Source organism: Chloroflexia bacterium SDU3-3 (assembly GCA_009268125.1).
Classification (GTDB): Bacteria; Chloroflexota; Chloroflexia; order Chloroflexales; family Roseiflexaceae; genus SDU3-3.
Genome location: WBOU01000015.1, coordinates 58,209 through 115,879, shown reverse-complemented (window position 1 = coordinate 115,879; position 57,671 = coordinate 58,209). Strand labels below are relative to the sequence as shown.

Annotated in this window: 42 protein-coding genes and 1 pseudogene (2 of these 43 cut by a window edge); 15 read left to right on the top strand and 28 right to left on the bottom strand. The window is 67.6% G+C overall.

Annotated features, from left to right (window positions below):
- Positions 1-839, top strand: partial view of an endonuclease/exonuclease/phosphatase family protein gene (locus F8S13_21195; GenBank protein KAB8141037.1) — the 3' portion only. 82 nt of this gene lie to the left of the window's left edge; the window shows 839 of its 921 coding nt (coding positions 83-921); its start codon lies off the left edge, out of view; the stop codon is at positions 837-839.
- Positions 840-866: 27 nt separating this feature from the next.
- A complete protein-coding gene (locus F8S13_21190; protein KAB8141036.1) occupies positions 867-1,307 on the top strand; it encodes a dual specificity protein phosphatase family protein in 441 nt (146 codons plus the stop codon).
- Positions 1,308-1,418: 111 nt separating this feature from the next.
- Here the strand turns inward: F8S13_21190 and F8S13_21185 are convergent, their stop codons facing one another.
- The 7 genes from F8S13_21185 to F8S13_21155 form a co-directional block, all read right to left on the bottom strand.
- Positions 1,419-1,736, bottom strand: a complete 318-nt coding sequence (locus tag F8S13_21185) for a metal-sulfur cluster assembly factor (protein ID KAB8141093.1) — start codon at positions 1,734-1,736, stop codon at positions 1,419-1,421.
- Between the two features lie 95 nt (positions 1,737-1,831).
- Positions 1,832-3,079, bottom strand: a complete 1,248-nt coding sequence (locus F8S13_21180; protein ID KAB8141035.1) for a hypothetical protein — start codon at positions 3,077-3,079, stop codon at positions 1,832-1,834.
- A 53-nt stretch (positions 3,080-3,132) separates the two neighbouring features.
- Positions 3,133-3,816, bottom strand: a complete 684-nt coding sequence (locus tag F8S13_21175; GenBank protein KAB8141034.1) for a cytochrome c — start codon at positions 3,814-3,816, stop codon at positions 3,133-3,135.
- Positions 3,817-3,883: 67 nt separating this feature from the next.
- Entirely contained in the window at positions 3,884-4,468 is a 585-nt protein-coding gene (locus F8S13_21170) for a DUF3341 domain-containing protein (GenBank protein KAB8141033.1), read from the bottom strand.
- A 12-nt stretch (positions 4,469-4,480) separates the two neighbouring features.
- On the bottom strand, positions 4,481-5,923 hold the full coding sequence (locus F8S13_21165; GenBank protein KAB8141032.1) for a hydrogenase: 1,443 nt from the start codon (positions 5,921-5,923) through the stop codon (positions 4,481-4,483).
- A 57-nt stretch (positions 5,924-5,980) separates the two neighbouring features.
- Positions 5,981-9,007, bottom strand: a complete 3,027-nt coding sequence (locus tag F8S13_21160; GenBank protein KAB8141031.1) for a 4Fe-4S dicluster domain-containing protein — start codon at positions 9,005-9,007, stop codon at positions 5,981-5,983.
- Positions 9,008-9,021: 14 nt separating this feature from the next.
- Complete coding sequence (locus F8S13_21155; protein KAB8141030.1) at positions 9,022-9,693, bottom strand: cytochrome c3 family protein; 672 nt, start codon at positions 9,691-9,693, stop codon at positions 9,022-9,024.
- 580 nt (positions 9,694-10,273) lie between these two features.
- Here F8S13_21155 and F8S13_21150 point away from each other — a divergent pair.
- From F8S13_21150 to F8S13_21140, 3 genes are all read left to right on the top strand, one after another.
- Positions 10,274-11,308, top strand: coding sequence for a ring-cleaving dioxygenase (locus F8S13_21150; GenBank protein KAB8141029.1), 1,035 nt, complete (start codon positions 10,274-10,276; stop codon positions 11,306-11,308).
- Positions 11,309-11,324: 16 nt separating this feature from the next.
- Positions 11,325-11,945 carry a phospholipase gene (locus F8S13_21145; protein ID KAB8141028.1) on the top strand — a complete coding sequence of 207 codons (621 nt, stop codon included), beginning with the start codon at positions 11,325-11,327 and terminating at the stop codon, positions 11,943-11,945.
- A 105-nt stretch (positions 11,946-12,050) separates the two neighbouring features.
- The gene (locus F8S13_21140) at positions 12,051-13,106 is read left to right on the top strand and encodes a hypothetical protein (protein KAB8141092.1); all 1,056 of its coding nucleotides are present in this window, start codon (positions 12,051-12,053) and stop codon (positions 13,104-13,106) included.
- Here F8S13_21140 and F8S13_21135 read toward each other — a convergent pair.
- A complete protein-coding gene (locus tag F8S13_21135) occupies positions 13,103-14,167 on the bottom strand; it encodes a beta-lactamase family protein (GenBank protein ID KAB8141027.1) in 1,065 nt (354 codons plus the stop codon). The two genes, F8S13_21140 and F8S13_21135, sit on opposite strands and share 4 nt — an antisense overlap.
- A gap of 931 nt (positions 14,168-15,098) precedes the next feature.
- Between F8S13_21135 and F8S13_21130 the strand changes: the two genes are divergently transcribed.
- Positions 15,099-16,037 carry a WD40 repeat domain-containing protein gene (locus F8S13_21130; protein KAB8141026.1) on the top strand — a complete coding sequence of 313 codons (939 nt, stop codon included), beginning with the start codon at positions 15,099-15,101 and terminating at the stop codon, positions 16,035-16,037.
- Positions 16,038-16,051: 14 nt separating this feature from the next.
- Positions 16,052-16,606 (top strand): bifunctional (p)ppGpp synthetase/guanosine-3',5'-bis(diphosphate) 3'-pyrophosphohydrolase, encoded by a 555-nt coding sequence (locus F8S13_21125; GenBank protein KAB8141025.1) that lies wholly within the window; start codon positions 16,052-16,054, stop codon positions 16,604-16,606.
- On the opposite strand, the gene F8S13_21120 is transcribed toward F8S13_21125, so the two are convergent.
- On the bottom strand, positions 16,603-18,492 hold the full coding sequence (locus tag F8S13_21120; GenBank protein KAB8141024.1) for a hypothetical protein: 1,890 nt from the start codon (positions 18,490-18,492) through the stop codon (positions 16,603-16,605). The genes F8S13_21125 and F8S13_21120 overlap by 4 nt on opposite strands.
- Positions 18,493-18,702: 210 nt before the next feature.
- On the opposite strand from F8S13_21120, the gene F8S13_21115 reads away from it, so the two are divergent.
- Positions 18,703-19,266, top strand: coding sequence for a pyridoxamine 5'-phosphate oxidase family protein (locus F8S13_21115; protein ID KAB8141023.1), 564 nt, complete (start codon positions 18,703-18,705; stop codon positions 19,264-19,266).
- Here F8S13_21115 and F8S13_21110 read toward each other — a convergent pair.
- Positions 19,263-22,145 (bottom strand): FAD-binding protein, encoded by a 2,883-nt coding sequence (locus tag F8S13_21110; GenBank protein KAB8141022.1) that lies wholly within the window; start codon positions 22,143-22,145, stop codon positions 19,263-19,265. The genes F8S13_21115 and F8S13_21110 overlap by 4 nt on opposite strands.
- 322 nt (positions 22,146-22,467) lie before the next feature.
- Between F8S13_21110 and F8S13_21105 the strand changes: the two genes are divergently transcribed.
- Both F8S13_21105 and F8S13_21100 read left to right on the top strand, forming a co-directional pair.
- On the top strand, positions 22,468-23,178 hold the full coding sequence (locus F8S13_21105; GenBank protein KAB8141091.1) for a hypothetical protein: 711 nt from the start codon (positions 22,468-22,470) through the stop codon (positions 23,176-23,178).
- 1,299 nt (positions 23,179-24,477) lie between these two features.
- On the top strand, positions 24,478-25,398 hold the full coding sequence (locus tag F8S13_21100) for a DUF1338 domain-containing protein (protein KAB8141021.1): 921 nt from the start codon (positions 24,478-24,480) through the stop codon (positions 25,396-25,398).
- Positions 25,399-25,462: 64 nt separating this feature from the next.
- Here the strand turns inward: F8S13_21100 and F8S13_21095 are convergent, their stop codons facing one another.
- The 5 genes from F8S13_21095 to xylB all read right to left on the bottom strand — a co-directional run bounded on the left by F8S13_21095 (position 25,463) and on the right by xylB (position 34,161).
- Positions 25,463-27,544, bottom strand: a complete 2,082-nt coding sequence (locus F8S13_21095) for a glycogen-debranching protein (GenBank protein ID KAB8141090.1) — start codon at positions 27,542-27,544, stop codon at positions 25,463-25,465.
- A 352-nt stretch (positions 27,545-27,896) separates the two neighbouring features.
- The gene (locus F8S13_21090) at positions 27,897-28,667 is read right to left on the bottom strand and encodes a polysaccharide deacetylase family protein (protein KAB8141020.1); all 771 of its coding nucleotides are present in this window, start codon (positions 28,665-28,667) and stop codon (positions 27,897-27,899) included.
- Between the two features lie 77 nt (positions 28,668-28,744).
- On the bottom strand, positions 28,745-30,538 hold the full coding sequence (locus tag F8S13_21085) for an SLC13 family permease (GenBank protein ID KAB8141019.1): 1,794 nt from the start codon (positions 30,536-30,538) through the stop codon (positions 28,745-28,747).
- A complete protein-coding gene (locus tag F8S13_21080) occupies positions 30,538-31,299 on the bottom strand; it encodes a methyltransferase domain-containing protein (protein KAB8141018.1) in 762 nt (253 codons plus the stop codon). The genes F8S13_21085 and F8S13_21080 overlap by 1 nt, the downstream gene beginning before the upstream one ends.
- 1,347 nt (positions 31,300-32,646) lie before the next feature.
- Positions 32,647-34,161: a xylulokinase gene (xylB, locus tag F8S13_21075; GenBank protein KAB8141017.1), complete on the bottom strand. Its 1,515-nt coding sequence runs from the start codon at positions 34,159-34,161 to the stop codon at positions 32,647-32,649.
- Positions 34,162-34,554: 393 nt separating this feature from the next.
- Here xylB and F8S13_21070 point away from each other — a divergent pair, with 393 nt between their 5' ends.
- On the top strand, positions 34,555-36,549 hold the full coding sequence (locus tag F8S13_21070) for a vanomycin resistance protein VanB (GenBank protein KAB8141016.1): 1,995 nt from the start codon (positions 34,555-34,557) through the stop codon (positions 36,547-36,549).
- Positions 36,550-36,727: 178 nt separating this feature from the next.
- Positions 36,728-37,588, top strand: a complete 861-nt coding sequence (locus F8S13_21065) for an oxidoreductase (protein ID KAB8141015.1) — start codon at positions 36,728-36,730, stop codon at positions 37,586-37,588.
- Between the two features lie 47 nt (positions 37,589-37,635).
- On the opposite strand, the gene F8S13_21060 is transcribed toward F8S13_21065, so the two are convergent.
- Both F8S13_21060 and F8S13_21055 read right to left on the bottom strand, forming a co-directional pair.
- Positions 37,636-38,805, bottom strand: a complete 1,170-nt coding sequence (locus F8S13_21060) for a xylose isomerase (GenBank protein KAB8141014.1) — start codon at positions 38,803-38,805, stop codon at positions 37,636-37,638.
- Between the two features lie 77 nt (positions 38,806-38,882).
- Positions 38,883-39,905, bottom strand: coding sequence for a LacI family transcriptional regulator (locus tag F8S13_21055; protein KAB8141013.1), 1,023 nt, complete (start codon positions 39,903-39,905; stop codon positions 38,883-38,885).
- Between the two features lie 390 nt (positions 39,906-40,295).
- On the opposite strand from F8S13_21055, the gene F8S13_21050 reads away from it, so the two are divergent.
- Positions 40,296-41,015: a hypothetical protein gene (locus tag F8S13_21050; protein KAB8141012.1), complete on the top strand. Its 720-nt coding sequence runs from the start codon at positions 40,296-40,298 to the stop codon at positions 41,013-41,015.
- Positions 41,016-41,101: 86 nt separating this feature from the next.
- Here the strand turns inward: F8S13_21050 and F8S13_21045 are convergent, their stop codons facing one another.
- The 3 genes from F8S13_21045 to hydA all read right to left on the bottom strand — a co-directional run bounded on the left by F8S13_21045 (position 41,102) and on the right by hydA (position 45,303).
- Entirely contained in the window at positions 41,102-42,343 is a 1,242-nt protein-coding gene (locus F8S13_21045; protein ID KAB8141011.1) for a Zn-dependent hydrolase, read from the bottom strand.
- A gap of 197 nt (positions 42,344-42,540) precedes the next feature.
- Positions 42,541-43,872 (bottom strand): aminotransferase class III-fold pyridoxal phosphate-dependent enzyme, encoded by a 1,332-nt coding sequence (locus F8S13_21040; protein KAB8141089.1) that lies wholly within the window; start codon positions 43,870-43,872, stop codon positions 42,541-42,543.
- A 33-nt stretch (positions 43,873-43,905) separates the two neighbouring features.
- Positions 43,906-45,303 carry a dihydropyrimidinase gene (gene hydA, locus F8S13_21035; protein ID KAB8141010.1) on the bottom strand — a complete coding sequence of 466 codons (1,398 nt, stop codon included), beginning with the start codon at positions 45,301-45,303 and terminating at the stop codon, positions 43,906-43,908.
- Here hydA and F8S13_21030 point away from each other — a divergent pair.
- Entirely contained in the window at positions 45,287-45,832 is a 546-nt protein-coding gene (locus F8S13_21030) for a DUF16 domain-containing protein (GenBank protein KAB8141009.1), read from the top strand. The two genes, hydA and F8S13_21030, sit on opposite strands and share 17 nt — an antisense overlap.
- Here the strand turns inward: F8S13_21030 and F8S13_21025 are convergent.
- From F8S13_21025 to F8S13_21000, 6 genes are all read right to left on the bottom strand, one after another.
- Positions 45,783-46,808 carry a TIGR03842 family LLM class F420-dependent oxidoreductase gene (locus tag F8S13_21025; GenBank protein KAB8141008.1) on the bottom strand — a complete coding sequence of 342 codons (1,026 nt, stop codon included), beginning with the start codon at positions 46,806-46,808 and terminating at the stop codon, positions 45,783-45,785. The genes F8S13_21030 and F8S13_21025 overlap by 50 nt on opposite strands.
- 104 nt (positions 46,809-46,912) lie before the next feature.
- Entirely contained in the window at positions 46,913-48,163 is a 1,251-nt protein-coding gene (locus tag F8S13_21020) for an ABC transporter substrate-binding protein (protein ID KAB8141007.1), read from the bottom strand.
- 36 nt (positions 48,164-48,199) lie between these two features.
- Complete coding sequence (locus F8S13_21015) at positions 48,200-49,021, bottom strand: ABC transporter permease (protein ID KAB8141006.1); 822 nt, start codon at positions 49,019-49,021, stop codon at positions 48,200-48,202.
- Positions 49,018-49,809 (bottom strand): ABC transporter ATP-binding protein, encoded by a 792-nt coding sequence (locus F8S13_21010; GenBank protein KAB8141005.1) that lies wholly within the window; start codon positions 49,807-49,809, stop codon positions 49,018-49,020. Before F8S13_21010 ends, F8S13_21015 begins: the two co-directional genes overlap by 4 nt.
- A 30-nt stretch (positions 49,810-49,839) precedes the next feature.
- Positions 49,840-50,721 (bottom strand): ABC transporter permease, encoded by an 882-nt coding sequence (locus tag F8S13_21005; GenBank protein ID KAB8141004.1) that lies wholly within the window; start codon positions 50,719-50,721, stop codon positions 49,840-49,842.
- A gap of 907 nt (positions 50,722-51,628) precedes the next feature.
- A complete protein-coding gene (locus F8S13_21000) occupies positions 51,629-53,830 on the bottom strand; it encodes a CapA family protein (protein ID KAB8141003.1) in 2,202 nt (733 codons plus the stop codon).
- Between F8S13_21000 and F8S13_20995 the strand changes: the two genes are divergently transcribed.
- Positions 53,811-54,722 carry an LD-carboxypeptidase gene (locus F8S13_20995; GenBank protein KAB8141002.1) on the top strand — a complete coding sequence of 304 codons (912 nt, stop codon included), beginning with the start codon at positions 53,811-53,813 and terminating at the stop codon, positions 54,720-54,722. The genes F8S13_21000 and F8S13_20995 overlap by 20 nt on opposite strands.
- On the opposite strand, the gene F8S13_20990 is transcribed toward F8S13_20995, so the two are convergent.
- Both F8S13_20990 and F8S13_20985 read right to left on the bottom strand, forming a co-directional pair.
- The gene (locus F8S13_20990; protein KAB8141001.1) at positions 54,719-57,064 is read right to left on the bottom strand and encodes a hypothetical protein; all 2,346 of its coding nucleotides are present in this window, start codon (positions 57,062-57,064) and stop codon (positions 54,719-54,721) included. The genes F8S13_20995 and F8S13_20990 overlap by 4 nt on opposite strands.
- A gap of 449 nt (positions 57,065-57,513) precedes the next feature.
- Positions 57,514-57,671 (bottom strand): annotated as a pseudogene (locus F8S13_20985) (hypothetical protein) (it continues 184 nt past the right edge of the window).

The window sequence follows — 57,671 nt, the reverse complement described above, 5'->3', positions numbered from 1 at the left end:
GCGACTTCGCGCTTTTCCCAGGGGTCTACCGCCCAGCAGCCCAGCGCTGGGAGCCAAGCGCGGCCAGCGCATCCGAGGTGATCCAACCCACGATCACCATCGCCACCATGAACGTGTGGTTCGAGCCGCACTTCTTCGCCGAGCGCTGCGCTGCCCTGCTGTCGCTGCTGCAGGCCCACCGGCCCAACCTAATCGCCCTGCAGGAAGCCACCCCAGCCCTGCTCGACCGCGTGATGCGCGAGCCATGGGTGCAGCGCGAGTACCAGCTGTCCGACATCGCGGGGGGCAGCATCGACCCCTATGGAGTGCTGATGCTTAGCCGCCTGCCCATCCACGCCTGGGAGCTGCGTGCGCTGCCAAGCGCCATGGGCCGCGCCCTGCTCACCGCCCGCGCATCGCTCAACGGCAGCACCACCAGCTTCGCTAGCGTGCATTTAGAGAGCACCTCGCTGGCCGCGCCGACGCGGGCCAGGCAGCTGGCCAAGATCTTCCCGTGGCTGGCCGCCGCGCCGCACGCGCTGCTGATGGGCGATTTCAACTTCTGCTCCAGCTCTTACGAAAACGAGCAGCTCGCCCCCGCCTACCAGGATGTCTGGCCGTACATCCACCCCGCCGACCCTGGCTACACCGAGAACACCGAGGTGAACACCATGCGCGCCCAGCACGCTGGCAGGCATCGGCCAGTGCGCTTCGACCGCATCCTGCTGCGCTCGCACGCCCCCGGCTGGCAGGCCGAGTCCATCCAACTGATCGGCACCGCGCCGATCGGCAGCGCCACGCCCGATGTCTTCCCATCCGATCATTTTGGCCTGGTGGCCAGGCTGCGCTGGCAGGCATAGCGCAGCAGAAAGGCACGCCCAGTGGATATGATCCGGCCATGGCTCGCCATCGGCAGCTACCGCGACACGCTCAACAGAGTGCGGCTAGGCCAGCGCCAGATCGGCGCGCTGCTGCAGTTTGCCGAGCGCACTAGCTACCCGCATATCGACTACCTCTTCCTGCCGATCAAGGATGGCGAGCCGGTGGCGCGCGAGGTGCTCACGCAGGGGGTAGGGTTTGTGCGCGCTGCCCATGGGCGGGGGCTGAACGTTATGGTGGCGTGTGGGGCGGGAATCAGCCGCTCGGCAACCTTCGCCACGGCGGCGCTGCACGAAATCGAAGGCATCGACCTGCTCTCTGCCTGGCAAGCCATCCACCGCGCCCGCCCGATCACGCTGCCCCACCCGCTGCTGTGGGAATCGCTCTGCGCCTACTATGGCCATCCCATCCCAATCGCGCAGATGCTGCGCAGCGCCAGGTACGGCTAGCGCGATCAAAGCCTACAAGCTCGCCGCGCTCCTGCGCTGGCGGCACAAAAAAGCGCAGGGCAGACACGGCGATACCGCATATGCCCTGCGCTCCTACCAAGCGCCCCTAGACTAGAAGAAGCCCAGCTCCTCGCGGGCATCCTCCGACATCATCGACGGGTTCCAGAACGGCGTCCAGACCAGATTGATGTTCACGTTCTCCAGATCCTTGTAGATCTCCTGCAGGGCCACAACCTCCCGGCGCGCCTGGTCGACGATCTGCGGGCCAGCCGGGCATGCCGGAGTGGTGAGCGTCATGTCCACCGAGACCGTCTTGCCCTCGTCGGCTATATCCACGTTGTAGACAAGGCCGAGGCTCACCACATCCAGGCCAATCTCGGGGTCGACAACATTCTTGAGCGCGGTGCGCACCATATCCTCAGTGATAATCACAGTCTCCTCCTCACGATGCTACAGTGGGTGCATGATACCACAAAGCCCCCCGAAGCCGCAGAGGCAGCTCCGGGGGGCTTTGCCGCAGGGCGCTAGGCGTGCGAGGCCTTCGGGCCTTTTTCCTTCTCAAACGCGTCGGTGTGGCTGCGCACCAGGCAGTCCTGCTGGCGCGGGTCGTTCTCGGCCACTAGCGGGCGGCGGCCCAGCCAGTACAGGAACGCGCCCACCCACAGCCCGCCGATGCCCACCAGCATGGCCAGATCGGTGATGCTGACGCTGAAGTGCTCGTGGTGGAAGGCCGGGGTCAGCTGCCAGAAGACATTCAGCATCTGGGCGACCAGGATGAACGCGCCGAACCAGCGCATGCGCTCGGGCGAGCGCTTGGTGCGGCGGCTGAGCAGCGCGAAGAACGGCAGGATGAAGCAGCAGAACGTGACAATATAGCCCAGGTACTGCCAGCCGCCCTGGCTGCGCACCACGTAGAACTCGGCCTCCTCGGAGATATTCGCCGAGTAGATGATCAGAAACTGCGAGAAGTTCACGTAGGTCCACAGCACGGTGAAGGCAAAGCCCAGCGAGCCGAGGTCGTGAAAGCGGTTCGCGGTGGCGATCTTGGCCAGCGGCTGCACCTTGTAGATGAAGGACAGCACGAAGGCCGAGAACGCGATGCCAGTAAGCGCCGAGATCACCACGTAGAGCACGGGGTACATGGTGGAGTACCAGACCAGCTCGGTGGTCATGCCCCAGTCGATCATGGCGAAGCTGTAGGTGAGCATGAACAGCACCACGCCGCCGCCCGCCAGCTTGCCGAAGCGGCTGTGGATGGCCGGGTTAGCCGTGCGGTCCTGCTCGTCCGACCACTTGGTAAACAGGTAGGTCAGGCCGATCCAGGCGGCGAAGAAGATCACCGCGCGCAGGCTGAACATGGCCGGGTTCATGTAGGGCTGGCGAAGCTGCAGGATGTGGTTGGATGCGACCACCGAGGGGTCGCTCCAGGGGTAGACCGCCCCAGGCAGCGCGAAGATCGAGATGATGATCGGCACGAACAGCGCCGCCATCAGGTAGAGGTTCTGGGCCATCGCCTCTAGGATACGCTTGATGGTCTGGCCCCAGCGCCCGCCCACCAAGTACTGGAGGATCAGCAGGCCCAGGCCGCCCATCGAGATGGCGAACCAATAGATGAAGCCGTAGAGATAGGACTGAAAAAACTGAGCGCCACCCACGACAAAGCCGCTGACGATCGCGATCAGCAGGCTGACCGCGCCCACAATCAGCGCGAGGCGCGAGAAGCGCGCAAGCTGCAGCGGTTTGGGTGATGCCTCACGGGCTGTCTTTGCCATAGCTTCTTGCGGCGGCGGCGGGAAATAGCCCGCGCCGCCCTCCTTTCTGACTGTTAGGGTGCAGCCGTAGCCGCAGGGGCCGCCGTAGCCGATGCCTCCGCCGTGGCCGCAGGGGCCGCCGTCGCATCCGCCTTGGGCGTGGGCGTGGCCGGGATAGCCCCCTTGGGCGGGTTGGCCTGCAGCGAGCGGATGTAGGCGATGATCGCCCAGCGGTCGGCGGGGTGCACGCGCGAGGCGTACGAGTACATCAGGCCCTTGCCGTGGGTGATGACATCGAAGTAGTAGCCATCGGGCTGGCCCACCAGCGCATCGCTATAGAACGAGGGCGTCTCTTTGCCCGCCGTCTTGAAGTAGCTCAGGGTGAAGCCCTTGCCGTTGCCCAGGTCGCCGTGGCAGGGCACGCAGTAGATGCCGTAGCGCTGTTTGCCACGCGCCAGCACGCCATCGTTCACCGAGATCGGGCTGGCGATAAACGCGCCGCTGGCATCCTTGCCCGAGTTCATGGGGTCGGATGCGAGCATCTGGCCACGGGCGAAGGTGTTATCGACCAGCGGTCGCGAGGCCGCGCCATCGCCGCCGTTGGCCACCGAGAAGATGCCCGTGCTCTCCTCATAGGGGTTATATTTGGCCTGGTCGTACATGTCCAGGTGGCCGCACGCAACCGTCGCCACAAGGCAGAGAGGGAAGAATGCGCCCCGCAGCACACGCGCCAGCCGCGATGTATGCTTTCGCTCCATGCTTATTCCTTCATAGCCGCCGCGCCAGGGCTGGGGCCGTGGGCGCGGCGGATGCTGACCGGTCTCGTTACTGTTGAACCTCGTTGATCGCGATCGCGTGTTGGCTGCTCAGGAAGGCCCGCGTCTTCTGCAGGTCGAACTTCGGGTCGCGCGCCTCGATCACCAGGAAGAACTTATCCTGCGAGGCCCGCTCGAAGTCGGGCGCGTTGAACATCGGGTGGTAGGGCTGGGGCAGGCCGTTCATCAGCACCATGCCGAACACCGCCGAGAAGGCGGCAAACAGGATGGTGCACTCGAAGGTGATCGGGATGTAGGCCGGCCACGCGAAGGGCGGGCGGCCAAACACCACCAGCGGGTAGTCGATCACCTGGGTGAGCCACTGCAGCCCAAAGCCAAACACCGCACCCGTCAGGCCGCCGGTCAGCACCACGGCGGGCAGGCGGTCCTTCTTGTGGCCCACGGCCTCGGCCAGCTCCTCGATCGGGAACGGCGAGAAGGCGTCGAGCTTGGTGTAGCCCGCGTGCTCGGCGGCCTCGGCGGCGTGCAGCAGGGCGTCGGCATCGCGAAACTCGCCGACCAGGCCATACAGCGGGGCCGGTGCGGCGGCGGCGGGGGCAGGGCGGGCAGCGCCGCGACGAAAGATATTCTGCATTGCTGGTTCCTCCTAATCTGCCGCCGCTGGCTGCGGGCCGGTGCCCGCGCCTGCGCCGTGCGCCTCGCCATGGTGGCCTGCGTTCTCCTCGTGCACCAGCATGCGCATCTCGAAGATCGAGATCATCGGCAGGATGCGGATGAACAGGAACAGCAGCGTGAAGAACAGGCCGAAGGTGCCGAGGTACAGCAGCCAGTCCCAGATCGTGGGGTTGTAGTAGCCCCAGGATGAGGGGATGAAATCGCGCGTGAGGCTGACCACGATGATCACAAAGCGCTCCAGCCACATGCCGATGCTCACCACCAGCGAGACAAACAGCAGCACCGGGATGCTCTGGCGGCAGCGCTTGAACCAGAACAGCTGCGGCACTAGGAAGTTGCAGAAGAGCAGCGCGAAGTACGACCAGGCGTAGGGGCCGTTCAGGCGCATGTTCAGTAGGAAGCCCTCGTACTCGTTGCCGCTGAACCACGCGAAGAAGGCCTCCATCGCGTAGCCGAACGTCACGATCATGCCGGTGGCCAGGGTCACCTTGGCCATCAGGTCGAAGTGCTTCATGGTGATGTACTGCTCAAGGCCGTACCACTTGCGCACCGGGATCATCAGCAGCATCACCATAGCGAACCCGGCGAACACCGCGCCCGCCACGAAGTAGGGCGGGAAGATCGTGGCGTGCCAGCCGGGCAGCTGGCCCACGGCGAAGTCGAACGACACGATGGTGTGCACCGAGACCACCAGCGGCGTGGAGAGGCCCGCCAGCAGCAGCGAGGCCAGCTCGTAGCGGTGCCAGTGCTTGGCCGAGCCGCGCCAGCCCAGCGCCGCCAGGCCCCAGATGAAGCGCATGATCGGGTTGGTGGTGCGGTCGCGCATGGTGGCGATGTCGGGGATGAGGCCCACCAGCCAGAACAGCAGCGAGACGGTCGCATACGTCGAGATCGCGAACACGTCCCACTCCAGCGGGCTCTGGAACTGCGGCCACATGCCCAGCGACGAGGGGTAGGGCAGCATCCAGTAGAGCACCCACGGGCGGCCAAGGTGCAGGATGGGGTACATGCCGGCGCAGGCCACCGCGAACAGCGTCATCGCCTCGGCGAAGCGGTTGATCGAGGTGCGCCAGCGCTGCCGCAGCAGCAGCAGGATGGCCGAGATCAGGGTTCCCGCGTGGCCGATGCCGATCCACCACACGAAGTTGATGATATCCATACCCCAGCCAGCCGGGATATTGATACCCCAGACACCCACGCCCTCGATCAGCAGCCAGGTGACGGCGGTGAAGAAGACCATCAGCAGGATGATGGCGATCGCAAAGCCGAACATCCAGCCTAGCGGGGTCTTCTTCGGCGCGGTCAGCGGGATGTCCGCCAGCTTCTGCGAGACATCGGTATAGGTTAGCTCCGGCCCAAGCAGCGCATTGGGGTCGGCTGGCCCCCGAGCCGGGCGTTTGAGAGATTGCGCCATTCAGTTTCTCCAATTCCTTGCGGCCTGGGCGCGCGTGCGTGCGCCCAGGCCACGGCTCTAGGCTTCCTGCAGGGCCGGGTTGGGGTTCTTGACCTGCGCCATGTAGCTGGTGCGGGTCTGCACATTCAGCTCATCCAGCAGGCGGTAGCTCAGCGGCAGGCGCTTGATCTGCGACACCTTGCTCTCGGCATCGTTCAGGTTGCCGAAGGTGATGGCGTCGGTCGGGCAGGCCTGCTGGCAGGCCGAGATCACCTCGCCATCCTTGATGGTGTCGTTGAGGCGCTCTTTGTCCTGGCGAACCTCGTTGATGCGCTGGATGCAGTAGGTGCACTTCTCCATCACACCCTTGACGCGGACAGTCACGTCGGGGTTGCGCATCAGCTTCAGGCTATCCATGTCGAACTTGTAGAGCATGTCGTTGTACTGCAGGAAGTTAAAGCGGCGCACCTTGAAGGGGCAGTTGTTCGAGCAGTACTTGGTGCCGACGCAGCGGTTGTACACCATGTTGTTGATGCCCTCGCTGTCGTGCACCGTCGCGCCGACGGGGCAGACCACCTCGCAGGGTGCGTTCTCGCACTGCTGGCAGGCCATGGGCTGGTGCACCACCTCGGGCGTGTCGAGGCTGCCGGTGTAGTAGCGGTCGATGCGGATCCACTGCATCTCGCGCCCGCGCAGCACCTCGGTCTTGCCCACCACTGCGATGTTATTCTCGGCGTCGCAGGCCACCACGCAGGCGTTGCAGCCGGTGCAGATGTTCAGGTCGATCGCCATGCCCCAGGCGTAGCCATTGAACTGGCGCTTGGGGTAGAGCGAGAAGTGCTCCTCCTCGCCGTGCAGCAGGTTGGGCTTGGCCTTGTACTCGGCCAGCGTGATGTTGTGCACGATCTCGCGCCGCACCGCCGCGTCGGACTGGGTATCGGTGCCAGCCTTGGTGTCGATCGCGTGGTGGTCTTGGGTCGAGGCGATCTCGTAGGTGCCGCCGGTCTTGGCCAGCTGCACGTCGGCGGTGAAGTAGGGCGCGGCGCTGGTGCGCACGGCATAGGCGTTGTAGCCCACGGGGCTGCCGTTCAGCGTGCCCACGATACCCGCCTTGGTGCGGCCATAGCCCAGCTGCAGCGCGATCACGCCCTCGGCGGTGCCGGGCTGCACCCACACGGGCGCATCCACCGTGCCGCCGCCAGCCGTCACCCGCAGCACGTCGCCGGTCTGCACGCCCAGCTTCTGGGCGGTGGAGATGCCGACGTAGGCCACGTTGTCCCAGGCCACCTTGCTGATGCTGTGGGGCAGCTCCTGCAGCCAGCCCAGGTTGGCGAACGCGCCATCCCAGACCTTGGTATCGGGCTGGATGACCAGCTCGTACTCGCCCAGCTTGGCCGCGCTGCCGAAGCTCGCGCCGCTGGCCAGCGTCGGCGTGATCGCGGCGGCGGCGGTGTTGGCCACCACACCCGCGTTCAGCGAGGTCTGCCAGAAATCGTTGAAGGTGCTGCTGGCGCTGGCGGCGTAGGTCTGCTGCACCAGGTCGTAGCCCTTGGCATCGGGCTGGCCATTGAGCGCCGCCAGCAGCTCGTGCGGCGACTTGCTGCCGTAGAGCGGGGCGATCAGCGGCTGCACGATCGAGGTGGTGCCATCGAAGGCGCGCGCATCGCTCCAGTGCTCCAGGTAGTGGGTCGAGGGCAGGTGCCAGGTGGTCTTCTCGGCGGTCTCGTCGTTGTAGAGGCCGTAGTGCACCGAGAAGGGCACCTTGGCCAGCGCCTCGGCGAACTTCAGATCGGCGGGGGCGTTGTAGACCGGGTTGGCCTCGATCATCACCAGGGCCTTCACCGCGTCGCTGTTCATCTCGCCCACTAGGTCGGCCAGGGTGCCGGGCTGGATGGGCAGCACATCGACCGGGGCGGTGTAGCGCACCGTCGAGCCGACCGCGCCGATGGCCGCGTTGATCGCATGGGCCAGGGCGTGGATCTCGGCTGGCTGGCCCTCGCCCGCCACCACCACGGCGGCGCCGCGGTTGGCCTGCAGATCCTCGGCCACGGCCTTCACCCAGGCGGCCACGTCGATCGCGCCCACCTTCTCGGGCAGGGTGCCGGGCGTCGCGCCCGCCACGCCCAGCGCCGCAGCCACCGAGCGAGCCAGCTCGCCCACGTGGGCCGCGCGCAGGGGCAGGCGGTGGTCAGCGTTGGTGCCCGTGATCGAGAACGTCGGCTCGGCGATATAGAGCCGGTTCATGGTCACGCTGGCGGCGTCCTCGGTGCGGATGACGCGGCGGCTCATGAAATCGCGCTGGTAGCGCACGTTGGCCGGGCCGTAGGCGAAGAAGTCGGCATCCAGCGCCAGCACCACGTTGGCCTTGGTGAAGTCGTAGATGGTGTTGACGTTCTGGCCGAACGCCAGCTGCGCCCCGGCGCGGGTGTTGTCGAAGCCCACCGGGTCGTACACATACCAGCGCGCGCCGGTGTTGGCGCTCAGGAACTGCTGGATCTGCGAGGCCAGCGTGGGCGAGGTGATCGTGCCGGTCAGCAGGCGGATGGCACCATTGGCGCTGGCCAGCGCCGGGCCGAGCGCCGCCGTGAAGTCGGCCCATGTCTTGTCCGCGCCGCCGCTTTTCACCTTCTGCGAGCGGTCGGGGTCGTACATCTGCAGCAGGGCGGCCTGCATGAACAGGTCGGTCTTGCCCTGGCTGGCGGGGTGCTGCTCGTTGCCCTCGATCTTCGTCGGGCGGCCCTCGTGGCTCTCGACCAGCACGCCCTGGGCGTAGCCCTGGAAGGTGTGGGCCGAGGCGAAGAACAGCGGCTTGCCCGGGATCACCTGCTCGGGCAGGCGCACGTACGGAACAATCTTTTCCTGCGGCTGGCGCAGCGAACACCCCGAGAGACCGGCCATAGCCAGTGATGCACCCATCAGCTTCAGGAAGTTGCGCCGCGTCGCCGGGTCGCGCATCTCGGATGCGTGGCGGGGAAACTCGCGGGCCATCAGATCCTGGAACCCCTCGGTGTCTGCCAGCTGCTCAAGGCTGCGCCAGTATGGCTGGCTCTGCTTCGCAGCCAAGATCTCGCGCACGGCTTGGAGGTCAAGTGGTTTCTTGCTCATGTATCGTCCCGTTATTATCGGTGGCAGATGGCACAGTTGGTCAGCTCGCTGGCCGTGCGGATGCCGTAGAGCTTCTTCAGCTCTAGGCCGACCTCGATCTGATTCTCAGGCGCTTCCCATTTGGTGTTGTAGATCTGATCCTGCGGGCGGACGAACTGCTCGGGGTTGCGGTGGCAGTTGAGGCACCAGCCCATGAACAGGCCCTGCACCTTCCACGCGCCGGTCGCGCCCATCTCGGCCACATCACCGTGGCATGTGGAGCAGCCGACGCCCTTGGCCACGTGGATGCTGTGGTTGAAGTACACAAAGTCGGGCAGATCGTGCACCTTGTTCCACTGGATGGGCGTGTTCGTCTCCCAGCTATCGCGCACCGGCTTCAGGTTCGCGCTGTCGGTCTTCACCACCGAGTGGCACGACATGCAGGTCTCGGTGGCCGGAAGATTCGCGTAGGGCGATTCTTCGATGCGGTTGTGGCAATACAGGCACTGCATCTTGTAGGTGAGGTGCAGCTGATGGCTGTAGGGCACAGGCTGGCCCGGCGCGTACTGTGCGCCAACATGGCGCGACCAGTCGGACCATACAAAGAACCAAACCGCCGTGATGATCAGCACTGGCAGCAGGACCACCGCCACCACCAGGCTGGATTTCGCGATCGTGTTTGCGTTCCGAGGAAAAATTTGCGCCATTGAACGCCTTTCTAATTTCCACCTTGCACAGGGTGCTGTGCATGCCAGCAAGAATTATGTCATCGGCCAGCGATCGAGACGTGCGGAAAGCGGAACTTGGGCAGGCGCAGGCTGGAAGCAGAGCATGCGCCAAGCGCAAGGGCGCACGCCGGTCAGGCCGTGGACGACACGGGAGTGAAGAAGGTGTAGCGGCTGCGTGTGTTGGCGAGCGTTTGGGAGCTGTTGCACCAGCGCTGAGGCGAAAGCATCTGCCACTCCATAGCAAGGGTCAAATCATGCAGATCGGAGAATGGGAGAAACGAGCACGCGCGCCGCTGAGCGCCGCGTGTTCGCCAGGGCCACATTGTGCAAGGGCAAACAAGGCCACAGCCTGTCGCCCCATAATTACCCCCAATGGTAATGGAATGCTGGTTCATCGTCAAGCATCGACAACTATTTGCGCCGGAACCTTTGCAAATTATATCACAATGTTCTATTCGTGCAATAGAGAATTGCCGCGCCGCAACGAGCGCTTTCCCACGCCATAGCGCCCAGGCCCACCGCGACCCCAGCCCGCTGTCAATCATTTACGGATGCTGGCATGAAACGCCCAGCTTCAGCCGAGCACATGCGGGCAGAAGTGGAGCGTCACGCCGCTGTTCACGCCGCTGTTCACGCTGGCCTGCTATGCTGCTGGCAGACATGCTGCGCACACCAGCGCGGCGGGAGGCAGGCTATGACTATTCTTGGGATACACCATGTGACCCTGGTGTGCGCCAGCGCGCAGCGCACGCTGCTGTTCTACACCTGGGTGCTGGGCATGCGCCTGGTAAAGCAGACCGTGAGCGTCGATGCGCCCGGCACCTACCAGCTGTACTTTGGCGATGCGCAGGCCACCCCAGGGCGCATGATCGCGTTTCTAGAGTGGCCCAAGGTGCCGTGCGGCACGCGCGGCATCGGCGGCATACGGCGGCTGGGGCTGGCCACACCGGCGGGCGCGCTGGATGCCTTGGAGCAGCGGCTGCGCAGCTTTGGGGTGCCGTCCGAGCGGCGCGGCCAGGCGCTCGACCTACGCGACCCCGATGGCGTGGAGCTGACGATCTACGCCGAGGGCGGCGAGGCCCCGCCCGGCAGCCCGCCGCCCATCTGGCTGGGCCAGATCACCGCGATGTGCAGCAGCCTGGGCGCGACCGCCCGGTTCATGGGCGAGGTGCTGGGCGTGCCACCCTCGGCGGCGGCACATGCGGGATCGCAGAGCTTTCTGGGCGGCGGGTCTGGCCCGCAGCTGGCGTATCTGGAGGACCGCCAGTGCGCCACGCCGCGCGCCCAGGTGGGCGGCGGCCAGTCGCACCACCTGAGCCTGGCCGTGCCCGACGAGGTGGCCCTGATCGAGTGGCGCGAGCGCCTGATCCGCGCGGGACTGCACGCCTCGCCGATCATCGACCGTTTCTACTTCAAGTCGCTCTACACCCACGACCCCGATGGCCTCGTGATCGAGCTGGCCACCAGCGCGCCGGGGCTGGCCGTCGACGAGCCGCCCGAGCAGCTGGGCCACGCGCTGATGCTGCCGCCCTGGCTGGAGCCGCAGCGCGCCATGATCGAGCGCGTGCTGCCGCCGCTGAAACCTGTCTGCTAGCAAAAGGAGTTTCGTTATGTCGCTACCAATCGCAACCACTGGCGCGCCGCTCGGCGAGGCCAAGGCCGCAATGATCATGATCCACGGGCGGGGGGCCAGCGCCCAGAGCATCCTCTCGCTGGCCGACGAGCTACCCGCCGAGGGGCTGGCCTACCTCGCGCCGCAGGCGGCGGGCAGCGTGTGGTACCCGCAGCGCTTCCTGGCCCCGCTGGCCGCCAACGAGCCGCACCTGAGCAACGCGCTGGCCGCCATCGGCGACCTGGTGCGCCAGGTGGGCCAGGCGGGCATCCCCGCCGAGCGCACTTACCTGCTGGGCTTCTCGCAGGGGGCCTGCCTGGCGCTCGAGTATGCGGCGCGCAACCCGCAGCGCTACGGCGGCGTGTTCGGCCTGAGCGGCGGCCTGATCGGGCCAGAGGTGCAGGCCGAGCGCTACAGCGGCTCGCTGCAGGGCACGCCGGTGCTGCTGGGCTGCAGCGATGTCGACTTCCACATCCCGCTGGAGCGCGTGCACGAGTCGCGCGACGTGCTGGCCGCCCTCGGCGGCGCGGTGGAGGAGCGGATCTACCCCGGCATGGGCCACACCGTCAACCTTGATGAGGTCGCGTTCATCCGCCAGGTGATCTTGCAGGGGGCGTAGCACTAGCGGTACTATAGCGGCTCCGAAGCGCCCAACCTGAGCGAGAGAGGATGCCCGTTGCTGCTGCTGATCATTCGTGTGCTGTATGGATTCACCGGGGCGGCGATGGTGCTGGCCGCGCTCACGTCGGCGATCGAGACCTTTGTGCTGCCCCGCGCCGTGTCGGATGTGATCGTGCGCGGGGTGTTTGTGGCGGTCCGCAGGGTGTTTAGCACCTACACCAACACCATGGCCGAGTACGCCCAGCGCGACTCGGCCATGGCGCTTTTCTCGCCCATGCTGCTGCTGCTGCTGGCGCTGGCGTGGGTGGTGATGATCATGGCGGGCTACACGCTGCTGTTTCTGGCGGCGGGCGAACCTTCGTGGGCCGATGCCTTCCTGCTCAGCGGCTCCTCGCTGCTGACCCTGGGCTTCTCCACGGTGGATGGCATCCCCGAGGCCGCGCTGGCCTTCTCGGAGGCGGCGCTGGGGCTGGTGCTGATCGCGCTGCTGATCTCGTACCTGCCCACCATGTACAGCGCGTTCGCCCGGCGCGAGGCGGCGGTGACGCTGCTGGCGGTGCGCGCGGGCGAGCCGCCCTTCGCCGCCGAGCTGCTGAGCCGCTACCAGCGGATCAAGGGCATGGGCCAGCTGAGCGACCTCTGGCGCAGCTGGGAGGTGTGGTTCGCCGAGATCGAGGAGAGCCACACCTCGTACCCCGCGCTGGTGTTCTTCCGCTCGCCCCAGCCCGGCCACTCGTGGGTGACGGCGGCGGGCACCATCCTCGACGCCGCCGCGCTGCGATCCGCCGTGCTGAACCTGCCCCGCGACTCGCAGGCCGACCTGACGCTGCGGGCGGGCTACCTGGCGCTGCGACGGATCGCCGACTACTTCGGCATCCGCTACCCCGAAAACCCCCAGTTCCCTGAGACGCCGATCAGCATCTCGAAGGAGGAGTTTCTGCAGGCCTGCGCCGAGATGCACGCCAACCACGTGCCGCTGCGGGCCGATCTCGACCAGGCCTGGCGCGATTTCGCGGGCTGGCGGGTGAACTACGACGCGGTGGTGCTGGCGCTGGCGGTGCTGACGGTGGCCCCCTACGCCCAGTGGACCTCGGACCGCACGCTGCCCGCCCAGCGCCTGCCCCGGCGGCTGTCGCTGGGGCTGCCGCGCCGCCGCTAGCCCTGGCCCAGCAGCAGCGTGGCCACGGCGCTGCCGCGCCGCAGCAGCCAGCCGTTCTCGGCGGTGCGCGTGCCGATCAGCGCCCACGAGATGCGGCGCTCGGGGTCGTGCCAGGCCACGCAGCCCGACGCGCCGCTGTGGCCGAAGGATGCGGGCGAGGCCGCGCTGGGCGTCCAGTGGGGCTCTTTTGCGCCGCGCAGCTCGGGGCCTAGCCCCCATGGGCAGGGGTGCCAGATCAGCGGGGGCTGGAAGCCGCCGCCCAGGCCGCGGGTCTGGTCGGCCACGGCCTCGCGGCGCAGCGGCTCGCCCAGGAAGCCCTGCGGGAAGCCCGCAAAGGCGCGGACGATGGCCAGCGCGCCCGCAGGGCTGGTGACGAGGCCCGCCCAGGGCAGGGCCAGCGAGCGGTAGAACGGCGAGTTGAAGGGCTGCAGCTCGGCGTCGCGGGCGCGGTCGCCGCGCACGTCGGCCAGGCGAGCCACGGGGCGCGGCGGCTCGACGCCCAGGTAGCCCTCGATGCCCAGCGGCGCAAGCACCTGCTGGGCCAGCAGGTCGGCGAAGGGCAGCCCGGCGCGCTCCTGGGCCACTAGGGCCAGCAGGCCGTAGCCCACGTTGGAGTACTGCACCCGCGCCCACGGCGCGGCCTCCGGCGGGGTGAGCAGCGCGGCCTCGGCCAGCGCGGCCCAGGTGAGGCCGGGGGCATAGGGGGCCAGCTCGGGCGGGATGTCGATCGGCAGCCCACTGGTGTGGCAGAGCAGCGAGCGGATGGTGACGCCATCCTGCGCGGCCAGGGCCGAGGGCAGGTGGTCGGACAGCTGGTCGTCGAGGGCCAGCAGGCCACGGTCGACGAGGCGCAGCACCGCCAGCGCGGTGGCCATCTTGGTGATGGAGGCAACGATGAACAGCGACTGTTCGGTGAGCGGCTGGCCTGCGGCGTCGCTGCCGACGGCCACGTGCTCAATCGGGCCGTCGTCGGGCTGGACGGCGAGGGCGAGGCCAGGGACGCGGCCAGTGTCGACAAGCTCGTGAAGCAGCGCGCGCAGCGCTGGGGTGATCGTGGTCATGGGGTACCTCTGCTGTGTTGGTGTTTCTGCTGGGTAGTATAAACGGGGGCGGCGGGGTGTTCAAATTGGGCAGCGGGTGCGTGCCCTGCTCGGTTGGCGCGACCGGCTGCGGCTTCGATGATGGTGATTCCGCGTCGGGTTGGGGTCGCGCCAACCGTAGGCAATGCTTGCAGCGTTGCTCGGTTGGCGCGACCGGCTGCGGCTTCGATGGTGATGGTTCCGCATTTTTGGTTGGTGTGTGCCCTGCGCGGGCGGCGCACAGGGGCCAGCCCCTGTGAACCCCGCCATGGGGCGATGCCCCCTTGGAACCCCCAATTTTGGGCGTTCCCGTGCTGCCCGCTGGCCGCTGGTGTTCGTGCATATGGCCAGTGTGCACGAGCGGCACCTTCGCCGCATGGGCCGGGTGGGAGGCTGGGTCTTCTCATTCTTCAGCGCCGTTTGTTCATTGGGGAAGGGCCTGTGTAGCTTGGGGAAGGGCCTGTGTAGCTTGGGGAAGGGCCTGTGTAGCTTGGGGAAGGGCCTGTGTAGCTTGGGGAAGGGCCTGTGTAGCTTGGGGAAGGGCCTGTGTAGTTTGGGGAAGGGCCTGTGTAGTTTGGGGAAGGGCCTGTGTAGCTCGGGGAAGGGCCTGTGTAGCTTGGGGAAGGGCCTGTGTAGCGTGACTGCGGCCTCGCCCATCCAGCGAAGGTGCGGCAGGATGGCGGCTGGCCATAATCTCCACCATAGCGGGAAAACCGCGCTCAGCGCAGGCAGACTCGTTTTCTCCTCACACTGGCGTACAAGATATTTCGCACCCGCCATCGTAGGCAGGCGGCCCCGCGCTCTGGTATAATCAGCAGCTATCAACGGTACGGACAACCGCACAGTCGCGCGACCTACGAACAATCTGCGCCGCCTGCCACCATAGACGAGCGCCATCGTAGCGAGGCACCCTATGTCCACCCCTGTACGAAACTATCTCCCGCTCGAACCTGCATCGCCCGCCGCACTGCGGGCCACGCTCAGCGCCCACGCCGATGCGGTGCGCGCCGTGGCGTGGTCGCCCGACGGAAGCCAGCTGGCCAGCGGCAGCAAGGACCGCACGCTGCGGCTGTGGCAGGCGGCGGACTACCGCTGCCACGCCACCTGGCAGCACCCCGGCTGGGTGACGTGCGCGGCCTGGAACCCACAGCAGCACACGCTGGCCAGCGGCAGCAGCGACCGCACGCTGCGGCTGTGGGGCCAGGGTTCGAGCCAGCCGCGCGCGGGCAAGCAGCTGCACCAGAGCCGGATCACCGCGCTGGCGCTGCACGCGCCGGGCGGGCTGCTGGCCAGCGCCAGCGCCGACAGCCGGATCTGCCTGGTGGATGCGCAGACCCTGGCCGCGCAGGCCACGCTGGCCGGGCACACTGGCGGCGTGACCGCCGTGGCGGCCCACCCCAGCCGCCCGCTGCTGGCCAGCGCCAGCGAGGACATGAGCATCCGCATGTGGGGCACCACGGGCGAGCAGATCCACATCCTGAAGGGCCACACCTGGTACGCCTCGGCGGCAATCTTCAGCCCGGATGGGGCCTATGTGCTGAGCGGCAGCCTGGATGAGACGCTGCGGCTGTGGGATGTGGAGCGCGGCGCGCTGATCGAGACCTGGGGCCACCTGCCCGACTGGGTGCGCTGCCTGGCCTGGCACAGCCGCTTTCCCGTGGTAGCATGTGGGTGTAAGGATGGCCGGATCTGGCTCTGGGACATGCGGCGGGGCACGGCCTTCGCCACCATCCAGGGCCACACCAGCAGCGTGCTGGCGGTGGATTGGCACCCGGCCCTGCCGCTGCTGGCCAGCGCCAGCGAGGATACCACGATCAAGATCTGGCAGATCGAACTACCCGACGGAATGTGACGAAAGGACAGATGATGAGCGCGCCATGGTCACCCGAATCCTACCACGCCGCCTACCGCTTCGCCGCCGAGGCCCACCTGGGCCAGCGCTTCCCGGGCACCGAGCTGCCCTACCTGCTGCACGTGGGCAGCGTGGCGATGGAGGTGATGACCGCCCTGGTGGCCGAGCCGTCGCACGATGCCGACCTGGCCGTGCAGTGCGCCCTGCTGCACGATGTGCTGGAGGACACCGAGGTGACGCCGCGCCAGCTGGGCGAGCAGTTCGGCGAGGCGGTGCTGCACGGCGTGCAGGCGCTGAGCAAAAACCCGGCGCTGCTGAAGGATGAGCAGATGCCCGACAGCCTGCGCCGCATCCAGCAGCAGCCCAGCGCGGTGTGGCTGGTGAAGCTGGCCGACCGGATCTGCAACCTGGAGCGCCCGCCCTCGTACTGGACCGAGGCGCGGCGGCGGGGCTACCGCGCGGAGGCGCGCGAGATCCATCAGGCGCTGGCCAGCGCCAGCCCGGCCCTCGGGGCGCGGCTGGCCCTGCGGATCGAGCAGTACCGCCGGTTCAGCGGCGAGCCGAACTAGGCCACCCACCAGCCGTTCACGAACAGCATGGCGGCCAGCAGCAGCAGCGGCACCAGCAGCAGCGGCGCGACCCACCTGGCCCAGCGCCAGCGCGCCGCCGCCTGGGCCAGCAGCACGTAGACCGCCACCCCGATCAGCACATGGCGCGAGACGCTCCACACCCAGCTGCTGAGCAGCGGCGGCAGCAGCAGCAGCGCGGTGGAGAGGCCGTAGGCCATGGGCAGGCGGAACAGCGCCAGCGCCGCCGCCCCCACAAACCCCACGTAGAACAGCCCCTGGAACACCACATTCGGCCAGGCCTGCTGGTGAAATGGCTCAACGCACAGGTTGAGCGGCAGCACCCACGGCGGGCTGAGCGTGTTCTCCCAGGCCCGCTGCGCCTGCATGAAGGCAAAGGGCGTGCCGAACTTCCACCACTGGAAGGCCATAAACGCCGCCACGCCCAGCGGCGGCAGCGCCGCCGCCAGCATGGGCCAGCGCACCGCCCGCCAGCGCCAGCCCATGCTGCGCAGGTAGGCCAGGGCCAGCAGCGGCGCGATGGCCACGCCAGGGATGCGCGTGAGCGCCAGCAGGAAGCCGACGATGCCCGCCAGCCACCATAGCTCGCGCCGGATGGCCCAGATCGCCGCCACCACCAGCAGCAGCGCCAGCGACTCGCTATAGGCCGCGCCGAAGAAGAACGAGGTGGGCACCAGCAGCGCGAACAGCACGGCGAAGACCGCCACGCGCCGCCCGAAGTCGCCCGCCACCAGCTGGTAGAGCAGCAGCAGCGCGGCCAGGAAGGCCAGGTTGGCCACCAGCACCGCCGCCAGGTTGTAGTCGCCGCCCAGCAGCAGCGCGGCGGGGCGGATGACCAGCGGGTAGAGCGGGAAAAAGGCCACGTTGGGCCAGCGGCTGTCGAGCACGTAGCCGGTGTGGGCGATAGTGGTGTAGTGCTCGCTGTCCCACTGGTTCCAGCCCTGCACCAGGGTGTTCCACAGCAGGCCGTCGCGCCCATACGAGTTGCCATCGCGCGAGAGCGCCGTGCCGATACGGTTGAGGGCGCTGCTGAACCAGAGCGCGAAGGCCGCCGCCAGCCACAGCCCCACGCGCCAGACCGCGAACATCGCGCCCACGGCGGCCCCGCAGCGGGCGCGCAGCACCCAGCCGCTGCGCACCAGCAGCGCACAGCCCAGCACAAAGGCCGACGTGCAGGCCTGCCACCACAGCGGCGGCAGCTCCATGCGCCCGCGCGCGGCCCACAGCCCGGCCAGGGCCAGCGCCGCCGCGCCGCCGCCCAGGGCGGCCCGCGCCGCCAGCGGCAGCGGCAGCAGGCCCGCCAGCGCCGCCAGCGTGAGCGCCGCCACCACGCCGGTGAGCAGCGCGAAGGGCGGCGGCGGCACATCGCGCGGCGAGTCCACGGCGATGGTGTCGACCAGCAGCCCCAGCGGACGGCGGTCGCCCGGCAGCCTGGCCGTCTCGCTCAGCAGGTCGGCGCGGATGTCGCCATGGTCGGAGACCGGCGTAAGGATGTGGTAGACCCGCCGCTCGCGCACCGCGCCCAGGTCGAGCGTGTCGCCCCCAGCGCGCAGCTGGGCGTGCACCGGCGTGCCCAGCGCTGGCCCGCCTAGCGTCAGGCGGGCGATCTGCGGCCCACCCCCAGCCTGGGGGATGACCAGCAGCGCCTTGCCGCTGGTGTAGATGTAGCTGAAGCTGCTGTTGCGCTCGCTGCCGTAGGTGCCGAACAGCGGCGCAGGCTCGCCGCCCACATCGTAGCGCAGATCCAGCGGGGCGCGGTAGGCCAGCCAGATCGCGGCCAGGGCCACGGCGCACGCGGCAGCCAGCGCAGCCGCCCAGCGCCACACGGGTACGGCGCGGCGGGCCGTCGCGGCGGGCGGCCATCTCAATACATACTGCATAGGCGAACGCGGCCCATCCTTCGGCCATGCGCGGGCGGGCCAGACGCATAGCAGGCTATCGTGCACACTTTCCTGTGGGCAGTTATTCTACCACGTCCGCGCGCGGCACCCGCTCATTTTTCAGCCAAAATACGGGGGAAATAGAGCCAGCGGCGATGCTACAATCAGCGCACGAGAAGCGAATGAAGGAGGAACCCGATGGCAAAGCTGTATGAGCAGATCACCGACCACCTGGCCGAGTTTATCCAGGCCCAGCCCATCTTCTTTGTGGCCAGCGCCCCGCTGAGCGCCCAGGGCCACGTGAACGTCTCGCCCAAGGGGCTGGACTGCTTCCGCATCCTCTCGCCGCTGCAGGTAGCCTACCAGGATGGCACCGGCAGCAGCAACGAGACCTCGGCCCACCTGATCGAGAACGGGCGGATCACGGTGATGTTCTGCGCCTTCTCCGGCCCGCCCAACATCCTGCGGCTGTACGGCCAGGGCCGCACCGTGCTGCCCAGCAGCCCCGAGTGGGCCGCGCTGGCCGCGCGCTTCCCCAGCCACCCCAGCACCCGCCAGATCATCGTGGTGGATGTTGAGCGGGTGCAGACCTCGTGCGGGTTCGGCGTGCCGCTGATGGACTTTGTGAGCCAGCGCGACACCATGGAGCGCTGGGCCGAGGCCAAGGGCGTGGAGGGCATCACCGCCTACCGCCACGAGAAGAACATGGCTAGTATCGACGGCATGCCCACCGCGCTGGGGCTGGAGGCGCAGGCGCGCTAGGCCAGCGCGTCGGCCAGCACCTCGGCCAGGTGGCGGGCGGGGCGCTGGGCCACGTCGGCGATCTGCTGGCGGCAGCTGGTGCCCATGGCCACCACCGTGGCATCGGGCGGCAGGGCGCGCACGGCGGGGGCCAGGGCGCGCTCGGCGATCTTGCGCGAGATCGCGTCGTGCTCGGCCTCGTAGCCGAACGACCCGGCCATGCCGCAGCAGCCGCTGTCCACCTCGCGCACCTGCGCGCCTGGGATGCGCCGCAGCAGCGCGGCCATGTGCTGGGTGCCCACCAGGGCTTTCTGGTGGCAGTGGCCGTGCAGCAGAAACTGGCCGCCCGCCGGAGCGAAGTCGAGCCTGGCCCGCCCGCTGGCCAGCTCGCGGTCGAGGAACTCATCCAGCAGCATGGTCTGGCGGGCGATCGCGGCCACGCGCGGGTCGTCGGTCAGGTCGGGGTACTCGTCGCGGAAGGTCAGGATGCAGCTCGGCTCCAGGCCCACGATCGGCAGCCCGGCCTCGGCGTAGGGGGCCAGCGCCTCGATCTGCTGGGCGATCAGCGGCCTCAGATCATCCAGTAGCCCCTTCGAGATCAGCGGGCGACCGCAGCAGACCTGCCGCTCGGGCAGCACCACGCGGTAGCCCGCCCGCTCGATCACGCGCACCGCCGCGTGGGCGATGTGGGGGTCGTTGTAGTTTGCGAAGGTGTCGGGGAACAGCACCACCGTGGGCCGCCCCTGCCCGCCGCCCGCGTGGCCGCGCCGGAACGCGGGCGCGAAGGGCGCGCTGGCGAAGGCGGGCAGCCTGCGGTGCCTGCTGATGCCCAGCAGCCGCTCGGCCAGCAGCCCAGCGAAGGGCAGGCCCATGCCCCAGTTAACCAGCGGCGCGACGGGCGCGGCCAGGCGGCTGAGCAGGTTGATGTGGCCAAACAGCCAGGTGCGCAGCGGCACGCCGTGCTCGCGGTAGTAGCGCGACAGCCACTCCGACTTCAGCCGCGTCATGTTCACGCGCGAGGGGCACTCGCCGGTGCAGCCCTTGCACTCCAGGCACAGATCCATCACGTCCTTCATGCGCGGCGAGGTCAGCTCGGCCTCGGGCAGCGCGCCGGAGAGCACCATGCGCAGCGCGTTGGCCCGCCCGCGTGTGGAGTGGCGCTCGTCGCGGGTGACCATGTAGCTGGGGCACATCGTCCCGCTGGCGGTCTTGCGGCACAGCCCGTTGCCGTTGCACAGCTCCGCCGCGCCCGCCATGCCGCCCGCATCCGCAAAGCGAAAGTGTGTCTCCAGCGGGATGGTGTGGTAGCCGCCGCCGTAGCGCAGGTTGCTGTCCATCTTGGGCGCGTCGACGATCTTGCCGGGGTTGAGGATATTCTTGGGGTCGAAGGTGCGCTTGAGCTCGCGGAAGGCCTCGTAGAGCTGCGGGCCGTACATGTCGCGCACGAACTCGCCGCGCAGCATGCCGTCGCCGTGCTCGCCCGAGAGCGACCCGCCGTACTCGATCACCAGGTCGCGCACCGCCTCGGCGATCCGCCGCATCCGCACCACATCCTCGGCCAGCTTCAGGTTGATCAGCGGGCGGGCGTGCATCAGGCCCACCGAGGCGTGGCCGTAGAACGCCACCTCCACACCCTCGGCGTGGCAGATGCTGCGGAACTGGCGGATGTAGGCGGCCAGCCGCGCCGGGTCCACCGCCGAGTCCTCGACAAAGGTCTCGGGGCGCAGGTCGGGCGAGATCGACTGCAGCAGCGGCAGCCCGGCCTTGCGCACCTGCAGCACGGCCTGCCTCACCTGGGGCGTGGTGACGCGGGTGATGGCGCAGGCCACGCCGCGCCGCGCCAGGTGGGACTCAAGCTGGGTCAGCTGCGCATCCACCTCGGCGGGCGTCGCGCCGAAGTACTCGACCTGCAGCAGCGCGCCCGGCTCGCCCTGCACGAACTGGGCAAGGTAGCCGCCGTACTCGCGCGACTGGCGGGTGAGGCGCAGCAGGATGTCGTCCATCAGCTCCACCGCCGCCGGGTCGGTCTCCAGGCAGGGCACCACGGCGTCCAGCGCCGCATCCAGCGTGGCGAAGGCCAGCACGCCGATGCCGGTATGGCTGGGGCGCGGCGTGAGCCGCAGCTGGGCGGCCAGGATGATCGCCAGCGTGCCCTCGGAGCCGACCACCATGGGCGCGAGGCTGAAGGGCCGCGCCTCGCCCGGCTGCGCGAAGGAATCCAGGTTGTAGCCGCCCACCCGCCGCAGCAGCTTGGGGTAGCGCTGCTCGATCTCCTCGGCATGCTCGCGGGCCAGGCGACGCACCGCGCGGTAGGCCCGTCCCTCCAGGCTGTCGAGCGTGAGCTTGGAGCGCAGCTCCTCTGCGCTCAGCGGGCCGAGCGTGGCCACGCTGCCATCGGCCAGCAGCACCCGCAGCGCCAGCACGTGGTCGATGGTCTTGCCGTAGCGCAGCGAGTACATGCCCGACGAGTTGTTGGAGACCATGCCGCCGATGGTGGCGCGGTTGCCCGGCGAGATGTCGGGCGCGAACATCAGGCTGTGGGGCGCGAGCAGGGCGTTCAGCTCATCCAGCACCATGCCCGGCTCGACCCAGGCGTAGCTCTCCTGCACATTCAGCTCCAGCAGGTAGCGCATGTGGGTGGTGAAATCGAGGTGCACGCTGCGCCCAACGGTCTGCCCGGCCAGGCTGGTGGCCCCGCCGCGCGGCGTGATCGCGGCCCCGTGGCGGCGGGCCACGGCCAGCGCGGCGGCCACATCGGCCTCATCGATCGGCACCACCACGGCCAGCGGCGGGATCTGGTAGATGCTGGCGTCGGTGGCGTAGAGCGCGCGCGTCACATCATCGCCGCGCACCTCGCCGCGCACGCTGGCGCGCAGGTCGGCCAGAAGAGTATCGCCCATGATCGCCCTCGGTTCTGCTCGGCGGCGCGGGCAACAGCGCCCGCGCACCAGGATTTTGTATCAGTTTTGCTCCCTTGGCAAGCGCAGGGTTTCTAGTATAATGCAACCGGCGCACCCGCGCACCAAGAGCACAGCCATAGGCCCTATGCCATCACGACGACAATTTCTGACCGTGGCCATCACCACCTGCACGCTCGCCGGGGTGGACTACCTGCTGCGTGCGCCTGGCGCGACCGCCAGCGACGAGGCCACGCCCACCGCCGATGCCACCAGCACGCCCAGCGCCACCCCTACGGCGGGGCCGGTGTGGCTGCCCCTGGTGATGAAGCCGCTGCCGACGCCCACACCGACGGCCACGCCAACGCCCACCAGCACGCCCACCGCAACCATACAGCCCACGGCCACCACCGCACCCACCAGCGGGCCGACCGCCACGCCCACCAGCGGCGACGCGCCGATCGTCGGCCCGGCCAGCGGCCCCCCCGACGCCGCCGTGCGCTGGCTGGCCCCCCGAGCCGACGCCAGCTACACCGACTACGACCTGGCCCAGATCGTGGCGGCCTACCAGAGCCTGGGCGATGCGGCGGGGATGGACTGGTTCCTCGCCATCGCGCAGATGTGCCACGAGACCGGCAGCATCACCTCGTGGTGGTCGCTGCGCCCGCGCCGCAACCCGGCGGGCATCGGCGTCACCGGGCAGAGCATGCCGGGCGCGCCCGACGCGCCGCCCAACGGCGACGCCTCGCGCTGGGCCTACCGCGATGGCCGCTGGTACGAGGGCGTGAGCTTCGCCGAGTGGAATGACGACGCGGTGGCGGCGCACCTGGGGCGGCTGCTGGCCTACGCGCTCAAGACGCCGCAGAACGACATGCAGCAGCGACTGATCGACTATGCGATGACGGTGCGCCCGCTGCCCGCATCCTACCGCGGCGTGGCCCCCACGATCATCGGGCTGAACGGCAAGTGGGCGGTGCCGGGCACCACCTACGGCCAAACCATCATCTCGCTGCGCGACCGCATGCGCAGCGCGTAGGGCGCATGCAGGCATGTTTGGATGCGGGTTCGATCATCCGCGTCGGGTCGACCGTAGGCAATGCTTGGAGCGTTGCCTGGTCGGGCCGACCTGGCTGCGGATTCCATCATGGTGGTTCCTCGTAGCTGGTTGCTGACAGCCTGATGCGGGCGGTGCCAAAGGCTCCGCTCCCTTGAAACCTCGCCAAGAGCAATGCCCCTCAACAGGGGCACTTTTTTGACGCGTTTCCCAGCAGTGATGGCGGTAATAATTGTTTAGTGGGTGGATGCCCTGCGCGGGCGGCGCACAGGGGCCAGCCCCTGTGAACCCCGCCAGGGGACATTGCCCCCTTGGAACCGCCAATTTTGGGTGTTCCCATGCTGCCCGCTGGCAGCTAGCATTCGTGCATATGGCCATGAAGACCATAGCGGCACCTTCGCCGCATGGGCCAGGTGGGTAGGCATCAGCGATGATCAGCATTGCGAGCAGCGGGCCGGGAGCGATGCCCGCAATGCTGATCATCGGGTGTAGGGGCGGGTTTCATGCCCGCCCCATCGCAGTCCGCCATCTGCATCGAAATCCATCCGATGATCTCGCAGCATGGCGATGTATTCTATGCTGTCGTCATCGCCCGCATCAAATGTTCCGACGATGCGGGCGATGACGACGGCGTGGGCGGGCACCAGACCCGCCCCTACTGCACGGATCGCATCGCTGGCACGGCATCGCCTACCGAGGGTACGGCATCATCAGGCGTTCCTCGTGTCCAGCATGCCCCGGCACGCGTTTGGATGGGCGCTGCCGCATCCGACTGCTCTGAACAAAAAAGTGCCCCTGCGGAGGGCATCCACCCACCTACCAAGCACAACCATCCTGATCGAAGCTGTAGCCCGTTGACCTGATGCGGCCTCGCCCATCCGGCGAAGGCGCCGCGATACGCCAGCTGGCCATAATCGCCACCGCAGCGGGAAAGCTGGGCCAAGCGCTGGCGGACCGAATTCCCCTGTCACCTCTGTCTCCGCGTGGCATGCGCCCAGCTGGCAGGCCATATGCGCTCTCGACAGATTTTTCACCACCAAGACGGCAAGAAACACAGAAAACGAATACCACGAAAACACAGAGGCGCAAAATTGCTCGCGATTTCCCCCTTCGTGCCTTCGCGTCTTCGTGGTAAAGAATCGCCGGTGTATCGAGAACGCATCGGACCTGCTCCCAGCTGGCTTCAGCCTTGACAGCGGGCCAGCGCGTGCGCTACAGTAGCCGTGCCGACATTCGTGGCAACAACGGTGTTTCCCACCCTCTGCACTAAAGGAGCGCAGTATGGCATCGGCTACCCTCCACCAGCACGACATCCTCCAGCATGTCCTCGACGGCCTGATGCGCCGCTACCAGGAGCGCGTGCCCGACGTGGGCACCATCGTGCGGGCGATGGTGCGCGAGGGCATCATCGAGCGGCCCGAGGACATCGAGAACGACCACATCGCCTTCCGCACCATGGGCGTGCCCCAGCTCGGCATCCGCTCGTTCGAGAAGATCTTCCTGCGCTACGGCTACGAGCGCCGCGAGCCGCTGTCCTTCGCCACCAAGAAGCTCGACGCCTACTGGTACAGCCCGCCCGCGCCGCACTTCCCGCGCATCTTCGTGAGCGAGCTGCGCGTGGGCGACCTGAGCGACGAGGCCCAGGCCATCATCCGCTCGTACACCGACGAGGTGACGCACGACCCCGTGGATGACCTGGACCTAGACGACGCCGCGCAGGTCGACGGGTTCCTGCATCGCGCGCTGTGGCGGCTGCCCACCTGGGCCGACTACCAGCGGCTAAGCGTCGAGAGCGAGTACGCCGCCTGGGTGATCTACAACCGCTACTACCTCAACCACTTCACGATCAGCATCCACAACCTGCCCGTGGGCTACGACTCGATCGAGACCTTCAACAGCTTCCTGGAGCGCAACGGGCTGAAGCTGAACAACGCGGGCGGCACGATCAAGTCCAGCCCCGACGGCGGGCTGCTGCAGAGCTCGACCGTGGCCGAGATGATCGAGGCCGAGTTCGCCGGGGGCGAGCGCCACATGATCTCGGGGTCGTACGTGGAATTCGCCGAGCGCAGGCCGCTCGCGCCCTACGCCCACCTGCCCAAGGCCCAGATCACCCGCGCCATGCGCCGCGACGGCTTCGAGGCGGGCAACGCCGACAAGATCTTCGAGAGCACCTACGCCAGCCAGACCTCGCGCAAGGGCTAGGCGCAGCAAGGCGGCGGGGGCATATGCCCCCGCCGCCGCTGTATGCCCGAAAATCACGCCGCGCCTAGCCGCTTGCGGCCTCGCGCTCCTTGCCCTGGAAGGGCCGACGCAGCACCACGATCGAGCGCCCGCGCACCGAGTAGTGCTGGGTGTAGAGCGTGATCTGGCTGCCCGGCTCGGCGATGTCGTCGGGGCTGGGCAGGCTAGTGTCCACCACGCGCAGCCACTGGCCGGGCGCGCCCTCCTGCAGCTCGAACAGCAGGTCGGAGTGGTAGCCGTTGATCATCACGTACAGGTCGTCATCCAGCTGGCTCTCGCCGTGCAGGCAGAAGGCGATGCTATGCGACGAAGGCGCGAGGTCGGGCGCGGGGCCGACGCCATACCAGCGGATGTCCTCGCGCCAGTAGCGGCTGCGGCCTAGGGTCGGGTGGGCCTTGCGGAAGGCGATCATGTGCTTCACAAAGCGGTGGGTGGCGCGGTTGCGCTCCAGCAGATCCCAGTTGAGCCAGGTGATCTCGTTATCCTGGTTGTAGGGGTTGTTGTTGCCGCGCTGGGTATTCAGGAACTCGTCGCCCGCGCAGAACATGGGCGTGCCGTTGGCCAGCAGCAGCAGCGTGAAGAAGTTGCGCACCTGGCGCTTGCGCAGGCGCATCACCGCATCGGGCACGCCCGCATCGCCCTCCCAGCCGCAGTTCCACGAGATGTTGTTGTCCGAGCCATCCATGTTGTTATGGCCGTTCACCTCGTTGTGCTTGTGGTTGTAGCTCACCAGATCGTAGAGGCAGAAGCCGTCGTGGGCGGTGATGAAGTTCACGCTCTGGTAGGGCCGGTAGGCGTCGGCCAGCGTGTCGGGGAACAGGTCATCCGAGCCGTAGAGGCGGCGCATCAGGTCGGGCACCTTGCCGGGGTCGCCGCGCACAAAGGCGCGGATGTCGTCGCGGAACTTGCCGTTCCACTGCAGCCAGGTGGTACCGGGGAACGAGCGCCCTAGCTGGTAGCTGTCGATGTCCCAGGCCTCGGCGATCAGGCGCACGTCGTACTCGGCGGCGAACGAGCTGACCTCGGCGATCATGGGCGGGTCGCCGAGGTTCACGCTGCCGTCGTCGTTGCGCGTGAAGATCGAGGCCAGATCGAAGCGGAAGCCATCCACCCCCATCTCGGCGGCCCACAGGCGCAGGCTGTCGATGATCATCTTGCGCACCACCGGGCGGGCGCAGCGCAGCACGTTGCCGGTGCCTGCGTCGTTGGCGTAGTGGTTCTGCGCGCCCTTCAGCAGGTAGTAGATACTATTGTCCAGCCCGCGCATGCTGTAGGTCGGGCCGCGCTCGTCGCCCTCGGTGGTGTGGTTATAGACCACATCCAGCAGCACCTCGATCCCAGCCTCGTGGAAGGCGTCTACCATCACGCGAAACTCGGCCACGGCGTCGCCGGAGGCGCTGTAGGCGTGGTGGGGCGAGAAGAAGTTGAGCGTCATGTAGCCCCAGTAGTTGCCCTCCTCGGGGTCGTACTGGTGCACCGGCAGCAGCTCCACGGCGGTCACACCCAGATCCTTCAGGTAGGGGATCTTCTCGATCAGCCCGGCGAAGGTGCCCCGGCTGGCAAACGACACGCCGGAGGAGTGGTGGGCGGTGAAGCCCTTGACGTGCACCTCGTAGATCACCGTGTCGTGGGTGTGGGTGGGGCGCAGCGGGCGCGGCACCGTGCTGCGGGCCAGGTGCGGCGGGATGATGCCCAGCGGGGCCATACCGTCGTTTCTGCCGGGGCGGATGGCGGCCTCGCGGCTGAAGTTGCGCGGGAAGAACACCGCCGGGGCGTAGGGGTCGAGCAGCAGCTTCTGGGGGTTGAAGCGGTGGCCGTAGCGCGGCTCGAAGGGGCCATCCACGCGGTAGGCGTAGTAGGTGGCGTCCTTCATATCCTTCAGCGGCAGGCGGCAGTGCCAGATATAGCCCGTTTTATTGCGAAAATGATCGAGCGGGCACTCGATGCACGGCTCCACCACGTCGTGCTCGCCGTAGAGCAGCAGCGTGACGCTGGTGGCGTGGCGCGAGTAGAGCGCGAAGTTATAGGCCTGCTCGGCGGGGATCCAGCGCACGCCCAGCGGGGCGGGCGACCCATCCTCGGCCTCCCAGCGGTGACGCGCCCGCAAGATCAGCGTTCTATCGATCTCGGTCAACGGAAGCTCCTACCCTGCTCTGGCGGCGGGCGCTGGCGGCGGATGGCCCCGCTGCCGTCCGCCGCCCGCCGCAGGGCACATACACAATCGATCAGACATCTGAGACATCTACTATACCAGCTTTTGCCGCCCGCAATTCAGCGTGGCGCGGGCTAGAGCAGGGCGTATACGTTTTTTCTGATGACGCCTCGCCTGATGATGAATCGGTTTTCTTCCCTTCGTGTCTTCGCGCCTTCGTGGTATTCGTCCCCTTCTTTCCTTGGGGTCTTGGAGTCTTGGTGGTGCAAGAATCGGCGCTTTATCCAGAACGCATAGACCCTGCGAGCTAGACCGCCAACGGCAGCGGCGAGGGCGCGCGGGGGTGCGAGCGCCACATCTCGTCGATGGTGATGGTGCGCAGGCCCGCGCTACGGATGTGCGCCAGCGTGGTGTCGAGCAGATCGCCCACCGGCGGGCCGTGGGCCATGTCCTCGTGCAGCACGATCAGCGAGCCGCTGCGCAGGCGGCGCTGGATCTGGCCGTGGGCCATGGGCGCGCTGATCTGCCAGTGGAAGGGCACCAGGCTCCACATCACCGCGCGGTAGCCCCAGCGATCCAGGGCGCGCAGCGTAGCGGGCGAAAACATGCCGTAGGGCGGGCGCACGTCGCGCAGCTGCTCGGGGCACCAGCCGCACAGCCTGCCGATCAGCGTGCGGGCCAGCAGCAGCTCGGCGCGCAGCAGCTCGGGGCGCGTGCTGGTGAAGGGGCGGTGGCGGTAGCCGTGCAGGCCGATCTGGTGGCCTGCGCGGGCCACCTCGCGCACCAGCTGCGGGGCGGCGGGCACCTTCTCGCCAATGAAGAAGAACGTGGCCACCGCGCCCGCCGCATCCAGGCTCGCCAAGATGCGCCCCAGGTCGCGCTGGCTCGGGCCATCGTCGAAGGTGAGCGCCACCGTGGGCTGCGCGGGGTCGCCCTGCCAGAGCGCGGTGGGGAAGCGCCGGGAGAGGAAAGAGCGCGATTCGTGGAGCAGCTCGTTGTAGCGATACGCGCCCTGCTGTGTCAGTCGGTTCAAGCGGGAGACCTCCAGCCGCCAGGGTTGCGGGTTGTTCGGCGGCACAGCGGTATTGTATCACCCGCGATCTGAGAACGGCGTGGCAATCTCATGACAGCGGCGCGGCAGAGGCGTGAAGAAGATCACAGCCCCACGCCCCACAGCAGCGGCATCAGCACCAGCAGCATGCCCAGCGTCACCGCCGTCATCAGCGCGCCCGCGCGCACGAAGTCGCCAAAGCTGTAGCCGCCCGGGCCCATCATCAGCACGTTCACGGGGTGGGCGATCGGGGTGAGGAAGGCGGTGGAGCAGGCGATCGAGACCGCCACCGCCACGGCCTGCGGGCTGATGCCCAGCTGCATGGCCGCGCTCACCGCGATCGGCCCGATGATCAGCGAGGCCACCTGGCCGCCCACAAACTGCGTCAGCGCCACGGTGAGCACGAACAGCCCGCCTACCAGAGCCAGCGGGCTGGATGCAAACACGCCGGAGGTGAGCAGGCCGCCCACCTGGGCGGAGAGGCCGGTGGCCACCAGCGCGGTGCCCACCGGCAGCATGCCCGCGATCAGCACTACCACCCGCCACTCGATCGCGCGGTAGGCCTCTTCCATGTTCATGCAGCCAGTGATCACCAGCAGCGCCGCGCCCGCCAGCATGGCCTCGGGGGTGGGCACCAGCCGCAGGGCGGCCAGCGCCAGCATGCCCGCCGTGATCAGCAGGGCCAGCGGGGCCTTCTGGGTGGTCTGCGCCGCCTGCCGCTGCGGCTGGTCGAGCACGATAAAGCCCGGCTCCTCGGCCAGGCGCTGAAACTGCTCGGCGGGGCCGACCAGCAGCAGCGCATCGCCCGCCTCTAGCTCGAAGTCGCCCACGTCGGTGCGGTAGGCCCGGCCCTCGCGCCAGATCGCCACGGCGGTCATGGCGAACTTGCTGCGAAAGCGCAGCTCCTTCAGCGTCTGGCCGATGGCCTGCGAGCGCGGCGCGATCAGCACCTCGCCCAGCAGCACCGAGAGCCGCGAGGCCTCGGCGGCGCTGTTGCGCCCAATGGTGGTGGAATAGTTCTCCAGCTGGCGCACCCGCTCCTCGCGGCCCAGCACCAGCAGAATATCGCCGTCGGCGATCACGTCTTCTGCCGAGGCCGGGATCTTGGCCTCGCGCCCGCGCCAGATGCCCAGCACCGTGATGCCCAGCTGTGCGCCGATCACGCTGTCGCTCAGGCGCAGGGCGATCAGCGGCGAGCCGTGGCCCACGCGCACCTCCCACAGCCGCTCGGCCAGCTGGTAGGTCTTGGTCAGATCGGGGCGGCGCATGGCGCTGCGGCCCACCGACTCGCGGCGGGGCAGCAGGTGGCGGCCCGCCAGCAGCATGCTGGCAATGCCCGCCAGCGCGATCAGGCCGCCGGTGGGCAGAAAATCGACCATGGTCAGGCCGCGCTGGCCCTGGGCCTCTAGGTTGCCGCTCAGGATGATGTTGGCGGTGGTGAACAGCGTGGCCATGCCGCCGAACAGCGTGCCGTAGGCCAGCGGGATGAGCACCTTGGATGCGGGCACCTTGGCCCGCCGCGCCACGCTCACGGCGGCGGGCAGCAGCACCGCGCCCGCCGCGATATTGTTCATCACCAGCGACAGCACCGCCCCAGCCGCCATGAAGGTGGCCGCGATCCGCAGCTCGCTGCCGCCGCCCAGCAGCGCCAGGCGGTCGGCCAGCCACTGCACCACGCCGGTGCGCTCCAGCGCGGCGGTGATCACGAACAGGCCCACGATGGTGATCACGGCGCTGTTGCTGAAACCAGCCAGGGCCTGCTCGGGGGTGAGCAGCCGCGTGATGCCTAGGGCCAGCGCCACCAGCAGCGCCACCAGATCGGCGCGCACCTTGTTGGAGACGATCAGGGCCAGCGCCGCCGTCGTGATCCCGATCAGCAGAATCTGCGATCCCGTCATCAGCCCTGCTTCTCGTACTCGGCGCGCCAGATCGCGCGCCCGCGCTTCTCCCACAGCCGCTGGTAGGGCGATTTCAGGTGCTCGTCGAGCGAGAGCTGCCAGCCATCCTGGGCGATCTCGCGCAGGCGCGGCTCGTGGGCCATCATGGCCTGCACGTCCTGCCGCACATCGGGGCTATCGGTGACGATGCTGATGCGGCCACCGGGCACCAGCGCGCGCAGGTAGTGATCGAGCATGCGCGGGCCGTAGGTGTGGTGCTTGCGCTTGTGGGTGGTGGTGTAGGGCACCGGAAAGTGGATGGAGAAGGTGGCCACGCTCTCGGGCACCAGCAGCGGGCCGACCATGGTCACATCGGCCTGCAGAAAGCGGATGTTCTCCAGCCCCAGGCCGCTGGCCCGCACCACCGCGTGCTCGATCGGCTTGCGCGACATCTCGATGCCCAGAAAGCGCCGCTCGGGGTGCAGCTCGGCCAGGCCGCAGACGAACTCGCCAGTGGCGCAGCCGACATCGACCGTCAGCGGGGAGTCGGTGCCGAAGAGCTGGGCGGCGGTGAGCGGCGCGAACTGCTCGGGCGCGGTGTGCAGCGCCTCGCCGCGCCAGTGCAGGCGATAGCGCTCCAGCACATCCTCGGGGATGTCGGGCAGGGTCAGACGGGCGGGGTAGCGCCCTCGGGAAAGCGACATGGGGCCTCCAGAGCATACATGAGAAAGGCAGGGACTAGCCCTGCCGGACGAACACGCGGGTGCGAACCTGCTGTGCATTGTGACACGCACGCGCCTATTTTTCAAGCGAGGGCGCGAAAAGGGGAACGCTTTACCACCAAGACGCGAAGACAGGGAGGGGAGATAAGAATCGTTTTACCACCAAGACTCCAAGGCTCCAAGGGAAGAAAAGAACCATTTACCACGAAGGCGCAAGGACGCGGGGGAAGGTGTGGAGAGCGGGTTGTATGCCCTCCCCATCGCGATGCGCAGCAGACATCGCAATGCCGCCCGATGCCCACCGCACATGGCGATGCGTGACGTAGGGGCGGGCACCAGACCCGCCCCTACGTCACGCATCGCTGCCCCACCCACCTGGCCCATGCGGCGAAGGTGCCGCTCGTGCACACTGGCCATATGCACGAACACCAGCCGCCAGCATTCGGCATTGGAATGCTTCAAATTGGGGGTTCGAAGGGGGCGACGCCCCCTCGTGGGGTTCCGAGGGGCGAGCCCCTCGGCGCCGCCCGCGCAGGGCATCCACCCACACCACAACCACCGCTGCTATCGCTGATGGGAAACACCTCAAAAAAAGTGACACCATGTGAGGGCCAGCCCCCTCACATGGTGTCACTTTGTATGGTTTTCTGAGGCGTTGTTGACGAAACGGCGCGTTGCGGTTGATTGAGCCAGAGTGCGCCTTCGTGGAATAGTGGGTGTTTTTGGATGGTGGTGCCTGCCCTGTGCGGGCGGCACCAAGGGCTCCGCACCCTTGGAACCCCGCCAGGGGCGTTGCCCCTTGGAACCCCAATTTGAAGCGTTCCTATGCCAAAATCAGGCATCTGGTGTTCGTGCATATGGCCAGCAAAACATCACCGGCACCTTCGCCGCATGGGAACGGTGGGCTGGTATGCCGCGATCATGGGTTAGCGCGAATGAGGTGTAGGGAGCGCTTTTAGAAGATGTGATCCTTTGTGTATGGTCTGGCACGCCATCTTGTTCGCTTTGTCGCATTCAGAAGCCTCGCCTACAAAAGTGGCACCATGTGAGGGGGCTGGCCCCTAGCCGCCGCCCGCGCAGGGCATCCACCCCCCCCACGAGGAACCAACACCAACGAAAGCGGACATGAGTCGACCCGACGACAACGCGCATTTTCACCGCGAACGCCTCGTAAAGCCGCAAAACGTGACACCGTATGAGGCCGCTTGCCCTTGCAGGCCCGCATCCTGCGAATCAGCAGGCGGGTTGGCCCCATCCAACAAGGTGCGAATCTCGGCTTGTTTGGCCATAGCTGCCATGGCCGCGCCCGGCCCTCTTTTCACCCCGCCGAAGCCTGGCCGCTGGCGGGCAAAAAAAGCGGGCGGCGGCGAGCGCCAAGCTCGCCGCCGCCCGCACGCGCCGCAGCGCCTACAGGCCCGCCAGCCGATGCATGATCGGGCGCAGGGCCGCGTAGGTGTCGCGGTAGACCGCGTAGGTGGCATCGTAGGCCGCCGCCGCCGCGCTGTCGGGCGTTGTGGTGCCAGCAACGGCCACGCAGCGCCCCACCGCATCATCCACGCTGGCGAACACGCCAGCGCCCACGCCCGCCAGCAGCGCCGCGCCGTAGGCCGGCCCCTCCTCGGCGGTCAGGGTCGCCACCTCGGCCCCGTAGATATCGGCCTGCATCTGCCGCCAGATCGGGCTTTTGCCGCCGCCGCCGGTGGCGCGGATCTGCGTGATCGGCACATCCAGGCCGCGCATGATCTCCAGACCGTCGCGCAGCGAGTAGACCACGCCCTCCAGCACCGCGCGGCACATGTGCGCCAGCGTATGCCGCGCCGTCAGGCCCACGAACGCGCCGCGCGCCAGCGGGTCGAGGTGAGGGGTGCGCTCGCCGGTGAGGTAGGGCAGGAACAGCAGGCCCTCGGCCCCAGGCGCGGTGGTGGCGGCCATGTTCTCCAGGTCGATGTAGGAGAGGCCGCTGGGCACGGTGGCCCCGCCAGCGCGCAGCAGGTCGCGCCACCAGCGCAGCGAGCCGCCCGCCGAGAGCGTGACCGCCATCAGGTGGTACTGGCCGGGCACCGCGTGGCAGAAGCTGTGCAGCCGCCCCTGCGGGTCGAGCGCGATCGCGTCGGAGTGGGCGAACAGCACGCCGCTGGTGCCGATGCTGCTGCTGACCACGCCAGCGCGCACCACGCCGGTGCCCACCGCCGCCGCCGCGTTGTCGCCGCCGCCCGCCACCACCGGAAGCCCGGCGGGCAGGCCCAGCTCGGCGGCCACCTCGGGCAGCAGCGCGCCAGTGACCTGCGGCCCCTCGTAGACCGTGGGCAGCCAGACGCGCGGGATGTCGAGCTTGGCCAGGATCTCGTCGCTATAGTCGCGCCGCGCCAGGTCGAGCAGCAGCGTGCCCGCCGCGTCGGATGCGTCGGCGGCGCTCACGCCGGTGAGCAGCAGGCGGATGTAATCCTTGGGCAGCAGCACCTGGGCCAGCCGCGCGTAGTGCTGCGGCTCGTGGTTGCGCAGCCACAGGATCTTGGGGGCCTGGAAGCCGGTGAGCGCCGGGTTGCCCGCGATCTCGATCAGGCGGGCCGCGCCCACGCGCTGGGTGATCTCGTCGCACTCGGCGGCGGTGCGCTGGTCGTTCCATAGCAGCGCCGGGCGGATGACCTGCCCGGCCGCATCCAAAAATACCGCGCCGTGCATCTGGCCTGTCAGGCCCAGGCCCACGATCTGCGCGGCGGGCACCCCCGCCTTGCGCACCACCTCGGCCAGGGCCGCGCGCGCGCCGCGCCACCATTCCTCGGGGTTCTGCTCGCTCCACAGCGGCTGGGGGGTGAGCAGGGGGTACTCGGCCATGGCGGTGGCCAGCACCGCGCCGCCCTCATCGCACAGCAGGGCCTTGGCCCCCGACGTGCCGATATCCAGACCTAGCAAGTAGCTCATAGTCGAAGCCTCTTCGCTTTCAGATGCCGACAAATGTCGGCACAACGGTTATACACGCGCCCGCGCGGGGCGAAGCTGATATACATCCTACACAATGGTGAGAATTAGATGATAGCGCCTTCTCGATGGCCAGATACCGCACTATCATCCGTTGGAACCATTGACAATTGCCACTATAGTAGGTATAGTGCAAACCTGTTGTTCAACTAAAGCAACACGCTCTACTCTCACGAACGCATTTATTCATTCACGAAGCTGCGGAGCGTGCCATGGTTTTCTACGGTGGAGGTCCGTGTGCCGAAAACGACCCAGTCATTCTCCGTTGCTGTATCCCACATGATGTTACACCCCAAACAGATTCTCACTCGCACGCTGTCGGTCGGAACACTCGGATTGCTTAGCCTGGCTCTGGCCGCCTGCGGCGGCGAGACCGCCCAGACCCCCAGCGCCACCAGCCCCGCCGCCAGCCCCACCGCCGCCGCTGCGCCCACCGCCGCCATCTCGCCCGCCCAGCAGGCACAGCTCGAACAGCTCGCCGCCAAGCCGGTGGTGCTGCTGTACGGCGACCAGCGCTGGCAGCCCAGCGCCAAGCAGATCGGGGCTACGGCCAGCGTCGATGGCAGCGCCATCAAGGTGGCCGTCGACCAGGCCGCGCTGCGCAGCTACCTGGAGAGCATCGCCCCCGCGATCGCGCAGAATGCGGTGAACGCCACCGTGATCTACACCAACACCGAGCTGATCGTCACCCCATCCACCGATGGCCTGGCCATGGATGTGGATGCGACGGCCAGCGCCGCCACCGCCGCGCTGGCCCAGGGCCAGCCCGCCCAGGTGCAGATCACCACCAAGCCCGCGCCCGCGCCGGTGGGCGTGGAGGCCGCCGAGGCCGCCAAGGCCCAGGCCCAGGCGTTCCTGGCCCAGCCCCTGAAGCTGACGATCGGCGGCAAGGACTACCCCTGGGATGCCGAGACCGTCGGCCCGCTGCTCAGCTTCACCGCCGACGGCCAGAAGCTGAAGCTCAGCGCCGACCGCGCCGCCCTGGCCGAGCGCATCGCGCTCACCGCCAAGCGCACCGAGAAGCCCGCCAAGGAGCCTCGGGTGAGCTGGAACGGCGGCGACCTGAAGATCACCGCCGAGGGCGAGAACGGCACCCGCGTGGATGAGGCCAAGGCCGTGGACATGATCGCCGCCGCCATCGAGGGCGGCAGCCACAGCGTCACGCTGCCCACCACCACATCCAGCCCGCGCGTCACCAGCGCCAACCTCGACACCCTCGGGATCAAAGAGGTGGTGGCCACTGGCAAGAGCGACTTCACTGGCTCGGCCAAGTACCGCATCACCAACATCCTGGCGGGCATGAAGCTGCTGAACGGTATCTTGATCGGCCCCGGCGACGAGTTCTCGTTCAACAACACCGTGGGCGAGATCGACGAGAGCAACGGCTTCGTGCAGGGCTACGCGATCATCCAGAACCGCACCCAGCTTGAGTTCGGCGGCGGCATCTGCCAGGACTCGACCACCGTGTTCCGCGCTGCCTTCTGGGCCGGCCTGCCGATCACCGAGCGCAAGGAGCACACCTACTATATCAGCTGGTACAATAAGTACGGCCTTGGCAGTTACGGCGACGGCCCCGGCCTGGACGCGGCGATCTTCACCGGCGTGCAGGACCTGAAGTTCGTCAACGACACCGGCCACTGGCTGCTGATGCAGGCCACCGCCGATCCCAAGCAGGCGCTGGCCCAGGTGACGCTGTTCGGCACCAAGCCCAACCGCACGGTGACGCTCACCCAGGAGATCGTGTCCAAGACCCCGGCGATCACCACGCCCGAGTACTACCCCGATCCCCAGCAGCCCGTCGGCACGATGAAGCGCACCGACACCGCGCGCGGCGGCATGACCATCCAGGTCTTCCGCACCATCACCGAGAACGGCACCGAGCGGAAGCCTGAGCTGTTCCGCACCGTGTTCCGCCCCTGGCCGAACAAGTACGCCGTGAACCCCGCCGACATGGGGGCGAACGGTCAGCCGGTGTTCCTCTCGACCACCATCACGCCCACGGCCACGATCGACCCGAACGCGCAGCCGACCCCGGACCCGAACGCGCAGCCGACGATCGACCCGGCGCTGCTGACGCCGCCCACGACCGACCCGAACGCTCCGGCCCAGCCCACGGCTGACCCGAACGCGCAGCCTCAGCCCACCGCTGACCCGAACGCGCAGCCTCAGCCCACCGCTGACCCGAACGCGCAACCCCAGCCCACCGCTGACCCGAATGCGCAGCCTCAGCCCACCGCTGACCCGAATGCGCAGCCTCAGCCCACCGCTGACCCGAACGCGCAACCCCAGCCCACCGCTGACCCGAATGCGCAGCCGCCAGCAAACGGCTGATCGAGGGCCTCAACAGCAAGCTGCAAGGGGTGGAAGTTCGCTTCCGCCCCTTCTTCATACCCGCCAATCGCTACGGTGCATCCTACACAGATATCGCTACGTAGTAAGGCGATGGCACTCACGTGAGCGCATAGCAAAGGCAGGCAAGCCTTACGTCAACGGAAAGGATACACGTACTATGTCCACCAACGAGCAGCCAGCCCTGGCCAGCGGCACCTTCCAGATCGGCGGGGACATCCCGGTCTACCGGCTGGGCTATGGCGCGATGCAGATCACCGGCGCGGGCGTGTGGGGGCCGCCCCGCGACCACGCCGAGGCCATCCGCGTGCTGCGGCGGGCCACCGCGCTGGGTATCAACCTGATCGACACCGCCGACTCCTACGGCCCGAACGTGAGCGAGGAGCTGATCGCCGAGGCGCTGCACCCCTACCCGCAGGGCCTGCTGATCGCCACCAAGGGCGGCTTCGACCGCACCGGCCCCAACCAGTGGGTCACCAACGGCAACCCCGCCCACCTGCGCACGGCGCTGGAGGGCAGCCTGCGGCGGCTGAAGCTCGACCACATCGACCTCTACCAGCTGCACCGCATCGACGACAAGTACCCGGCAGACGAGCAGATCGGCGTGCTGGCCGACATGCGGCGCGAGGGCAAGATCCGCCACGTGGGCCTCTCCGAGGTCGACGTGGAGCAGATCGAGCACGCCCGCAGCATCGTGCCGATCGCCACGGTGCAGAATCTCTACAACCTGGGCAACCGCCAGCACGAGGACGTGCTGGACTACTGCGAGCGCGAGGGCATCGGCTTCATCCCCTGGTTTCCGCTGGACACCGGCAGGCTGCTCAAGCCCGGCAGCAGCCTGGCGGGCACCGCCGAGCGGCTGGGGGCCACGCCCGCGCAGGTGGCGCTGGCCTGGCTGCTGCGGCGCTCGCCGGTGATGCTGCCCATCCCGGGCACTTCCTCGGTGGGGCACCTAGAGGAGAACACCGCCGCCGCCACGCTCACCCTGAGCGATGCCGATTTCCAGGCGCTCGCAGGCTAGTAGAAAGGGGTGCCCCGCCAGCTGGCAGGGCACCCCTTCTCCATCACCTAGCGGACGCCAAGCAGGATCTCGTTCGTGATCTGGTCGATCCGCTCGTAGCCGTAGCCACGCGCGCCCAGCGCCGCGCGGTCGAAGCTGAACGCCTTGAGGGCGGCAGCCTTCTCCTTGCTGAACGCGCCGGTGAACTGCGCCACCGAGCCGTCGTCCTGCGGCACCGCCTTCAGCAGCGCCTGCAGCTCGGCGTCGGCGTTCCACTGCTGGGCCTTCTCCTTCAGGATCAGGTAGGTGCGCATGCAGCCGCGCGCGAAGTCCTTCACGCCCTCGTAGTCCTCGGTGCGGTAGGCGTGCGCGTCGAAGTGGCGCATGCCCTGGTAGCCCACATCCTCAAGGAACTTCACCAGGTAGAAGGCCGACTTCAGGTTGGCCGCGCCGAAGCGGAAGTCCTGGTCGTAGCGGCCGATCACCTGGTCGTTCAGGTCGATGTGGAACAGCTTGCCCGCGTCCCAGGCCTGGGCCACGGCGTGCAGGAAGTTCAGGCCGGCCATGGTGTCGTGGGCGACCTCGGGGTTCACGCCCACCATCTCGGGGTGATCCAGCGTGCTGATGAAGCCCAGCGCCGAGCCGACCGTGGCCAGGTAGATGTCGCCGCGCGGCTCGTTCGGCTTCGGCTCAAGCGCAAACTTGAGCTTGTAGCCCTGGCTGATCGAGTACTCGCACAGGAAGTTGAGCGCCTCGCGGAAGCGCTTCATCGAGTCTGCCGGGTTCTTGTTGGCGTCGCTCTCGGTGCCCTCGCGACCGCCCCAGAACACATAGGTGCTCGCGCCGCACTCCACACCCAGGTCGATGGCATTCATGGTCTTCTGGATGGCGTAGGCCCGCACCTTGGGGTCGTTCGAGGTGAACGCGCCATCCTTGAACGCCGGATCGGTGAACAGGTTGGTGGTGGCCATCGGCACCACAAGGCCAGTCTCCTTCAGGGCCGCCTTGAAGTCGCGCACGATCTGGTCGCGCTCCGCCGGGGTGGCGTTGATCGGCACCAGGTCGTTGTCGTGGAAGTTCACGCCATATGCGCCGACCTCGGCCAGCAGGTGCACGATCTCCACGGGCGAGATCGTGGGGCGCACCGGCTCGCCGAACGGGTCGCGACCAATATTCCCAACGGTCCACAGGCCGAAGGTAAACTTGTCTTCTGGGCGGGGCTGATAGCGGTCGGTCATGATCTGGCTCCTTTACCACTCATGGAAGGGAAGATAGAGACGCAGGCCCGACGCACGCCGGGCCACGGGAAAAGCATCTAGGCTGGGGCCTTGGCCGAGCCACGGATGACCAGCTCGGTCGGTAGGTCGAGCCGCTCGCAGACCTGTGTGGGGTCTTCGAGCATGGCCAGCAGCGCGCGTGTGGCGGCTGAACCCATGGCCACAAGCGGCTGGCGTACCGTGGTGAGCTTTGGTGTCACCATCTCGGACATGGCGATGTCGTCGAAGCCGACGATCGAGATATCATCGGGGATGCGCAGCCCCATGTCGCGGGCCGCATCCATCGCGCCGAAGGCCGTCACATCGTTCGATGCGAAGATCGCGGTGGGGCGCTCGGGCAGGGCCAGCAGCGCGCTGGCCGACTGGTAGGCGGCGGGCTGCATAAAGTCGCCCGGCAGCACGAGCTGCGGGTCGGGCGCGATGCCGAACTCGGCCAGGGCCATGCGGTAGCCGTTTAGGCGGTCGACCGCGCAGCGCAGCCCCATGTCGCCGCCGATGAAGCCGATCCGGCGGTGGCCAAGCTCGATCAGGTAGCAGGTGGCGTCGTAGGCCCCGCGCTCGTTGGTGGCGCCCACGGCAGGCTCGGCGGCCCCAATGCCCTGGTGATCGACCAGCACATAGGGGAAGCGGCGCTGCCGCAGCGACTGCAGGTACGAGGCGGGGTTGCGGGGCAGCACCAGCAGCAGGCCATCGGCCAGGCCGCGCGTGATCGAGGCCACGTAGGATGCCTCGCGCGTGGTGCGCCTGCGGGTGGAGTAGAGCAGCAGGTCGTACTCGGTCTCGGCCAGGGCCTCGTCGATGCCTTGGATAATCTTGCCCATGTAGCCGGTGCTCAGCTCGGAGGCCATCAGGCCGATCACCCGCGAGCGCCCGCCAGCCAGGCTGCGGGCCTGCTGGTTGGCCACATAGCCCAGCCGCGCCATAGCGCGCAGCACCGCCTCGCGCTTCTCGGGCTTCACGTGGGCCTTGTTGTTGATCACCCGCGAGACGGTGGCGTAGGAGACGCCCGCCTCGTCGGCGACATCGAAGATGGTGACGGCGTGGCCTTCAGGCTGCGGCATTGCATGACCTCTGCAAGTGCTTACAAGAATAAGTTCGTTCTACGCCAGCTCAGCAGTCTATTTTGCTTCTGGTGTTGTAAGCGCTTGCAAAAAGAGTAGCACCACGGCGGCAGTTTGTCAAGCGTGATCGTAGCCTACCTCAGGATTTATGCGTTCTTGATTCACGGAAGATTTTTTACCACGAAGACGCGAAGGCTTGTATCTTTATCTTTGGCTTCCTTTTTCCTTGGTGACTTGGTGGCAAAACCGTTCTGCCAGCGAAAACGCGCAGCACCGCCGCATGGCCGCTGTGCCTTGACACCTCCTCACATCGAAAGTACACTTGGAGTCACATTTCTAACCCCGCGAATACCGAACGTTGGCGTATATCTCTCACTGGAGGAGCGCTGTATGGGCTTTAACTTCTTTCGCACTATCTCCCTCGGGCGATATCTGAAGCTGCACATCACCAACCACGGCATCAGCTTCAGCCGTGTCGATCCAAATATCACCGCCATGTCGGTCGAGAACACGCTACGAGAGGTCCACTCCAACCACTCGCGCGGCATGTACAACGAGTGGCTGACGCCGCGCATCATCAAGTACGCGGTCGCCGTCATCCTGTTCCTGATCGGCCTATTCCTGATGATGGCGGTCGTGGTGCCACGCTACCAGGCCCGCCAGCGCAGCGCGGCTACCAACGCCCCATCCGCAGCTGGCCTCGCCACCCTGCAGCCAGCCGCGCTCAAAGGCGCGCTGGAGCAGCAGCAGTTCAGCTGCACCGACGCCCAGCAGGTGATATCGTACTATGTGTGGGACTGCTCGCTGGGTGCTGGCGATATCCAGCAGCACGTCACCTACTATGCCCGCAACACCAACAATGTGGACTACATCGAGGCCAAGTACACCGACGCCACCGGCGCGCTCCAGGCCGATGGCATCCAGCCGTTCTTCACCACCGTGGTGACCGCCGCCTACACCGGCAAGCAGGCCGATGAGGCCAAGTCGTGGGTGAACAACAATGCGACTGCCGGCAACGCCCAGCAGCGCTACGAGGGCGTGCCCTTCAAAATCTCGGGCGACGCGCAGTCCCGAACCCTTGAGATCGGCCAGATGGTGGCGACAAAGTAGGCCACGGCGCTCCTTCAGCACCAAACGGCCCTGGGAGGTGTGGGTAGACCACACCTCCCAGGGCCGCTCGCATGCTGGCGGGGCCGCTAGCCCTTGGCGATCAACGCCATAGCCTTGCTGGCCAGCTTGTCCAGCGCCTGCACCGACAGCTCTAGGTGCTCCTCTAGCGTGTCCTCGATCTTGTTGTGCGAGATGCCGCGCAGGCTCTGCACGAACAGCATGACGGTGGGGATGCCCGCCCGCGCCACCTCGGCGGCGTCGTGCAGGGGGCCGCTGGGCAGGCGGTGCGAGGTGCCGCAGGTCTCGCGGATGGCCTCGTCGGCCAGCTCGATCAGGCCGGGGTCGAAGGGGATCGGCTCGATCCGCCAGATCGGGCTCCACGCCACCTCGCACTGCTCCTCGGCGGCGAAGCGCTGGCTGGCATCCTTGGCCTCCTGGAGCATCGCGGCCAGCTCGCCCGCATCCATGTGGCGCTGGTCGAGCGCCACCGTGGCCTCGCCCACCACCGCCGTGACGATGCCGGGCTTGGTGACGCAGCTGCCCAGCGTGCACACCCCGCCGTGGCGCTTGGCGATCTCGCGGATCTCTAGCCCCAGCTTGGCGGCGGCGGCGAAGGCGTCGCGGCGCTTGTGCATGGGCGTGGACCCAGCGTGTGCGGCCTGGCCCAGGAAGGTGATGGCGTTGCGCTCGACGCCGAAGGTGCCCAGCACCACGCCCATGGGCAGGCCCATATCCTCCAGCACCGGCCCCTGCTCGATGTGCAGCTCCAGGTAGGCGGCGGCGTGCTGCTGCTGGGCCGTGGCCAGCTTGGCGGTGTAGAGGTCAACATCAAAGGCCTTCAGCGCCTCGGGCCAGGCGATGCCGTCGCGATCCTTCAGGTCGGCGATATCCTCGGGGTCGAGCGTGCCCGAGAAGGCGCTGGAGCCGAACAGGCTGCGCCCAAAGCGCGCGCCTTCCTCGTCGGCCCAGTTCACCAGGCGCACCGTGACGGGCGGCGTGCCGTCGGCGGCGATCCGCCGCAGCACCTCTAGCCCGGCCAGCACATTCAGGCAGCCATCCAGCCACCCGCCGTTGGGCACCGAGTCGAGATGCCCGCCGATCAGCAGGCTGCGCTCCGACGCACCGCGCAGCGTGGCCCAGGTGTTGCCCGCCGGGTCGGTGATCACCTCCACCGGCAGCGCGGCCAGCTTCTCGCGGTACCAGTCGAGCGTCCTGCGCCACACGTCGGTCCAGGCCACGCGCTGCGCACCATCCTCGTCGCCGGTCAGGGCGCGCAGCTCCTTCAGCTCGGCCACCGTGCGCGCCGGATCAAGGGTTGATGTCGTCATCGTCGCTTCTTTCTATTCAGGCCGGACCGCTGCGTTCTTTATGCACCAAAGATTCTTTACCACGAAGACGCGAAGGTCTTCTTCTTGGTGTCTTGGCGTCTTGGTGGTAAAAAACAGGCGCTCTGTCGAGAACGCACAGCCCTACTATTCAGGCAGGGCGCAGGCCCGGCCCGCGCCCCGCAGCCACATGCGGCCAGCTAGCCCACCAGCGCATCGATCTGGTACAGGCCCTCGTCGATGATCGCCAGGCCCTCGCGCAGCTGCTGCTCGGTGATGCACAGCGGCGGGTTGCAGAACACCGTGTTCCAGCGCACTAGCGCGTACAGCCCGCGCTCGATCAGGAAGGCCTTCAGCTTGTTCATGGGGGCCAGCTGCGCGCCGGTGGGGTTGTAGGGCACCAGCGGCTCGCGGGTGTCGCGGTCCTTCACCAGCTCCAGCAGGCTGAACAGGCCGATCGCGCGCACATCGCCGACGCAGGGGTGGCGCTCGGCCATGGCCTCCAGCTCGGCCTTGAGCACCAGGCCCAGGGCGGCGGCGTTCTCGATCAGCTTGTCTTCCCGGTAGATCTGGATGTTGGCCACCGCCGCCGCGCAGCCCACCGGGTGGGCGTGGTAGGTCAGGCCCGCGTTTAGGTAGTGGGTGTCGAAGTACTCGGCGATCTCGCCGTTCACCATGGCTGCGCCCAGCGGCACGTACGAGCTGGTCAGGCCCTTGGCCACCGCCATGATGTCGGGCTGCACATCCCAGTGGTCCACCGCGAACCACTTGCCGGTGCGCCCGAAGCCACACATCACCTCGTCGGCGATGTAGACGATGCCGTACTTGGTGCACAGCTCGCGGATGCCCTTCAGGTAGCCCTCGGGCGGGATGAGGATGCCGTTGGTGCCCACCACCGTCTCGGCGATCAGCGCGGCGATGCTGCCCGGCCCCTCGTACTTAATCACGTCCTCGGTGGCGTTCAGCACGTCGGCCACATAGTCCTCTAGGCTGCCCTTGTAGCGGCTGTGGTAGAACGACACATCGGGGTAGCGCACCACGCCGGGGATGCCCGGCTCGGCGGGCCAGCGGCGCGGGTCGCCGGTCAGGCTGATCGCGCCCGCCGTCGCGCCGTGGTACGACTTGTAGCGGGCCAGCACCTTCCAGCGCCCGGTGTAGAGCTTGGCCATGCGCAGGGCGTTCTCCACCGCGTCGGCCCCGCCGTTGGTGAAGAAGGCCTTGGTCAGGCTGGATGGCGTGACCTCGGCCAGCAGCCGCCCGGCCTCGGCGCGCACGTCGGTGGTGAAGGTGGTGGGGGTCACATAGCAGACCCGCTCCATCTGCCGACGCACGGCCTCGATCACGCGCTCGTCGCCGTGGCCGATGTTCACCGACATCAGCTGGCTGTTGAAGTCGAGGTAGCGCTTGCCGTCGGTGTCCCACATGTACACGCCCTTGGCGTGGTCGATCGGGATGGCGCTGACCGCCGACTGCATCGCCCAGTCGTACAGCGTATGCTCGCGGGTCAGATCCACGATCTCCTGCCCGCTCATGGTGTTGGTTGTCATGAAAAAATGCTCCTACTGCTACTTGCCAAATGGCTTGCGGGCCACAAACTGACCAGCGCCCTGCTCGCCCTTCCACACGCCGCCATCCACCAGCACCCGCCCGCGCGAGAGCACCGTGCGCGGCAGGCCCACCACCTCCCAGCCCTCGTAGAGCGTGTAGTCGGTGTTCTGGTGCAGCTCGCCAGCGGTGAGCGTGCGGCTGGCCGCCGGATCCCACAGCACAATGTCGGCGTCGGCCCCGGGGGCGATCAGGCCCTTCTTGGGGTAGCAGCCGAACAGTTGGGCCGGGGCGGTGCTGCACAGCTCGACCCAGCGGTTCAGCGAGATCTTGCCGGTGCGCACGCCGTGGGTGTAGAGGATCATCAGGCGCTCCTCGATGCCTGGGCAGCCGTTGGGGATGGCGGCGAAGCTGGCCTTGCCCAGCTCCTTGCCGGGCTGCTTGCCATCCACGCCGCCCTCATACCAGAACGGGCAGTGATCGGTGGAGACCACCTGGAGCACGTCGGAGGCGACCGCCTTCCACAGCGGCTCGTGGTCGCTCTCCTCGCGGAAGGGCGGCGAGCAGACCCACTTCGCGCCCTCGAAGCCCTCGCGGGCCAGATCGTCCTTGGTGAAGAAAAAGTACTGGGTGCAGGTCTCGCCGTGGATGTTCAGGCTGCCGCGCGCGCGGGCCTGGCCGATCTGGTCGGCGGCGGCGGCGTTGGTCACGTGCACCACATACAGCGGCGCGCCCGTGACCTCGGCCAGGCGGATGGCGCGGCCCGTGGCCTCGGCCTCCAGCTGGGGCGGGCGGGTGAGCGCGTGGTACTTGGGCGCGAGATTGCCCGCCGCGATGGCCTCCTTCACCAGCACATCGATGGCGTCACCATTCTCGGCGTGCACCATGATCAGCAGGTCGCTGGCCGCGGCCTTCTGCATGGCGCGAAACAGCGTGGTGTCATCCACCTGCAGCGAGCCTTTGTAGGCCATGAACAGCTTCACGCTGGTGACGCCATAGGTCGCGCAGCGGGTCAGCTCATCCAGAATACCGTCGTTCAGGTCGGTGATCGCCACATGGAAGCCGTAGTCGATCGCGGCCTTGCCGCTGGCCTTGGCCTGCCAGGTGTCCACCGTCTCGCGCAGGGTCGCGCCCTTGGGCTGGATGGCGAAGTCGATATGCATGGTGGTGCCGCCGAACGCCGCCGCGCGGTGGCCCGTGAAGAAATCGTCGGAGGAGACGGTGCCGCCGAACGGCATGTCGAGATGGGTGTGCACGTCGATGCCGCCCGGGATCACATAGGTGCCGCTGGCGTCGATCACGGTGTCGCCCGCCAGGTCAGTGCCGAGCGCCACGATCTGCTCGCCCTCGACCAGCACATCTGCGGCGAAGGTATCGCTCGCCGTCACAACAGTTCCGCCTTTGATCACCGTTGTCATGAGGATACTCCTATCGAAAAGAAAGAATAACAAGACCCCAGGCTTCTGGGTGCTGGGGTGCGAGCGCCGATGTAGCCACCATGGAGGAGGATTCGCACAGGCGCTCGTTCCAGCCAGAAGACCCTGGGGTGAAGAGGGATGCACAAATCAACAGCATGCAAGATACACATACAGCGCACACCTGCGCGTAAATGCTCTCAACTCGTTGGATGAGCGCCTCAACTCGTTGGATGAACGTCTCAACTCGTTGGATGAGCGTCTCAACTCGTTGGATGAGCGCCTCAACTCGTTGGATGAGCGCCTCAACTCGTTGGATGAGCGTCTCAACTCGTTGGATGAGCGCCTCAACTCGTTGGATGGACACCTCAACTCGTTGGATGGACACCTCAACTCGTTGGATGAGCGCCTCAACTCGTTGGATGAGCGCCTCAACTCGTTGGATGAGCGCCTCAACTCGTTGGATGAGCGCCTCAACACAGCTACGCTAGACTGCTCACACCCTTTTGCACATTGGCCAAGGCGGGGATGATCTCCTTGCCATAGGCCTCGACGCAGGCCTCTTCCTCGCCAGACATCAGGTAGATATTGAACTGATCCACCCCGATCTCGGCCAGCTCGGCCAGGCGGCGCTTGTGCTCCTCCACCGGCCCGATGATACAGAAGCGATCGACCACCTCATCGCTCACGAAGCTGGCGTTGCTGCTGCCGACCTCGGCGTGGTGCAGGTAGTCGTAGCCCTGGCGGTTGGTCACGTAGGATGTCAGCTCGGGGGGCAGCGTGGCGGGGTCATACTTCGAGAGCAGGTCGACCACGTGGTTGGAGACCAGCGCGGGGAACCAGCGCACGTGCTCGCGGGCCTTCTCCAGATCATCCGAGACCCAGGCGGGCGCGGCGGCCATCACCTTGATGCTGGATGGGTCGCGGCCCGCCTCGCGCGCGCCCTCGTGCAGGAAGCCCAGGCACCACTTGATCAGGCCCGGGTCGGCGAACTGCAGGATCACGCCATCGGCGATCCGGCCCGTCAGGTTCAGGGCCTTGGGGCCGTAGCCCGCCACCCAGATCGGCAGCGGCATGCTGGCATCGGCCCAGGTAAACGTGACCGGGCGCTCCTCGTGGGTGATCTCGCCGCCGGTGACCAGGGTCTTGATCTTCAGCGCGGTGTCTTCCAGATCCGACAGCTTGGTGGGGCGCTTGCCCAGCACGCGGCGCGAGCTATCGCCTCGGCCAATACCCAGCACCATGCGCCCGCCCGAGATCAGGTTCAGCGTGGCTAGCGCGCTGGCCGTCACGGTCAGGTCGCGCACCGCCGGGTTCGTCACGCAGGTGCCGAGCTGCATGCGCTGGGTGTTGCTGGCCATCAGCGTGAGCATGGGGTAGCACTCGTTCCACAGCACGTGCGAGTCGAAGACCCAGCCGTAGTTGAAGCCTGCGGCCTCGGCCTGGCGGGTGAGCGCCACGCTGCGGGCGGGGGACATATCAAGTTTCAGGGTAATGCCGAAATCCATAGGGAACCTCATTCATTGAACAAAAGCGGAGGGGCCGCACATATGCGGCGCGGCCCCTCGCACAGCGAGCTAGTGGGGGAAGATGTAAGATGCGATGCGGGCGGCTACTTGGTGGCCGCCTCCCAGATCTCGTGGGTGTAGGCCTCGTCGCTGGCGGGGTTCTTGATCACGCCAAACTGCAGCGCGGTGTCGGCGGCGAACGTGAACAGGCTCGGCTCAAGGTAGCCGATCTTGGTGTCGGGGTTGATCGGGTCGCCCCAGATCAGCTTGTTCACCTCGTCCATCTGCCACTTCTGGGCTTCCTTGGTCATCACGCCGCCGGAGTCCTGCTTCAGCACGATGTCGACGCAGGCATCGGCGTTGTCGCGGCAGTAGGCCCAGCCCTTGAACGATGCGCGCAGGAAGCGCGCGGCGATGTCCTTGTTCTTGGGGTCGGCGCTCAGCCAGTCGTTGCTCACGAAGATGCCATCCTCGGGCATGGCGGTGCCCTCGGTGTTGTAGTCGAGGATGTTCAGCTCGTCGATGGTGTGCCCGGCGCTCAGCACCTGGTACAGCTCGTTGTAGGTCATGGCGGCGGCGGCGTCGACCTCCTTGTTCAGCAGCAGGTTCATGTCGAAGGGCTGCTGCACCAGGGTCAGGTCGGTGTCCTTGTTCAGCTGGGCCTTGCTGAGCGTGGCCAGCAGGTCGTACTCGTTGCCGCCGAACCACACCGCCACCTTTTTGCCCTTCAGGTCGGCGGGCTTGGTGATGTTCGAGTCCTTCCAGGAGAGGTGGCGCATACCGGCGCGGGTGTAGACCTGGGCGATGTTCACCAGCGGCGCGCCGGTCTCGCGGGTGGCGAGCAGGCTGGCCATCCAGTCGATGCCGAACTGGGCCTGGCCGCTGGCCACCACCTGCTCGGGCACGATATCGGGGCCGCCGGGGGCGATGGTCACATCCAGGTTCTCATCCTTGTAGTAGCCCTGCTCCAGCGCGGCGAAGTAGCCCGCGAACTGGGCCTGGGCCACCCACTTGAGCTGCAGCGTCACCTTGTCGGCGGGGCCGCTGGCGGCGGATGTGGCCTCGGGCGCGGCGGTGGCGGGCGCGGCGGTGGCGGCCTCGGTGGCCGCAGGTGCGGCGGTAGCGGCGGCCTCGGTGGCCGCAGGCGCGGCGGTGGCGGCGGGGGCAGCGGTCGGGGCTGCCGCAGACGGCTGGCCGCAGGCGGCCAGCATGCCGCCGAACACCGCGATGGTGGCAGCCAGGCTGAAGAATTTGCGCTGGTACACTCGGAACCTCCTTAACAATCGCACGGCTACTGCGAAGAGAATCGGTGCCCGTACTTCCGGGTGCGGGCGGGGGGTTGGGGAGTGCGCCATCGCCACAGGGCCACATTGCCGGGGCGACGCAGCGGGCTAGTCGTCGCGCAGATCGCGCCTCCAGGGCATGGCGAAGCGCTCGGCCAGCATCACCGCGCCGTAGAATAGCAGGCCATACACACAGGCCACCACAATCGCCGCCCAGGCCTTGCTGGTCTGCAGGATGCCAGCCTGGGTCTTGATGTACACGCCCAGCGCGTTCTGCGGCCCGCCGAAGAACTCGGAGACCACCGCGCCGATCATGCTCAGGGTGGCGCACACCCGCAGCGCGTTGAACAGGAAGGGCAGCGCGGCGGGGAAGCGCAGCTTCAGGAAGATCTCGCGCTCGCTGGCGGCGTAGGACCGCAGCAGCGCCAGCGAGTCGGTGCGGGCCGAGCTGAGGCCCTTGTACATATTCACCAAGAAGGGGAAGAAGGTCATCACCACCACCACCGCGATCTTGGACGCGGGGCTGATGCTGCCCAGCCAGATGCCCAGCAGCGGCGAGAGCGCCACGATTGGGATGGCGCTGGCCCCCACCGACAGCGGCACCAGGCCCTCGGCGATCACGCCCCAGCGCACGCAGGCCACCGCCACCAGCACCCCCAGCGCACAGCCGATAGCGCAGCCCACCAGGGCGTTGCTGAAGGTGGCCAGGCCGATCCGCAGCAGCAGGGCGGGCTGCTCAAGGAAGGTGGCGGCCACCTGGCTAGGCGCGGGCAGCAGGTAGAGCGGGATGCCAAAGCCGCGCACCGCCGACTCCCAGGCCACCAGCACCAGCACAAAGGTGATGATAGGCGGCAGCCAAGTGCCCAGCAGCGCGCGCACGCGCGGCGATGACGGGGCGGGGGCGGCCAGGGCGGGGGGATGCTCGATCATATGCGCCCCCGCTCGGTGGCCCGCAGCGCCTCGCGCACCTCGTTCTCCAGGGTGAAGAAGGCCGGGGTCTCGCGGGTCTCGAAGTCGCGCGGGCGGGGCAGATCGATCGGGATGATCTGCTCGATCCGGCCAGGGCGCGGCGACATCACCACCACGCGGTCGGCCAAGAACACCGCCTCGGAGATGCTGTGGGTGACGAAGATCACAGTCGAGCGCGGCTCGGCGGTGCTCCAGATCCGCAGCAGCTCCAGCTGCATGCGCTCGCGGGTGATCTCGTCGAGCGCGCCAAACGGCTCATCCATCAGCAGGATGGACGGCTCGAAGGCCAGGGCGCGAGCGATAGAGGCGCGCTGCTGCATGCCGCCGGAGAGCTGGTGCGGGTAGGCGTCGCAGAAGTCCTCCAGCCCCACCAGCCGCAGCATGGAGCGGGCGCGCTCGCTGCGCCTCTCGGCGGCGTGGCCCATGATCTCCAGCGGCAGCTCGACATTCTTGCGGATCGTGCGCCACTCGTAGAGCACCGGGGCCTGGAAGACGATGCCGTAGTCGCGGTCGCGGCGGGCCTGGTCAGGGGTCTTCGACTTGACGCGCACGCTGCCCACGCTGGGCTGGTCGAGGTCGCCGATCAGGCGCATCAGGGTGCTTTTCCCGCAGCCGCTGGGGCCGATCAGGGCGATAAACTCGCCCGCGTTGATCGTAAGGTTCACCTCGTGCAGCGCGGTGACGGGGCCGCCGCCGCTCTGGAAGGTCTTGCTGACATGGGCAAATTCGATGATCGGTGTCGTGTCCATAGCAGTGTATCTATCTAGCTAGCCGCACCACTAGCGAGCGCGACGATTGCGAAGCGCCAGCAGCTCGGCCAGGGCGACCAGCCCGTAGAAGGCGACGCCCAGCAGCGCGGCGACGAGGATGGCGACATAGAGCGCAGGCGGGCGCGAGTTGTAGAACTGCGCCGCGTTCAGGATGGCCACGCCGATGCCCTCGCGGCTACCGGCGGGCAGCTCGGCCACAATCGCGCCGATCACGCTTGAGGATGCGGCGATCTTGAGCGAGGTGAAGAGGTAGGGCAGCGACACCGGCAGCTGGAGCTTCCAGAAGATCTGGGCGCGGCTGGCGGCGCACGAGCGCATGAGGTCGAGGCTCAGCGGGGAGGCGGCGCGCAGGCCGCGCAGCATGCCGATGGTGACGGGGAAAAACGTCAGGTAGGCGGCAATGCAAACCTTGGCGGCCCAGCCCGGCGCGCCCAGGCGGCCCAGGCCCACCACCACCATCGGCGCGATCGCCAGGATGGGCACGGTCTGCGAGCCGACCACGTAGGGCATCAGGCCGCGCTCCAGCAGCCGCACCTGGGTGAACAGCAGCGCCAGCAGCAGGCCGCCCACGCTGCCGACCGCGAAGCCGCCAAACGATACGCCGAAGGTGGCCCAGGCGTTCTGCAGCATCTGGACGATCAGCACGTTGCCGCTGCCGCCCTGGGTGCGCGTGAACATCACATCCACGATCGCGCCCAGATGGGGCAGACGCTGATCGGAGATGCCAAACAGCACTTTCACAAGCTCCCACAGGCACAGCAGCAGCACGATAATGCTGACGGCGGGGAGAGAACGACGAAGCAGGCCAGTAGCTGGCATGCGAAACGCAGACACACGGGGCGTGGTGTGCTCCGCGCGGCTGTGCACTGAGCGCAGCGGCTCATCAGCCATGTGTACACCTAGGTTCTACCGCACAAAAGCCATGCGACGCCGCAGGGAGGGAAGCGGGTCAGGACTGGGTACGTCAATGTGACCCAGCGATCAGACGTACGACCGGGTTACAGGGATAGGCTGCTGTCGTAGCAGGTGCTCTACATTTGGGAGAAAGGAGTTATGCAGGCTAGTGTAGCTTGGAATCGGGGCTTTGTCAATATTCTTTTTGTGTGGAATCGATAATGAAAGCGGGTTTTCCCGCTTTCACACAGGGCGCAGCAGCGGCAGCGTGGGGTGAAAACCCATGCAATTTGTGCAAATAGCACAAAGAAAATCGGGTATTCTGGCCCGCCAGCGACCTGTCGGGTGCGGGCGGCGCGTGCTTGTTTAGTGGGTGGATGCCCTCAACAGGTGTCACTTTTTCGACGTGTTCCCCATCAGCAATGGCGGTGATGGTTGTTGGGTGGGTGGATGCCCTGCGCGGGCAGCGCCGAGGGGCTAGCCCCTCGGAACCCCACCAGGGGGCATCGCCCTCACATGGTATCACTTTTCCCGTCGGCGCTGGGCGTTTTTTCCTTCAGCGATGGCATTGGTCGATGTTGGGTGGGTGGATGCCCTGCGCGGGCAGCGCCGAGGGGCTAGCCCCTCGGAACCCCACCAGGGGGCATCGCCCCCTTGGAACCCCCAATGTTGAGCGTTCCTCTGCTGAAAACTGGCAACTGGTGTTCGTGCATATGGCCATCAAAACATCAGCGGCACCTTCGCCGCATGGGCCGGGTGGGGAGGGCTGGCGATTCGCCAGTTGCTCTAGCCTCTTGTTCCCTTGGCGGCTTGGTGTCTTGGTGGTAAAACGGTTCCCCTTCGCGCCTTCGTGGTAGTCGTTCTCCTTGGTGCCTTGGGGTCTTGGCGGTAAAGAATCCCGTCATCACACGCCCAGCAGGTGGCGCAGCACGTCCTCGTCGCTGCGGGGCGCGCCCAGGTCCACGCGCAGCTCGCGCAGGTCGTCCTCGTCGGCGGGGGTCAGCAGATCGCCATCGTCGTCGTCCTCCTGCCACACCGGCGTGGGCGGCAGGCCCAGCAGGTCGCGCAGCAGATCGGCGTGGGCGGGCGGCAGATCGCTCTGGCCAGCAGGCTCGCCGTAGTAGGTGAAGCCGCCGCTGGCCTGCTGGCCGCGCAGCGAGCGCGAGCGAGCCCCTGGAGCCACACCAGCGGGCATGGTGCTGCGGAACACCAGCCAGCCGCCGCCGAAGCCCACCGCCACCGAGGCCAGCAGCGCCAGCGCCACCCAAGCCGCCAGCGGCACAGGCGCGGCGGGCGCAGGCGCTGCCGCCGTGGCCACCACAGGCACAGCGGTAGCCGCAGGCGCGGCGGTGGGCGCGGGCAGGCCGCACATGGCCTCGATCCCGCCGTACTCCTCGGAAAGCCTGCCCAGCCGCACCTGCTGGCCCAGCGGGGCGGTGGCGGCTGCGTCCACGCTCAGCTCGAAGCGGGCGCGCTCAAAATACTGCACTTTGGTCCCTCCCTCATCTAGCTCGCCGCTGATCGGCAGGCCGAAGATGGGGGTGCCGCCGTAGCGCTGGTAGAAGCTCTGAAACGTCGGATTCGTTATGTCGCCCATATCGCCGCGCGCAAGCTCGGCGGGGTGGTAGCGCCGCTGGTAGACCGCCGCGCCCAGCTGGGTGCCGACCACGCGGTAGGGCCAGGGCGCGTCGGCGTGGTACTCCAGCCGCTGGTTGGGCGTGGTGAGCACCGGCAGCGTGGTGGCGCAGTCGCCGCTCAGGGCGGGCGCGGCGGGGCCGCTGGGCAGGCCCAGCGCCGCCACCGCGTCGGAGAGCGCCACCGGGGCATCGCCGCCCAGCGTGCGATAGAGCTGGGCGAAATCGCCGCCCACCGGCTGCGCGCCCTGGGCGGGCCGCAGCTCCTGGCAGATCGGCAGCTGCTGGGGCAGCGCGGCGGCGGCGGGCGGCAGCTGGCGCAGCCCGTGGGGGTCGCGCATCATCTGGCGCACGTGGGCCACCACCTGCTCGTAGCCCTCCTGCGGGATGGGCGCGGGGCGAGTATCATTTTCCACATGGATGGTGGGCAGGTAGCGGTAGCCGCTCACCCGCACGCCGCCGTCGGGCGTGCGCACCAGGCCCACGTAGAAGATCACCGAGGTGGCGCTGTAGAACTCGGCCTGGTACGCGCCCTGCGAGGCCAGGAAGTTGGCCAGCGAGTAGATCACCAGCGTCTGCCGCCCGTTATGCTGCAAAATATCCACCGGCTGCAGCGTGTGCGACTGCGCGCCCAGGATCACATCGGCCCCGGCCTCCGCCAGCAGGCGGGCCGCATCCAGCTGGCTCTGGTCGGGCGTGAACTGGTACTCGTGGCCCCAGTGCGCCGCCACCACCACCAGGTCGGTCTCGCGCCTAGCCTGGGCCACCGCATCCAAGATCTGCTGGCGCACGCCGCCCTGCTGGCCGTAGTCGCTCGACCCATACAGCAGGTTCACCTGGCCCTGCGGGTCGGGGTTGCCGTTGGTGCCCCACGTGGCCGAGACAAAGCCCAGCGTGATCGTCACGCCGTCGTGGGCCACGGGAAGGCGCAGGTACGGTGGGTGCGGCGCGCTGGCCTCGGCGCTGGGCACCGTGCCGTGCTGCTGGATGCCGTTGGCGGCCAGCACCTTCAGCGTGGCGTCGATCCCTTCCGGCCCACGGTCGAGGATGTGGTTGTTGGCGGTCGAGACCAGATCGACCCCGGCATCCCGCAGGGCTGCGGCCAGCGCCGGGTTATAATTGAACATCGGATAGCCGGTGTAGCCCGCGCCCTCCAGCATCGCACCGTCGAAGTTGGTGTAGGCCAGATCGGCGGCCTGCAGGAAGGGCCGCACCTGATCGAACAGCACGCCGTACCCCTGGGCCTCGCCCACCGCCTGGATGTTCTCGTGCGGGAAGGTGTCGCCCGTGGCCGCCAGCGTGAACTGCACCTCGCCAGGGGTGCCGGGGCCGCACATATTCGCCATCGCCAGCGGCGCTTCCAGGCCGCCCTGGCCCTGCTGGCCCGCCCGCGCCGACGCGGCGGGGCAGACCGCCAGCGCCAGAAGCGCGCAGACAGCCAAGGAACGTGCTATGACCCAGCGGATGTACATCACATGCCCTTCATACGCCCTCACCAGCCCCACCGAGCGCGCCAAGTACCTGCGCACGGCCAAGGCGTGGGCCGAGCTGGTCGGATTCGAGATCGTGCCATCGCCGCTGCTTGAGCGCTACCAGGCCCCCGGCTCGTGGGTGCCCGCCGAGCTGCGCGCCCAGGACATCCGCGCCGCCCTCCAGCACGAGATCGTGTGGGCGGCGCGCGGCGGCTACGGCGCGGTAGAGCTGGTGCCCGCCCTGGCCGAGGCCGAGGCGGCGGGCCAGCCCCTGCTGATCGGCTACAGCGACACCACCGTGCTGCACGCTAGCTGGCTGCGGCGCGGCTGGGGGCCTGCGCTCTACGGCACCCTGGCCGAGAGCATCGGCGAGTCGCGGCAGGCCCAGAGCGCCAGGGCCACGCTCACCGGCCAGCCCTACGCGTGCTCGCACGCCAGCGAGGCGGCGGCCAGGGTGCTGCGCCCAGGCGCGGCCAGCGCGCCGATCTTCGCGGCATGCCTGGTGGTGCTGGCCAACCTGGCGGGCACGCCAGCCATGCCCTCGCTGCGCGGGAAGATCCTAGCGATCGAGGATGTGGGCGAGCGGCCCTACGCCATCGACTTCGCGCTGCACCAGCTGCAGCTCTCCGGCGCGCTGGATGGCATCGTCGGCCTGCTGGGCGGCTCGTTCTCGCACACGCCGCCAGCCGACTACGGCGGGCCGACCATGGACGAGCTGCTGGCGGGCTGGGGCGAGCGGCTAGGCGTGCCCACCGTGTCGCGGCTGCCCTTCGGCCACATGGATGACCCCATGGTCGTAACCGCAGGCACGCCCGCCGAGCTAGAGGCCCGCGCCGACGGCGGCTGGTCGCTGGTGTGGCAGCCTGCCCTGCCGCCGCGCAGCGCCAGCTAGTAGGCCACCGTCACCGCCACCGCGCCCAGCAGGTCTATCTCAAAGTCGGCGTAGCGCGACCGCTCGACCGCCGTGACGGTGTGCGGCACATCGGCGTCGCCCGCCACCACCGAGACCCGCTGGGCGTAGGGCGGCAGCAGCACGTGGAAGCTGGCCCGCGCGCCGCTGCCGCTGGCCAGCAGCAGAATCTGGCGGTTGGCCATGTCGTGCTCGTAGCGGTAGGAAACATAGCCGCCCGAGGCCGGGTAGGCCACCGTCACCTCGGCCTCGCCCACCTCGGCGGCCAGCCAGCGCGGCGCGATGCGGGCGTGCGCGAAGGCCGACGCCCCGTCGGAGACGCCCGCCAGCCCATTGGCCAGGGCGGCGAGCAGCGTGCTGTTGGTGTAGTCGCCAGTGCCGGTCATGTCGATCGGGTCCTCTGGGAAGCGGCTCGGCTGGTCGCTCAGGGTCACCCCCAGAACTGCCCACACGGCCCCGCCCTCCATCGCGCGCAGCTCGATATGGTCGATCACCTTCTCGGGGTGGGGGTTGGGCAGCGCGTAGGCCAGCGCCCCGTGGTCCGGCGGCTGGGCTTCGCCCCACGCGGCGGCGAAGCGGGATTCGCCATACTCGTGGGGGGCGAAGGGGTTTGCCCAGCCATCCACGTTGCTCCCCCGGAACATGTACTCATAGGCCCAGCTGCCATCGGCATAGGCCAGCGCCAGCAGCCCGCAGACATTTGGCGACTCCAGATTTGCCAGCGTGTGGAGCAGGTACACCGTCTCAGCAGTCTGCCCCACTTCCAGCCGCGCCTGGGCGGCATGGCCCTGGCATGTGCTCAGGGCCAGCGCCGCGCGCGGCCCGCCCGAGAGCGGCAGGAAGGGCACCCCCTCGATGGTGCGCTGCGCGACGATCTCATCATCCTCGCCCTCAAGCTCGAAGTTGGCCAGCCCCTCAAGCGAGAGCTGCGTGAAGGTCTCCTGCGGCGGCGTGGGGAAGGCCCCGACATACAGCGGCTGAAGCTTGTTGCCGTGCTGGCTGGCCAGATTCGCCACGCGGCGCAGGATATCCACGCCGTACTGCTCGAAGCCGTGGGTGAGCGCGCCAAGCGCCAGCGCCCCCGCCCCTGTCGTGCTCACCGCGCCATTCGTGCCGTGCCATGGGGCAAGGTAGGTGCCGCGCAGAAATGGCGGGATGATTGTGTGCCACTCGCCGGGAGCGCCCTGCGGCAGGCTCTGGGCGAGCCGCTGGTAGGTGCGCAGGATCGCGGCGGCATGGGGCTGCGGGATGCCTAGGCCCAGCGCCTCGGCGTTGGCACTGGCGATCTGGCTATCCTCGTCCACGCCCACATCGTAGATCAGGCCATGCTGCTCGGGCACATAGTAGAAGTAGTAGTCCCCTTCCCAGCAAGCCTGCTCCAGCCGCTGCTCCATCGCCTCGGCGCGCTCGCGCAGGCGGGCGGCCTCGGCGGCGCGGCCAAGGTGCTCCAGCATGGCAGCGGCGTGGCGGCAGGATGCGATATAGCGCGTGTTGTCGCCAAACAGGATGCCGTAGCGCTCCTCCTCCGGCGCGGGCGGCTCCTCTGCGCCGGGCGCAGATGCCTTCACGCCAAAAATGGGATATTTGCCCTTGAGCAGCCCCAGCCGCTCCGACCAGCGCGTGGGGTCGGTGGCGCTATACTCAAGCGCCCGGATGGCCGCATCCACCGTTGCTACGAGCCACGCGTCATCGCCCGTGGCCTGCCAGGCGTGGTAGATGCTCTCGACAAACAGCGCCTCGGTGCGCGGGTCAGCGGGGTTGCGGCGGAAATAGCCGCTGGCATCCTGGAATACATGCAGAAACTCACCCTCCTGCTGCCTGTGTCCGGGGAATGGGTGGACATCGGACCAGATCATGCCGTTGGCTCGCTGGCTCTCGCGAAACAGGTTGATGGCATCCTGGACCGCTGGCTCGAAGTAGCGCAGGCCGAGCAGCGCCTGGGCGAACTCGCCGATATCCAGCGCCGCCGAGCGGTAGAGCTTGCCCTCCCAGCGGATCGGATGCGTGACGCGGTACCGCATGAGCGCAAGGTACGCCTGGTCAAACAGCTCGGCGAACTCGCCGCCCACGTCGCGGATGCCGGTCTCGGCCACCACGGTGAAGTAGGCCCGGTCGATCAGCCGATTGTCGTCGGTCACATGCAGGATGGTGTGCCGCCCCGCCGCCCCGCCCACGGTGAAGCGCAGCGACGCGCCCGCCGCCGCCCGCAGGTACACCCGCCGCGCCCCGTCGCTCACGATCAGCGTGCCGCCCTCGGCCCCGACGACCTCGATCTCGTCAAGCGGCGCGTAGCGTCGGCCCGGCGCATCATTCTGTATATGCATGCGGTCCTCTCTGTTCAACAATTCCTGGGTGTGTCCCCCACGATTATAGTAGAGCCGCGCCGCTTCGCCAAATCCGAGAGACAAATACCACGAAGACGCGATGGCCCGAAGATTCTGTACCACCAAGGCTCCAAGGCATCAAGGGCGCAAAAGAATAGAAACTGGCGATTCGCCAGCTTTACACACCTGGCCCATGCGGCGAAGGTGCCGCTGATGTTTTGATGGCCATATGCACGAACATGAGCAGCCAGCGAACAGCATCGGAACGCCGCAAATTGGGGGTTTCGAAGGGGGCATCGCCCCCTCGCGGGGTTCCTAGGGGCTGGCCCCGAGGCGCCGCCCGCGCAGGGCATCCACCCACCGAACAAGTAGAACCGCCATCGCTGATGGGAAATAGGGCTTAGCCCCCAACCAACCTCAGAGCAAAAAACAGCAGATATCACATAAGATCAAAGAAAATATACCTCACAACATGCAAGAGAACGCTTAATCACCATCGCCGAACGCTTAATCACCATCGCCGAACGCTTAATCACCATCGCCGAACGCTTAATCACCATCGCCGAACGCTTAATCACCATCGCCGAACGCTTAATCACCATCGCCG

Bases quoted from the DNA above. Each gene is read 5' to 3' on its own strand.
- F8S13_21145 (KAB8141028.1), top strand. From the start codon at position 11,325: ATGTCGCTACCAATCGCAACCACTGGCGCGCCGCTCGGCGAGGCCAAG.
- F8S13_21180 (KAB8141035.1), bottom strand. From the start codon at position 3,079: ATGGCAAAGACAGCCCGTGAGGCATCACCCAAACCGCTGCAGCTTGCG.
- F8S13_20995 (KAB8141002.1), top strand. From the start codon at position 53,811: ATGACCCAGCGGATGTACATCACATGCCCTTCATACGCCCTCACCAGC.
- F8S13_21115 (KAB8141023.1), top strand. From the start codon at position 18,703: ATGGCAAAGCTGTATGAGCAGATCACCGACCACCTGGCCGAGTTTATC.
- F8S13_21015 (KAB8141006.1), bottom strand. From the start codon at position 49,021: ATGATCGAGCATCCCCCCGCCCTGGCCGCCCCCGCCCCGTCATCGCCG.
- F8S13_21155 (KAB8141030.1), bottom strand. From the start codon at position 9,693: ATGGCGCAAATTTTTCCTCGGAACGCAAACACGATCGCGAAATCCAGC.
- F8S13_21125 (KAB8141025.1), top strand. From the start codon at position 16,052: ATGAGCGCGCCATGGTCACCCGAATCCTACCACGCCGCCTACCGCTTC.
- F8S13_21160 (KAB8141031.1), bottom strand. From the start codon at position 9,007: ATGAGCAAGAAACCACTTGACCTCCAAGCCGTGCGCGAGATCTTGGCT.
- F8S13_21050 (KAB8141012.1), top strand. From the start codon at position 40,296: ATGGGCTTTAACTTCTTTCGCACTATCTCCCTCGGGCGATATCTGAAG.
- F8S13_21005 (KAB8141004.1), bottom strand. From the start codon at position 50,721: ATGGCTGATGAGCCGCTGCGCTCAGTGCACAGCCGCGCGGAGCACACC.
- F8S13_21010 (KAB8141005.1), bottom strand. From the start codon at position 49,809: ATGGACACGACACCGATCATCGAATTTGCCCATGTCAGCAAGACCTTC.
- F8S13_21040 (KAB8141089.1), bottom strand. From the start codon at position 43,872: ATGAGCGGGCAGGAGATCGTGGATCTGACCCGCGAGCATACGCTGTAC.
- F8S13_21140 (KAB8141092.1), top strand. From the start codon at position 12,051: ATGGTGCTGGCCGCGCTCACGTCGGCGATCGAGACCTTTGTGCTGCCC.
- F8S13_21085 (KAB8141019.1), bottom strand. From the start codon at position 30,538: ATGACGGGATCGCAGATTCTGCTGATCGGGATCACGACGGCGGCGCTG.
- F8S13_21100 (KAB8141021.1), top strand. From the start codon at position 24,478: ATGGCATCGGCTACCCTCCACCAGCACGACATCCTCCAGCATGTCCTC.
- F8S13_21080 (KAB8141018.1), bottom strand. From the start codon at position 31,299: ATGCACAGCAGGTTCGCACCCGCGTGTTCGTCCGGCAGGGCTAGTCCC.
- F8S13_21055 (KAB8141013.1), bottom strand. From the start codon at position 39,905: ATGCCGCAGCCTGAAGGCCACGCCGTCACCATCTTCGATGTCGCCGAC.
- F8S13_21060 (KAB8141014.1), bottom strand. From the start codon at position 38,805: ATGACCGACCGCTATCAGCCCCGCCCAGAAGACAAGTTTACCTTCGGC.
- F8S13_21130 (KAB8141026.1), top strand. From the start codon at position 15,099: ATGTCCACCCCTGTACGAAACTATCTCCCGCTCGAACCTGCATCGCCC.
- F8S13_21020 (KAB8141007.1), bottom strand. From the start codon at position 48,163: ATGGCGCACTCCCCAACCCCCCGCCCGCACCCGGAAGTACGGGCACCG.
- F8S13_21065 (KAB8141015.1), top strand. From the start codon at position 36,728: ATGTCCACCAACGAGCAGCCAGCCCTGGCCAGCGGCACCTTCCAGATC.
- F8S13_21025 (KAB8141008.1), bottom strand. From the start codon at position 46,808: ATGGATTTCGGCATTACCCTGAAACTTGATATGTCCCCCGCCCGCAGC.
- F8S13_21175 (KAB8141034.1), bottom strand. From the start codon at position 3,816: ATGGAGCGAAAGCATACATCGCGGCTGGCGCGTGTGCTGCGGGGCGCA.
- F8S13_21000 (KAB8141003.1), bottom strand. From the start codon at position 53,830: ATGTACATCCGCTGGGTCATAGCACGTTCCTTGGCTGTCTGCGCGCTT.
- F8S13_21110 (KAB8141022.1), bottom strand. From the start codon at position 22,145: ATGGGCGATACTCTTCTGGCCGACCTGCGCGCCAGCGTGCGCGGCGAG.
- F8S13_21105 (KAB8141091.1), top strand. From the start codon at position 22,468: ATGAAGCCGCTGCCGACGCCCACACCGACGGCCACGCCAACGCCCACC.
- F8S13_21170 (KAB8141033.1), bottom strand. From the start codon at position 4,468: ATGCAGAATATCTTTCGTCGCGGCGCTGCCCGCCCTGCCCCCGCCGCC.
- F8S13_21190 (KAB8141036.1), top strand. From the start codon at position 867: ATGATCCGGCCATGGCTCGCCATCGGCAGCTACCGCGACACGCTCAAC.
- F8S13_21150 (KAB8141029.1), top strand. From the start codon at position 10,274: ATGAAACGCCCAGCTTCAGCCGAGCACATGCGGGCAGAAGTGGAGCGT.
- hydA (KAB8141010.1), bottom strand. From the start codon at position 45,303: ATGACAACGGTGATCAAAGGCGGAACTGTTGTGACGGCGAGCGATACC.
- F8S13_21165 (KAB8141032.1), bottom strand. From the start codon at position 5,923: ATGGCGCAATCTCTCAAACGCCCGGCTCGGGGGCCAGCCGACCCCAAT.
- F8S13_21045 (KAB8141011.1), bottom strand. From the start codon at position 42,343: ATGACGACATCAACCCTTGATCCGGCGCGCACGGTGGCCGAGCTGAAG.
- F8S13_20990 (KAB8141001.1), bottom strand. From the start codon at position 57,064: ATGCATATACAGAATGATGCGCCGGGCCGACGCTACGCGCCGCTTGAC.
- F8S13_21135 (KAB8141027.1), bottom strand. From the start codon at position 14,167: ATGACCACGATCACCCCAGCGCTGCGCGCGCTGCTTCACGAGCTTGTC.
- xylB (KAB8141017.1), bottom strand. From the start codon at position 34,161: ATGAGCTACTTGCTAGGTCTGGATATCGGCACGTCGGGGGCCAAGGCC.